General features: G+C 67.9%; 57 protein-coding genes (2 of these 57 only partly in view). 28 read left to right on the top strand and 29 right to left on the bottom strand.

What is annotated here, in order from left to right:
- The 4 genes from AC1D2H_RS24120 to AC1D2H_RS24105 form a co-directional block, all read right to left on the bottom strand.
- Window positions 1–837, bottom strand: partial view of a HupE/UreJ family protein gene (locus tag AC1D2H_RS24120; protein ID WP_478012699.1) — the 5' portion only. 111 nt of this gene lie to the left of the window's left edge; 837 of the gene's 948 nt are visible here — the first part of the coding sequence; its start codon is at window positions 835–837; its stop codon lies off the left edge, out of view.
- A gap of 8 nt (window positions 838–845) precedes the next feature.
- A complete protein-coding gene (locus tag AC1D2H_RS24115; RefSeq protein WP_478012698.1) occupies window positions 846–1697 on the bottom strand; it encodes a peptidyl-prolyl cis-trans isomerase in 852 nt (283 codons plus the stop codon).
- Window positions 1698–1770: 73 nt separating this feature from the next.
- Complete coding sequence (locus tag AC1D2H_RS24110; protein WP_478012705.1) at window positions 1771–4056, bottom strand: hypothetical protein; 2286 nt, start codon at window positions 4054–4056, stop codon at window positions 1771–1773.
- Window positions 4057–4157: 101 nt separating this feature from the next.
- The gene (locus tag AC1D2H_RS24105) at window positions 4158–4601 is read right to left on the bottom strand and encodes a copper chaperone PCu(A)C (RefSeq protein ID WP_478012697.1); all 444 of its coding nucleotides are present in this window, start codon (window positions 4599–4601) and stop codon (window positions 4158–4160) included.
- Between the two features lie 162 nt (window positions 4602–4763).
- Here AC1D2H_RS24105 and AC1D2H_RS24100 point away from each other — a divergent pair, with 162 nt between their 5' ends.
- Entirely contained in the window at window positions 4764–5336 is a 573-nt protein-coding gene (locus tag AC1D2H_RS24100; RefSeq protein ID WP_478012696.1) for a PEP-CTERM sorting domain-containing protein, read from the top strand.
- A 199-nt stretch (window positions 5337–5535) separates the two neighbouring features.
- Here AC1D2H_RS24100 and argF read toward each other — a convergent pair whose 3' ends face one another.
- The gene (gene argF / locus AC1D2H_RS24095; RefSeq protein WP_477937290.1) at window positions 5536–6498 is read right to left on the bottom strand and encodes an ornithine carbamoyltransferase; all 963 of its coding nucleotides are present in this window, start codon (window positions 6496–6498) and stop codon (window positions 5536–5538) included.
- Window positions 6495–7700 carry an acetylornithine/succinylornithine family transaminase gene (locus AC1D2H_RS24090; RefSeq protein WP_477937292.1) on the bottom strand — a complete coding sequence of 402 codons (1206 nt, stop codon included), beginning with the start codon at window positions 7698–7700 and terminating at the stop codon, window positions 6495–6497. The genes argF and AC1D2H_RS24090 overlap by 4 nt, the downstream gene beginning before the upstream one ends.
- Before the next feature lie 161 nt (window positions 7701–7861).
- Between AC1D2H_RS24090 and AC1D2H_RS24085 the strand changes: the two genes are divergently transcribed.
- Window positions 7862–8200, top strand: a complete 339-nt coding sequence (locus AC1D2H_RS24085; RefSeq protein WP_477937294.1) for a DUF3579 domain-containing protein — start codon at window positions 7862–7864, stop codon at window positions 8198–8200.
- A gap of 76 nt (window positions 8201–8276) precedes the next feature.
- A complete protein-coding gene (locus tag AC1D2H_RS24080) occupies window positions 8277–9134 on the top strand; it encodes an alpha/beta fold hydrolase (RefSeq protein WP_478012695.1) in 858 nt (285 codons plus the stop codon).
- Window positions 9135–9227: 93 nt separating this feature from the next.
- Here AC1D2H_RS24080 and rpsT read toward each other — a convergent pair whose 3' ends face one another.
- A complete protein-coding gene (gene rpsT, locus AC1D2H_RS24075) occupies window positions 9228–9524 on the bottom strand; it encodes a 30S ribosomal protein S20 (RefSeq protein WP_477937298.1) in 297 nt (98 codons plus the stop codon).
- 120 nt (window positions 9525–9644) lie between these two features.
- Here rpsT and murJ point away from each other — a divergent pair, with 120 nt between their 5' ends.
- The 10 genes from murJ to AC1D2H_RS24025 all read left to right on the top strand — a co-directional run bounded on the left by murJ (window position 9645) and on the right by AC1D2H_RS24025 (window position 18712).
- Window positions 9645–11207 (top strand): murein biosynthesis integral membrane protein MurJ, encoded by a 1563-nt coding sequence (murJ, locus tag AC1D2H_RS24070; RefSeq protein ID WP_477937300.1) that lies wholly within the window; start codon window positions 9645–9647, stop codon window positions 11205–11207.
- Window positions 11207–12064, top strand: a complete 858-nt coding sequence (locus tag AC1D2H_RS24065) for a SirB1 family protein (RefSeq protein ID WP_478012694.1) — start codon at window positions 11207–11209, stop codon at window positions 12062–12064. Before murJ ends, AC1D2H_RS24065 begins: the two co-directional genes overlap by 1 nt.
- 28 nt (window positions 12065–12092) lie before the next feature.
- A complete protein-coding gene (locus tag AC1D2H_RS24060) occupies window positions 12093–13151 on the top strand; it encodes an AI-2E family transporter (RefSeq protein ID WP_478012693.1) in 1059 nt (352 codons plus the stop codon).
- Between the two features lie 84 nt (window positions 13152–13235).
- The gene (hda, locus tag AC1D2H_RS24055) at window positions 13236–13934 is read left to right on the top strand and encodes a DnaA regulatory inactivator Hda (protein WP_478012692.1); all 699 of its coding nucleotides are present in this window, start codon (window positions 13236–13238) and stop codon (window positions 13932–13934) included.
- Window positions 13931–14599, top strand: coding sequence for a histidinol-phosphatase (locus tag AC1D2H_RS24050; RefSeq protein ID WP_478012691.1), 669 nt, complete (start codon window positions 13931–13933; stop codon window positions 14597–14599). The genes hda and AC1D2H_RS24050 overlap by 4 nt, the downstream gene beginning before the upstream one ends.
- Complete coding sequence (gene pcnB / locus AC1D2H_RS24045; protein ID WP_478012690.1) at window positions 14596–16134, top strand: polynucleotide adenylyltransferase PcnB; 1539 nt, start codon at window positions 14596–14598, stop codon at window positions 16132–16134. The genes AC1D2H_RS24050 and pcnB overlap by 4 nt, the downstream gene beginning before the upstream one ends.
- Complete coding sequence (gene folK, locus AC1D2H_RS24040) at window positions 16131–16607, top strand: 2-amino-4-hydroxy-6-hydroxymethyldihydropteridine diphosphokinase (protein WP_478012689.1); 477 nt, start codon at window positions 16131–16133, stop codon at window positions 16605–16607. The genes pcnB and folK overlap by 4 nt, the downstream gene beginning before the upstream one ends.
- A 21-nt stretch (window positions 16608–16628) precedes the next feature.
- The gene (locus tag AC1D2H_RS24035; protein ID WP_478012688.1) at window positions 16629–16985 is read left to right on the top strand and encodes a DMT family protein; all 357 of its coding nucleotides are present in this window, start codon (window positions 16629–16631) and stop codon (window positions 16983–16985) included.
- Window positions 16986–17044: 59 nt separating this feature from the next.
- Entirely contained in the window at window positions 17045–17692 is a 648-nt protein-coding gene (locus tag AC1D2H_RS24030; protein WP_477929928.1) for a DUF47 domain-containing protein, read from the top strand.
- Between the two features lie 9 nt (window positions 17693–17701).
- Window positions 17702–18712, top strand: a complete 1011-nt coding sequence (locus tag AC1D2H_RS24025; protein WP_477929926.1) for an inorganic phosphate transporter — start codon at window positions 17702–17704, stop codon at window positions 18710–18712.
- On the opposite strand, the gene AC1D2H_RS24020 is transcribed toward AC1D2H_RS24025, so the two are convergent.
- Complete coding sequence (locus AC1D2H_RS24020) at window positions 18706–19134, bottom strand: TM2 domain-containing protein (RefSeq protein ID WP_478012687.1); 429 nt, start codon at window positions 19132–19134, stop codon at window positions 18706–18708. The two genes, AC1D2H_RS24025 and AC1D2H_RS24020, sit on opposite strands and share 7 nt — an antisense overlap.
- Window positions 19131–19679, bottom strand: coding sequence for an N-acetyltransferase family protein (locus AC1D2H_RS24015; protein ID WP_478012686.1), 549 nt, complete (start codon window positions 19677–19679; stop codon window positions 19131–19133). Before AC1D2H_RS24015 ends, AC1D2H_RS24020 begins: the two co-directional genes overlap by 4 nt.
- A 183-nt stretch (window positions 19680–19862) precedes the next feature.
- Between AC1D2H_RS24015 and rpsP the strand changes: the two genes are divergently transcribed.
- From rpsP to AC1D2H_RS23970, 9 genes are all read left to right on the top strand, one after another.
- A complete protein-coding gene (gene rpsP, locus AC1D2H_RS24010) occupies window positions 19863–20120 on the top strand; it encodes a 30S ribosomal protein S16 (protein ID WP_056201913.1) in 258 nt (85 codons plus the stop codon).
- 79 nt (window positions 20121–20199) lie between these two features.
- Window positions 20200–20715, top strand: coding sequence for a ribosome maturation factor RimM (rimM, locus tag AC1D2H_RS24005; protein WP_477929920.1), 516 nt, complete (start codon window positions 20200–20202; stop codon window positions 20713–20715).
- A 166-nt stretch (window positions 20716–20881) separates the two neighbouring features.
- A complete protein-coding gene (gene trmD, locus AC1D2H_RS24000; RefSeq protein WP_478012685.1) occupies window positions 20882–21622 on the top strand; it encodes a tRNA (guanosine(37)-N1)-methyltransferase TrmD in 741 nt (246 codons plus the stop codon).
- Window positions 21623–21757: 135 nt separating this feature from the next.
- Window positions 21758–22111: a 50S ribosomal protein L19 gene (rplS, locus tag AC1D2H_RS23995; protein ID WP_394480002.1), complete on the top strand. Its 354-nt coding sequence runs from the start codon at window positions 21758–21760 to the stop codon at window positions 22109–22111.
- 65 nt (window positions 22112–22176) lie between these two features.
- Entirely contained in the window at window positions 22177–22860 is a 684-nt protein-coding gene (locus AC1D2H_RS23990) for a CoA pyrophosphatase (protein WP_477929916.1), read from the top strand.
- Between the two features lie 23 nt (window positions 22861–22883).
- Window positions 22884–23873: a CobD/CbiB family protein gene (locus AC1D2H_RS23985; RefSeq protein ID WP_477929914.1), complete on the top strand. Its 990-nt coding sequence runs from the start codon at window positions 22884–22886 to the stop codon at window positions 23871–23873.
- A 19-nt stretch (window positions 23874–23892) separates the two neighbouring features.
- Window positions 23893–24918: a nicotinate-nucleotide--dimethylbenzimidazole phosphoribosyltransferase gene (gene cobT, locus AC1D2H_RS23980; RefSeq protein ID WP_478012684.1), complete on the top strand. Its 1026-nt coding sequence runs from the start codon at window positions 23893–23895 to the stop codon at window positions 24916–24918.
- A 5-nt stretch (window positions 24919–24923) separates the two neighbouring features.
- Window positions 24924–25685, top strand: coding sequence for an adenosylcobinamide-GDP ribazoletransferase (gene cobS, locus AC1D2H_RS23975; protein ID WP_478012683.1), 762 nt, complete (start codon window positions 24924–24926; stop codon window positions 25683–25685).
- Window positions 25685–26218 (top strand): histidine phosphatase family protein, encoded by a 534-nt coding sequence (locus AC1D2H_RS23970; protein ID WP_478012682.1) that lies wholly within the window; start codon window positions 25685–25687, stop codon window positions 26216–26218. Before cobS ends, AC1D2H_RS23970 begins: the two co-directional genes overlap by 1 nt.
- Here AC1D2H_RS23970 and AC1D2H_RS23965 read toward each other — a convergent pair.
- The 5 genes from AC1D2H_RS23965 to AC1D2H_RS23945 form a co-directional block, all read right to left on the bottom strand.
- Entirely contained in the window at window positions 26193–28205 is a 2013-nt protein-coding gene (locus tag AC1D2H_RS23965; RefSeq protein WP_478012681.1) for a S9 family peptidase, read from the bottom strand. The genes AC1D2H_RS23970 and AC1D2H_RS23965 overlap by 26 nt on opposite strands.
- A gap of 81 nt (window positions 28206–28286) precedes the next feature.
- Complete coding sequence (locus AC1D2H_RS23960) at window positions 28287–29135, bottom strand: Tim44 domain-containing protein (protein ID WP_478012680.1); 849 nt, start codon at window positions 29133–29135, stop codon at window positions 28287–28289.
- Between the two features lie 57 nt (window positions 29136–29192).
- A complete protein-coding gene (locus AC1D2H_RS23955; RefSeq protein ID WP_478012679.1) occupies window positions 29193–29897 on the bottom strand; it encodes an SDR family NAD(P)-dependent oxidoreductase in 705 nt (234 codons plus the stop codon).
- A gap of 3 nt (window positions 29898–29900) precedes the next feature.
- Window positions 29901–30491, bottom strand: a complete 591-nt coding sequence (locus AC1D2H_RS23950; protein ID WP_478012678.1) for an RluA family pseudouridine synthase — start codon at window positions 30489–30491, stop codon at window positions 29901–29903.
- Window positions 30491–31393, bottom strand: coding sequence for a DMT family transporter (locus AC1D2H_RS23945; protein WP_478012677.1), 903 nt, complete (start codon window positions 31391–31393; stop codon window positions 30491–30493). The genes AC1D2H_RS23950 and AC1D2H_RS23945 overlap by 1 nt, the downstream gene beginning before the upstream one ends.
- A gap of 62 nt (window positions 31394–31455) precedes the next feature.
- Between AC1D2H_RS23945 and AC1D2H_RS23940 the strand changes: the two genes are divergently transcribed.
- Window positions 31456–32445 (top strand): quinone oxidoreductase family protein, encoded by a 990-nt coding sequence (locus AC1D2H_RS23940; RefSeq protein ID WP_478012676.1) that lies wholly within the window; start codon window positions 31456–31458, stop codon window positions 32443–32445.
- Window positions 32446–32450: 5 nt separating this feature from the next.
- On the opposite strand, the gene AC1D2H_RS23935 is transcribed toward AC1D2H_RS23940, so the two are convergent.
- Both AC1D2H_RS23935 and lspA read right to left on the bottom strand, forming a co-directional pair.
- Complete coding sequence (locus tag AC1D2H_RS23935; RefSeq protein ID WP_478012675.1) at window positions 32451–33932, bottom strand: ATP-binding protein; 1482 nt, start codon at window positions 33930–33932, stop codon at window positions 32451–32453.
- Between the two features lie 66 nt (window positions 33933–33998).
- On the bottom strand, window positions 33999–34493 hold the full coding sequence (lspA, locus tag AC1D2H_RS23930) for a signal peptidase II (protein WP_477929895.1): 495 nt from the start codon (window positions 34491–34493) through the stop codon (window positions 33999–34001).
- Window positions 34494–34607: 114 nt separating this feature from the next.
- Here lspA and AC1D2H_RS23925 point away from each other — a divergent pair, with 114 nt between their 5' ends.
- The gene (locus tag AC1D2H_RS23925) at window positions 34608–35114 is read left to right on the top strand and encodes a DUF1269 domain-containing protein (protein ID WP_477929893.1); all 507 of its coding nucleotides are present in this window, start codon (window positions 34608–34610) and stop codon (window positions 35112–35114) included.
- A gap of 6 nt (window positions 35115–35120) precedes the next feature.
- Here the strand turns inward: AC1D2H_RS23925 and ileS are convergent, their stop codons facing one another.
- The 10 genes from ileS to AC1D2H_RS23875 all read right to left on the bottom strand — a co-directional run bounded on the left by ileS (window position 35121) and on the right by AC1D2H_RS23875 (window position 47976).
- A complete protein-coding gene (gene ileS, locus AC1D2H_RS23920) occupies window positions 35121–37943 on the bottom strand; it encodes an isoleucine--tRNA ligase (RefSeq protein WP_478012674.1) in 2823 nt (940 codons plus the stop codon).
- A gap of 82 nt (window positions 37944–38025) precedes the next feature.
- The gene (locus tag AC1D2H_RS23915; protein ID WP_477929889.1) at window positions 38026–39042 is read right to left on the bottom strand and encodes a bifunctional riboflavin kinase/FAD synthetase; all 1017 of its coding nucleotides are present in this window, start codon (window positions 39040–39042) and stop codon (window positions 38026–38028) included.
- 5 nt (window positions 39043–39047) lie between these two features.
- Window positions 39048–39785: a pseudouridine synthase gene (locus AC1D2H_RS23910; RefSeq protein WP_477929887.1), complete on the bottom strand. Its 738-nt coding sequence runs from the start codon at window positions 39783–39785 to the stop codon at window positions 39048–39050.
- Window positions 39782–40327: a DUF3617 domain-containing protein gene (locus tag AC1D2H_RS23905; protein WP_477929885.1), complete on the bottom strand. Its 546-nt coding sequence runs from the start codon at window positions 40325–40327 to the stop codon at window positions 39782–39784. Before AC1D2H_RS23905 ends, AC1D2H_RS23910 begins: the two co-directional genes overlap by 4 nt.
- Before the next feature lie 15 nt (window positions 40328–40342).
- Window positions 40343–41458: an acyl-CoA dehydrogenase family protein gene (locus AC1D2H_RS23900; RefSeq protein WP_478012673.1), complete on the bottom strand. Its 1116-nt coding sequence runs from the start codon at window positions 41456–41458 to the stop codon at window positions 40343–40345.
- A 12-nt stretch (window positions 41459–41470) separates the two neighbouring features.
- Window positions 41471–42670: an acyl-CoA dehydrogenase family protein gene (locus AC1D2H_RS23895; RefSeq protein WP_478012672.1), complete on the bottom strand. Its 1200-nt coding sequence runs from the start codon at window positions 42668–42670 to the stop codon at window positions 41471–41473.
- Between the two features lie 155 nt (window positions 42671–42825).
- Window positions 42826–43746 carry a PEP-CTERM sorting domain-containing protein gene (locus tag AC1D2H_RS23890; protein ID WP_478012671.1) on the bottom strand — a complete coding sequence of 307 codons (921 nt, stop codon included), beginning with the start codon at window positions 43744–43746 and terminating at the stop codon, window positions 42826–42828.
- A gap of 168 nt (window positions 43747–43914) precedes the next feature.
- Entirely contained in the window at window positions 43915–46734 is a 2820-nt protein-coding gene (gene prsT / locus AC1D2H_RS23885) for an XrtA/PEP-CTERM system TPR-repeat protein PrsT (RefSeq protein WP_478012670.1), read from the bottom strand.
- A gap of 58 nt (window positions 46735–46792) precedes the next feature.
- The gene (locus tag AC1D2H_RS23880; protein WP_478012669.1) at window positions 46793–47485 is read right to left on the bottom strand and encodes a retropepsin-like aspartic protease family protein; all 693 of its coding nucleotides are present in this window, start codon (window positions 47483–47485) and stop codon (window positions 46793–46795) included.
- Between the two features lie 2 nt (window positions 47486–47487).
- Entirely contained in the window at window positions 47488–47976 is a 489-nt protein-coding gene (locus AC1D2H_RS23875; protein WP_477929873.1) for a YajQ family cyclic di-GMP-binding protein, read from the bottom strand.
- A gap of 37 nt (window positions 47977–48013) precedes the next feature.
- On the opposite strand from AC1D2H_RS23875, the gene murB reads away from it, so the two are divergent.
- Window positions 48014–49093 carry a UDP-N-acetylmuramate dehydrogenase gene (gene murB, locus AC1D2H_RS23870; RefSeq protein ID WP_477929871.1) on the top strand — a complete coding sequence of 360 codons (1080 nt, stop codon included), beginning with the start codon at window positions 48014–48016 and terminating at the stop codon, window positions 49091–49093.
- 72 nt (window positions 49094–49165) lie between these two features.
- The gene (locus AC1D2H_RS23865) at window positions 49166–49993 is read left to right on the top strand and encodes a DNA ligase (RefSeq protein ID WP_478012668.1); all 828 of its coding nucleotides are present in this window, start codon (window positions 49166–49168) and stop codon (window positions 49991–49993) included.
- Between the two features lie 170 nt (window positions 49994–50163).
- Here AC1D2H_RS23865 and argG read toward each other — a convergent pair whose 3' ends face one another.
- The 3 genes from argG to AC1D2H_RS23850 are packed head-to-tail and all read right to left on the bottom strand — an operon-like array spanning window position 50164 to window position 52314.
- Entirely contained in the window at window positions 50164–51480 is a 1317-nt protein-coding gene (argG, locus tag AC1D2H_RS23860) for an argininosuccinate synthase (RefSeq protein ID WP_478012667.1), read from the bottom strand.
- A 10-nt stretch (window positions 51481–51490) separates the two neighbouring features.
- On the bottom strand, window positions 51491–51757 hold the full coding sequence (locus AC1D2H_RS23855; protein WP_477929865.1) for a GNAT family N-acetyltransferase: 267 nt from the start codon (window positions 51755–51757) through the stop codon (window positions 51491–51493).
- Complete coding sequence (locus tag AC1D2H_RS23850; protein ID WP_477929863.1) at window positions 51754–52314, bottom strand: YaeQ family protein; 561 nt, start codon at window positions 52312–52314, stop codon at window positions 51754–51756. Before AC1D2H_RS23850 ends, AC1D2H_RS23855 begins: the two co-directional genes overlap by 4 nt.
- A 112-nt stretch (window positions 52315–52426) precedes the next feature.
- Between AC1D2H_RS23850 and AC1D2H_RS23845 the strand changes: the two genes are divergently transcribed.
- Both AC1D2H_RS23845 and AC1D2H_RS23840 read left to right on the top strand, forming a co-directional pair.
- Window positions 52427–53089 carry a hypothetical protein gene (locus tag AC1D2H_RS23845; protein ID WP_477929861.1) on the top strand — a complete coding sequence of 221 codons (663 nt, stop codon included), beginning with the start codon at window positions 52427–52429 and terminating at the stop codon, window positions 53087–53089.
- Window positions 53090–53169: 80 nt separating this feature from the next.
- Window positions 53170–54195, top strand: partial view of a M3 family metallopeptidase gene (locus AC1D2H_RS23840; protein WP_478012666.1) — the 5' portion only. 1017 nt of this gene lie beyond the right edge of the window; only the first 1026 of its 2043 coding nucleotides appear in the window; its start codon is at window positions 53170–53172; its stop codon lies beyond the right edge, outside the window.

The following is a 54195-nucleotide window of genomic DNA, read 5'->3' as shown; positions in this document are numbered from 1 at the left end:
GCGCCACAGGCACCAGCACGCGCCCACCGTCATCAGCTGGCCGATCTCGACGCCGACATTGAAGGTCAGCAGCGCGACGGGCAGGTGGTTCTCGGGCAGGCCGATCTCCTTCAGCGCGCCGGCAAAGCCCAGGCCGTGCACGAGGCCGAACAGGAAGGCGACGACGGCTGGCCAGCGGCGCGCCAGCGTGTCGCGTCGGTGCAGGGCCTCGCCGGCCACCAGCACGATGGACAGCGCGATGCTGGCCTCGACGGGCGCCGAGCGCAGCGTCAGCCAACCCAGCGCGCTGCTGGCCAGCGTCAGGCTGTGGGCGGCGGTGAAGGCGGTGATGGTCCAGACCAGCCGGCGCTGGAAGCCGACGAGGAAGAGCAGGCCGATGACGAAGAGCAGGTGGTCGACGCCGCCGAGGATGTGTTCGACGCCCAGCAGCGTGTAGGCGCTGGCGATCTCGCCCATGCCGCGCGGGTCGCTGGCGGCGCCGTAGAGCTGCACCGTGGGCTGGGCCTTGGTCAGCGTGTAGACGCGGGTTTCGCCGTCCAGCCAGAACACCTTGACGACGGCGGCCGAGTAGCGCTGGCCGACACCCTGGACCGACAGGCTGCCCGACAGGCCGTGCTCGCCACAGCGCAGCACGGTGGCGTCGGCGACGCAGCCCTCGGGCCAGACGGGCGTCAGGTCCTGCGCGATGGGACGTTTCTCGCCGGCCATCCACTGCCACAGGAATTCGCCGCGCTGGGTCTCGCGCAGCTGCATCTCGGCCATGCTCATCTCGTGAGCGCGTGAAGGCAGGGCGGCAACGGCGAGCGCGATCAGCAGGGCCGCGCGCAGCCACGTCACGAACGACTTCATTTCGCCGTGGCCTCAACCTTGATGACGTACTTCCTGGCCAGGGCGGCGACGGCGGCGCTGCGCTGTTCGGACAGCGTGGCATCGGTCCAGTCCTGCTGCACGACATTGCGCAGGGCCTCGAAGCTGGCCGGCCTGGCACCGCTGGCAGCGTCCAGGCGCACGGCGCGCCAGCCCTCGCGGCTTTGCAGAGCCAGCCACTGGCCGGGCGGCGCCGCTTCCAGCGCCCTGGCGAAGCCCTCGCCATAGCTCTGCAGCAGATTGCCGTGCGGCCGGCCCTTGAAGACGCGCAGGCCGGCCTTGGCGTCGCCGGGCGTGCCGTTGTTCAGCGCGTCGACGAAACCGCGCACGGCGGCCTCACCGGCCTCGCCGGGCAGCATGGCTTCCTGGAAGTCGAAGCGGGCCGGCTCGTCGTACTTGGCGCGGTGCTTGTCGAACCAGTCGCGCAGCAGTTGGTCGTCGGCCGGCGGCAGCCTGGTGCCGCTGTCGAYGACGCTCAGCGCCTTGAAGATGACGCGCTCGCGGATGGCGGTGTCGCCCTTGTCGAGCTGCAGGGCCAGGCCCTCGCGGTAGAGCACCTCGTTGTCCAGCCAGACCTTGCGCAGCGCCGCCATCTCCTCGACGTTGGGGTCGCGGTTGCGCGTGGCCTTGAAGAGCTGGCGGGCTTCCTCATCGACCTCGGCGCCGACGACGATCTCGTTGGCGTCGCCAGCGCGGCGGTTGAGCAGGTGGTCGACGCCGAACAGCAGGGCGCCGAGCAGCAGGAAATGCAGCAGCGGCTCACGGGTCCAGGCCGGCAGTGCGCGGCGGGTCGAGGTGGGCAGGGCGATGGGCGGCAGGACGCTGGACATAGCCCGCCATGCTAGGCAGCGAACAAGACAGGATGACGACAGCGGCGCGGCTGGGCGCGCCGCTGTCGCCGGCTCACTTCACCCCGGCCACGGCCACCGAGTTGGCCACTTCGACGTAGATCGGGTTGCTGTAGAACCAGAGGTCGGACCAGGCCGCCACGTCATAGGACACCGCCTTCTGGCCGGCGATCGGGCTGGCACCGCTGGCCGTGGCCAGGTGGGCCGGGCAGCCGTTGATGGTGCCGCTGGCCTGCGTCCAGTTGGCGCCGTTGGCCGGCACATTGCTGCCCGTCGTCGTGCAGGGGATGCGCAGCATCGTCGTGTCGTTGGCGTTGGTGTAGACGTCGGCCAGCGGGTTGCCGCTGGCGTCGGTCTCGTAAGGCACCGAGGCCGGCAGGTTGCTGCCGCGCAGGCGCACGTACTGCGAGGCCTGCACCGCCGGGATGCGCAAGCTCATCTTCAGGAAGCTCGTGTTGTCGACGCCCGACTGCACCGTCGTCCACGGCGTGCCGCCGTTGCCGCTGAAGGTCTTCAGGATGCCGGCCGAGGTGTTCTTGGCGGCGGCGGGCACGGCGGCCAGGCCGGTGGTGCTGCCGTCGGCCTTCAGCCAGGCGGTGTTGCGCGGCCATTCGCCCGCGTAGTCGGCGGCGCCCGGCGTCTTGTAGCCGGTGACGAGGCCGCGGATCACGTCGACGTGGTCCAGCACCGGCTTGTTGATCGGCTGGTTGATGCCGACCTGGGCCAGGGACGGGTTGGGGAAGCTGTAGGGCGAGAAGTTCACGCCGTCCGGGTCGCGCAGCACGACGGCGACGACGATCTCGGCGCCCGGGCGGACGACGAGCTTCTCGCCCATGGTGGCGCAGCCGCTGGCGCTGATGTCGGTGGCCTGGGTGGCGGCAGCCACGGCCAGCGCCTCGACGGCAGCGTTGGAGCGGGCGGCCGGGCCGGCATAGGAGGCGCAGGCGACGAAGGCCAGGCGATCGATCAGCTGGCCGGTGGACGACCAGGCGTTGCCGGTGCGCAGGCCGTCGACGATGACCTGCGGGCGCAGCTTGTCGCTGCCGTTGCGAGCCATGACGTGGGTGCGCTGGTATTCGCCGGGGTAGAAGTCCTGGCTGGAGCGGCGGTCATCCGGGCCGAAGCTGCCGCGGTTGTGCCAGTCGGAGCTGGCGAAGAACCAGAAGCCGCGACCTTCGCCGAGCAGGGCGTCCCAGACGCCGCCGACCTGGGCCGCGTAGACGCCGGTGCCGCCGTAGGTGGTGCCGCCGACGGAGTCGACCAGACCGGCTGCGCCGCCGAAGTTGTTGCGCTTGACCTGGTATTCACCGCGGTTGCTGGAGGCGCCGTGACCGGGCTGGGATTCGAAGCCGAAGGCGACGGCCGGGGCGGCGTTGTTGAAGTTGCGCAGATGCTCGATGTTGAAGCCGTTGTTGCCGTCGGCGTTGAAGGGGCCGGCACGCTCCAGGTGGGCGGGCACGTAGTAGCTGCCCTGGCCGTGGAACTTGGCCATCCACTTCAGCGCTTCGACGGTCTTCAGGTGGCCCTTGCTGCCGGTGCCGGCGCCGCCGGGTTGCACCAGCTTCTGGCCGGTGGCGCTCCAGCCCAGCGTGGCGGACGTGGAGTCGGCGCTGTCGGGGTTGCTGCAGTTCCAGTTGTTGCCGACGCTGGAGCCGGTCACATTGCCGCGGCTGGTGTCGGTGTCGCCGCGGTCGAAGCAGTAGGACCACTTGGCCAGCGCGTCGGCGTTGCCGGTGGCGGTGTAGCCCGGCGCGTTCGGCAGCGTGATGGTGTCGATGGCCGCGGGCATCTGGCCGGTGATGACGGACATGGACGAATGCTCATGGCCGGCGACGACAGATTCCATGCCGATGAACAGCGGCAGGTTCTTCTGCACCGACAGGTACTCCAGCACCGGGTACTGGTACTCCTGGATGGACTGCCAGCGCCACATATTGCCGTTGCCGCCCACGCCACCGCCGTTGCCCTTGAGGTTGGCCGCGCCGATGCTGTTGGTCCAGGTCGTCGTCGGGCCCTGGCCGGCGACATAGGGGTAGGCGGGCGTGGACAGCGTGGCGTCTTCGACCAGCGTGCAATTGCGGTTGCCGTTGCCGCCGTGGCCGGCCTGCACGAACCAGTCCAGGCCCCAGGGCGTCTCGACCTTGTCGGTGACCTTCTTCACCAGCTTCTGCATGGAAATCGAGCCGTCCGAGCAGGTGGTGTGGTTGTGGAAGTCGCCGGACACGTATTTGCCGGCGGTCTTGCCGGCTGCCGTGGCGATGCTCGGCGCGATGACCACGGTGCTGCCGATCGCCGCGAGGGCGGCCAGGGCGATCTGGCTCTTGGTGAAGAAGTGGGACATGGAAGCGGCTCCAGGAGGAATGGGGGAGGGCTGAAACGGGGCGGATGCTAGGAAGCGGTCATGACCTGGGCGTGACGGCTTGAAGGCGCCGTGCAGGCCGCTCAGCGCAGGCCGGCGTAGTCGACGTTGACGGTCGCGTTGACCGGTTCGGCGAATTCGAAGAGCAGGCGCAGCGGGTAGCTGCGGCCGACCTGCAGCGGCTGCTGCAGGTCGAGCAGCTCGAGGTGCAGGCCGTCCTCGGTCAGCTCCAGCGTCTGGCCTTGGCGGATGGCCAGGGGCAGGTCTTGCGCGCCGGCGCCGGCCAACCGCACCCCCCCAGCCACGGGGGTCTCGACGCCGATCAATCGGTCGCTTCGCTGCACCTCGTCGAAGCGCATGCACAGGCGCGCCGTGTCGGCATCGACGCGGGTGGCGCGCGTCCATGGGTGCCAGATGCGCAGATGGCTGCTGAAGAACTCGCAGGCCTGCGCCGGGCGGGCGAGGCCCAGGTAGGCGCTGCTGGCAGCGAGCAGCAGATGGCGGCGGTGCAGGAGGCGGGCAGACATGGGCCGCGACCATCGCAGCCGCCTGTGACAAGCCGGTGACGTGCCCTTGCCGTTCAGCGGTGACGCATCGACGTCATGCGGCTGTCTTCTTGGGTCACCACACTGCACCCCGACTCAAACGCAGCGGCAATGCCGCCTCAACCCCTTCTCTGGAGTTTTTCGATGAAGCTCGCCACCCTCGCAATGGCCCTGGGCCTGGCCTCGCCGGCCTTCGCTGCAGCCCCGCTGTCTGTGGACTTTGAAAAGAACTGGAACTACGGCGACCTGGTGGACGGCAGCTACGCCGCCAGCGGCGTGACCTTCACGAATGTGCTGGGCCTGTCCAATGACAACGTCTTCACCTATTACGCGGGCGCTCCGTCGCCGCTGGGCGTGGCCTTCGTGCAGCTCGACGGCGTCCAGAACACGACGGCCTACATGAACGTGGCCGGCGGCGTCTCGGGTGGCCTGAGCTTCTTTGCCTCGACGACGGCTGACTTCGAGGTCAAGGCCTATTCCGGCTTGAACGGCAGTGGCACGTTGCTGGGCACGTTCACGGTGGCCGCCAACACGACCGACTACTCGGGCTGGAGCCAGAAGGTCTTCACGTTCGGCGGCGTTGCCCAGTCCTTTGACCTTAGCAGTGCGAACGGCGTTGCTGCCCTGGACAACATTTCCGCCGTGCCCGAGCCCAGCAGCGTCGCGTTGATGCTGGGCGGTGCGGCCCTGCTGCTGGCCCGTCGCCGCCGCGGCTGATCGCGCTTCAGACGAAAGAAAGCCGGCTGCGAAGCCGGCTATTTCATTTCAGCTTGAGGGTCAGCCGATACGACCCAGCAGCAGGTACTCCATGAGTGCCTTCTGCACGTGCATGCGATTCTGGTGTTCACCCACTTGCCTGCGGCAAATGAGTGAACCCCAAACAGAATGCCAGCCCTCGCGGGCCGCGTATCGGCCTTCAGCCAATCCGGCCGAGCAGAAGGTACTCCATGAGTGCCTTCTGCACGTGCATTCTGTTTTCTGCCTCATCCCAGACCACCGACTGCGGCCCGTCGATGACGTCCGCCGCCACCTCTTCGCCGCGATGCGCCGGCAGGCAGTGCATGAAGAGGGCATCCGGCTTGGCGCGGGCCATCATGGCGGTGTCGACGCACCAGTCCGCGAACGCCGCCTTGCGGGCCTCGTTCTCGGCTTCGTAGCCCATGCTGGTCCAGACGTCGGTCGTGACCAGGTCGGCGCCGTCGCAGGCCTCGCGCGGGTCCTTGAAGACCTTGTAGCAGCTGGCGTCCTTGATGCCGGCCACGACCGGGTCGACGCCATAGCCGCTGGGCGTGCTGACATGCACCTTGAAGCCGAGGATCTCGGCGGCCTGCAGCCAGGTGTTGGCCATGTTGTTGCCATCACCGACCCACGCGACGACGCGGCCCTTCAGGCAGTCCATGTCGATGGCGCCGCGGCGGTCCATGCCGCGGTTCTCGATGAAGGTGAACAGGTCGGCCAGGATCTGGCAGGGGTGGTACTCGTTGGTCAGGCCGTTGATGACCGGCACGCGCGAGTGCGCCGCGAAGGCCTCGATCTTGCTCTGCTCGAAGGTGCGGATCATGACGATGTCGACCATGCGGCTGATGACGCGCGCCGAGTCCTCCACCGGTTCGGCCCGGCCGAGCTGGCTGTCGCCCGTCGTCAGGTGCACGACGGAGCCACCCATCTGGTACATGCCGGCCTCGAAGCTGACACGCGTGCGTGTGCTGGCCTTCTCGAAGATCATGGCCAGCGTGCGGTCCTGCAGCGGCTGGTATTTCTCGTAGTTCTTGAAGCGCCGCTTGATGATGGCGGCGCGGTCGAACAGATGGGCGTATTCCTCGGCGCGCAGGTCCTTGAACTGCAGGTAGTGACGCATCAGTGCATCTCCCGGCTTCATGGCTTGGGCTGGGCCAGCAAGGCCTTGATCAGGGGCACGAGGATGGCCGCGATCTGGCGGGCCTCGTCGTGCGTCAGGATCAGGGGCGGCAGCAGGCGCACGACGCGGTCGGCGGTCACGCTGATCAAGAGGCCGGCGTCCAGCGCCTGGCCCAGCAGCGGGCCGGCCGGGCGGTCGAGCTCGATGCCCAGCATCAGGCCCTGGCCGCGGATCTCGACAAAGCCGGCCACGCCGGCCAGGCCTTCAGCCAGCGCACCGCGCAGCGTCGCCCCGGCGGCTTCGGCGTTGGCGAGAAGGCCGTCCTCCTCCATGATCTTCAGCGTCTCGACGCCGGCGCGCATGGCCAGCGGGTTGCCGCCGAAGGTGGTGCCGTGGTTGCCGGCCTTCAGCACGCCGGCGGCGCGCGGGCCGCAGACGACGGCGCCGATGGGCACGCCCGAGCCCAGGCCCTTGGCCAGCGGCATCACGTCAGGCTTGATGCCTGCCCATTGGTGGGCAAACCACTTGCCGGTGCGGCCGATACCGCACTGCACTTCGTCGAGCATCAGCAGCAGGTCGCGTTCGTCACAGATGCGGCGCAGCGCCTGCAGGAACTCGATGCGGGCCGGGTTGATGCCGCCTTCGCCCTGGATGGTTTCCAGGAAGATGGCAGTGACGTTGGGATGCGCGGCGAGCGCGGCCTCGAGGGCGGCAATGTCGTTCAGCGGCACGCGCACGAAACCCGGCACCAGCGGCCCGAAGCCGGCCTGGATCTTGGGGTTGGCCGTGGCGGACAGCGTCGCGATCGAGCGGCCATGGAAGGCGCCCTCGAACACCACCACCTCGGGCGAGGGGTTGCCGCGGTCGTGGCCGAACTTGCGGGCGATCTTCAGCGCCGCCTCGTTGGCTTCCAGCCCGCTATTGCAGAAGAAGACATTGGCCAGGCCCGAAAGCTCGCAAAGCTTGGCGGCGAGCTGCTCCTGCAGCGGCACGCGGTAGTAGTTGCTCGTGTGGATCAGCTTGGAGAGCTGATCCTGCAGCGCCGGCACCAGGCGCGGGTGGTTGTGGCCCAGGGTGTTGACCGCGATGCCGCCCAGTCCATCCAGCAGTCGTCGGCCTTCCGTGTCCCAGACCCAGCAGCCCTGGCCGTGCGAAAGCGCAACGGGCAGGCGGCCATAGGTCGGCATGACATGGGGCTCGGACGAGGCGGGGACAGCGTTCATCGGGTCTCCAGAAGTTCCAGAAGAGGTTGAGGAAAATGGGCTTTTGATTCTAGAGTCGAGACGGGCGGCAATTGCTGCGGCGCAGCAGATCGGCCTGTGTCGAGGCACAATAGCGGTCTTTGGCAGCGGTGCCCCGCTGTAGACGCGAAGCCCCTCTGTTCATGACCGTTGCTCCCCCGCCGCGCGAAGTCTTCATCCAAGGTGTCACTCTGGATGGACGCACCTTCCGCCCGAGCGACTGGGCCGAGCGACTGGCCGGTGCAATGTCCTGTTTTCGGCCTGGCGGCGCGCGGGGCGGCATCGGCGCCTATATCGGCTATTCGCCGCTGTGCGTGCCCACCGTCATCAACGGCGTGAAGTGCGTCATCGTCAACGAGGAGCTCAAGCGCCTCGAGCCGATGGCCTGGGATTTCGTCATGAACTTCGCGCGCGACAACAACCTGCAAGTCGCCGATGCCTGCCTGCTGCCCGATGGGCCGGGCGGCAAACCGGACGCTTGAAAGCCTGTCTCCTAGCGAGACTCCGGAGGCGCGCCACGCCGCGGCGCCGTTATCCTCGCCGGCAATGTTTGGACACATGCCCATAAACCCCAGCGCCGCTGCCGCAGTCACCGTGGCGCCGCCCGTGGCCGAAGCGCCGGTGCCGGTCTGGGTGTTGCTGCGTGGCCTGTCACGGGAGAGCGGGCACTGGGGCGTCTTCCCCGAGCATCTGCTGCGCGAACTGCGCGCGCTGCAGCCGGCGTCGAGGATGGTGATGCTGGACCTGCCCGGTACCGGTGCGTTGCGCCGCCAGGCCAGCCCCACCCAGGTGTCGGCCATCGTCGACGCCTGCCGTGTCCAGCTGGAGCGCCACGGCGTGACGGGGCCGGTGTCACTGGTCGGCATGTCGCTGGGGGCCGCGGTGCTGAGCGAATGGGCGAGCCGCTATCCCAAGGAGGTCGAGGCCGGCGTGTTGATCAACCCGAGCCTGCGGCCGTTCAGCGAACTCTTCCGCAAGCCGCGACCCTTGAACTATCTCGGCCTGCTGCTGCTGTCATTGAGCCGCTTCAGCGCCCGCATGCGCGAGGAACGCGTGCTCAGTCTGACGACGCGGTTGACGCCGCCGCAGGCCGTCATCGACCGCTGGGTGGAACTGCAGCGCCAACATCCTCTGGGCGTGCGCAACACGGCGCGCCAGCTGCTGGCCAGCATGCGCTACCGCGCCAGCCGCACCCGCCCCAGTGCGCCCATGCTGTTGCTGTGTAGCAAGGGCGACAACCTCGTCGACTGGCGCTGCTCCCAGGCCATCAGCCGGGCCTGGGGGGCGCCACTGCGCCTGCACACCAAGGCCGGGCACGATCTGCCGCTGGACGACCCGCAATGGGTGGCCCGCGCCGTGGCGGAATGGCTGCGCGATCGCAGCATTCAAGGCGTCGTTGCCGGGGAGTGGCACTAGCCAAAATGCAAAAGGCCCGCGAAAGCGGGCCTCTCAAAGCAGAAGGCCCGCTTTCGCGGGCCTTCTGCCTTGCACCAGAGCTGGATTTTGTTATCAGGCGGCGAGCGCCTTGATCTTGGCGGACAGGCGGCTCTTGTGGCGAGCAGCCTTGTTCTTGTGGAAGATGCCCTTGTCAGCGACAGAGTCGATGACGGCTTGGGCAGCCTTGAACAGGTCAGCGGCCTTGGGCTTGTCGCCCGCGGTCACAGCCTTTTGCACGTTCTTGACGACCGTGCGGAATTTGGAACGCAGCGCCGTGTTGGCGGCGTTGAGCTTGACGTCCTGGCGGGCGCGTTTGCGGCCCGATGCCAGGCGAACCGTCTTCTTCTTGGCTTTGGAGCTGGTTGCCATGCTGTATCTATACCCAGTTGGTGCAAAGACGACGAGTATAGCCCGAAATCAGGGTTAAAGCCAAGTGCCTGGGCGCAGTATCGAAAGTGACGTCATTCACGACACAGATAATCCGCCGCCATGAATCTGCTGCGCGCTGCGTCGACCATATCCCTGCTGACCCTGACCTCGCGCATCACCGGCCTTGTCCGTGAAACCATGGTGGCCGGGCTTTTCGGCGCCACGGCGATGACCGACGCGTTTCTCGTCGCGTTCCGAATCCCGAACCTGCTGCGCCGGCTGTTTGCCGAAGGGGCATTTTCCCAGGCCTTCGTGCCGCTGCTGGCGGCGACGCGGGCGACCGAAGGCGAGGAGGCCACGCATCGCCTGATCGATGCGGTGGCGACCGTGCTGCTGTGGGCGCTGCTGGTGACGTCGGTGATCGGCGTCGTCGCAGCGCCGCTGCTGGTCTGGCTGCTCGGCTCGGGGCTGCCGGGACCCGCCTTCGATGCATCCGTCGTGATGACGCGCTACATGTTTCCCTACATCGGCTGCATGTCGCTGGTGGCCTTGTCGGCGGGCATCCTGAACACCTGGCGGCGCTATGTCGTGCCGGCGGCGACGCCGGTGCTGCTCAACCTCAGCGTCATCGCCGTCGGCTGGGCCCTGGCCAAGCCGCTGGAGCGCGCCGGCTATCCGGGCATCTACGCCATGGCCTTCGGCGTCATGCTTGGCGGCGTGCTGCAGCTGCTGGTGCAATGGCCGGCGCTGCGGGCCGTCGGCGTGACGCCGCGCATGCGCCTGAGCTGGCGGGGCCTGCAGGAATCGCGCGCCAACCCCGGTGTCGGTCGCGTCATCCTGGGCATGGGGCCGGCGCTGCTGGGCGTCGGCGTGTCGCAGCTGTCGCTGATGATCAACACGCAGATCTCCAGCCACCTGGCAGAGGGCGCGACCTCCTGGCTGAACTATGCCGACCGGCTGATGGAATTCCCCATCGGCCTGCTCGGCGTGGCCCTCAGCGCCGTGCTGACGCCGCAGCTGTCCGCCGCCCAGGCCTCGGGGCAGAGCGAGCGCTACAGCCGCCTGCTCGACTGGGGCCTGCGCATGGTGATGCTGTTCGCCTTGCCCTGCGCCGTGGCGCTGCTGGTGTTTGCCGAGCCGCTGACGGCCGTGCTGTACCACCGCGGTGCCTTCACGGCGACCGACGTGGCCCACACGGCGCAGTCGGTCATGGGTTGGGGCGTCGGCCTGATGGGCCTGATCGCCGTCAAGGTGCTGGCGCCGGGCTTCTTTGCCCGCCAGGACACCGGCACACCGGCCAAGATCGCGGTGGCGGTGCTGGTGCTGACGCAGGGCTTCAACCTCGTCTTCGTGCCCTGGATCGGTGTCGCGGGCCTGGCGCTGTCCATTGGCCTGGGCGCCCTGGTCAACGCGAGCTGGCTGTTCTGGGGCCTGAAGAAGCTGGGCAGCTACCGCCCCGAGCCGGGCTGGCTGTCCTTCGGCCTGCGCGTGGTGCTGGGTTGTGCGGCCATGGGCCTGCTGCAATGGCAATTGGCGACCCGGCTGGACTGGCTGGCCCTGGGCACGCATGAGATCCAGCGCGGCCTCATCATGGCGGCCAGCCTGGCCGGCAGTGCCGTCGTCTATTTCGCGGTGCTGCTGCTGGTCGGCATGCGGCCTCGCGCTCTCGGCCGCCCGAACTGATGAAGTACGCGGCGCCCTCTCCGCTGGACTACTTTGCCGCGCTGGTGGCCGAGGACCAGGGCATCAACCTGCTCGAGGCGGCCATCAGCCTGGCCCAGGACGAGCACCCCGGCCTGGATGTGCAGGGCGTGCTGGCTGAGGTCGACCGCCTGTCGCGCCGCTTGCGCGAGCGCATTGCCCGCGACGCCGCCCCGGCCGAGCGCCTGCGCCAGCTGACCCGCTTCTTCCACGGCGAGCTCGGCTTTGCCGGCAATCTGAACAACTACTACGCGGCGGACAACAGCTACATCCACCGCGTGCTGGAAACCCGCCGCGGCCTGCCCATCGCGCTGGCCGTGCTGCTGCTGGAACTCGCCGAGCAGGCGGGCCTACGCGTGGCCGGCGTGGCTTTTCCGGGCCACTTCCTCGTCAAATGCAAGATCGGCCTGGGCGAGGCCGTCATCGATCCCTTTACCGGCGAGTCCCTGTCGCCTTCGCGCCTGGACGAGCGGCTGGGCCACTACCGCCACGGCAGCGGCCTGCCGGATGATCTGGAGCTGCCGCTGGAGTTCTTCCTGCGCGCCGCCGCGCCACGCCAGATCCTGGCCCGCATGCTGCGCAACCTGAAGGAAGTGCATCGCGCCGCCGAGGACTGGCCGCGCCTGCTGGCCGTGCAGCAGCGCCTCGTCATCCTGCTGCCGCGCGACCCGGCCGAGCGCCGCGACCGCGGCCTGGTGCTGGCCTCCCTGGGCGCCTTCGCCGCCGCGGCCCAGGACCTGGCCTTCTACCTTGCCGAGCGCGGCGATGCCCCCGATGCCGCCGAATTGCGCGCGCGCCTGGCGCTGCTGCTCGACCAGGCACCACCGCCGCTTCAGTGACAATCCGCGCCCGCCCGCAGACACCATGATGAAGCTCACCAAGCCCCAACGCACCGCCCTGGCCTGGGCCGGCGTCGCCTTCGCCCTCATCCTGCTGCTGTGGCTGCTGTCGCCCGTGCTGGCGCCCTTCATCGCCGCCCTGGTGCTGGCCTATGCCCTGGCGCCCGTGGTGCAGGCCCTGGTGGACCGGCGCACGCCGCGTGCGCTGGCGGTGCTGATGGTCGAGATGCTGTTCGGGATGGCGCTGCTGACCTTGGTGCTGCTGGTGCTGCCCATCCTCAGCAAGGAGCTGCCGGCGCTGCGTGAACAGATCCCGGCGCTGGCCAAGCTGGCCAATGACAAGCTCTCGCCCTGGCTCGCCGAGCACGGCATCTACATGCAGCTCGACCCGGCCAGCATCAAGGCCTTCGTGCTGAAGTATCTGGACGCCAATTTCGAGGAATGGCTCGCGACGGCGCTGAGCTCCGCCCGCATCGGCGGCAGCTTCCTGCTCGCCTTCATCGGCAATGCGGTGCTGCTGCCGGTCGTGCTTTTCTATCTGCTGGACGACTGGCCCGGCCTGGTCGAGCGCATCCGTGCGCTGGTGCCGCCCGCGGCGCGCGATTCGGTCGGCAGCTTCCTCGACGAATGCGACCAGACGCTGGGCCAATACCTGCGCGGCCAGTTGCTCGTCATGGGTGCCCTGGCCATCTTCTACAGCGTCGGCCTCGCGCTGGCGCGCTTCGACCTGGCGCTGCCCATCGGCGTCTTCACCGGACTGGCGGTCTTCATCCCCTATCTGGGCTTCGGCCTGGGCCTGGTGCTGGCGCTGCTGGCGGGCCTGCTGCAGTTCGCCAGCCTCTATGGTGTCGTGGCCGTCGCCATCGTCTTCGGCATCGGTCAGTTGCTGGAGAGTTTCGTGCTGACGCCGCGCTTCGTCGGCGAGCGCATCGGCATGAGTCCGCTGATGGTCATCTTCGCGCTGCTGGCCTTCGGCCATCTGCTGGGCTTTGTCGGCGTGATGATCGCGCTGCCGCTGTCGGCCGTCGCGGCCGTTGCCGTCAAGCGTCTGCACAAGGCCTACCTCGCGAGCTCATTGTTTCGCTGACGCAAGAATGCCCCCACGCTCACTACGTTCACTGCCCCCCGAGGGGGCGCGTCAGGGCCTCCGGGCGGCCGCGCGGCACTGACGATGAGGCAGATTCCCCTGGCGCTGCTGGCCCCGCCTACGCCCAGCTTCGACAACTTCCTGCCTGGCGCGAATGCCGAGGCGCTGGCCTATCTGATGGGCCTGATGCCCGGCGACCCGCCCGTGCTGCTCTGGGGCGCCACCGGCTCGGGCAAGACCCATCTGCTGCAGGCCCTGGCCGAGCGCTGGCAGGCCGCCGGCCAGCGTGTCGCCTGGTATGACGCCGACACCGCCTTGCCCTGGGAACTGCCCTCGCATGAGAGCCTGCTGCTGCTGGATGACTGCCAGCGCTTCGACGCCGGCCAGCAGCATGCGGCCTTCGCTCTCTTCGTTGCATCGGCAGGGCAGGGCTACACGGTGGTCGCCACGGCCGATGCGCCCGCCGTCGATCTGGCCGTGCGCGAAGACCTGCGCACGCGGCTGGGTTGGGGGCCGAGCTTCGCCCTCGAGCCCCTGCGCGAGGCCGAGATGCGCGCCGTGCTGCGCCGCGAGGCCGACCGGCGCGGCCTGCTGCTTGGCGACGAGGTGCTGAGCTATCTGCTGACCCGCTTCGAGCGCAACCTCAAGGGCCTGATGGCCTTGCTCGAGCGCCTGGACGAATTCGCCATGTCAGCCAAGCGCGCGCTGACGCTGCCGCTGCTGAAGACCATGCTGGCCGACGAGGCGATCGAAGATAAAACCGACTCTGACCCTGATTTATGAACCTGACGCTGTTTGACCTGGACGGGACCTTGATCCCGGTGGACTCGGATCACTCCTTCGGCACCTTCATGGTCGACGTGGGCTGGGTGGATGGTGAGGTCTGGGGTGCGAAGAACGACGAGTTCTTCGCCCAGTACAACGCCGGCACGCTGGACCTGCCCGCCTATGTCAATTTCGCGACCTCGGCCTTTCGCAGCCGGCCGCTGGAGGAGGCGCTGGCCATGCGGGAGCGCTTCATGGCCGAGATCATGAAGCCGGCCATACGCGTGGAAGCCAGGGCGCTTGTCGAGAAGCACCGTGCCGCCGGCGACCTGATCGCGCTGGTCACGGCGACGAACGAATTCGTCACCGCGCCGATCGCCGAAGCCTTCGGCATCGAGCACCTCATCGCCGTGCAGCTCGAGCGCGACGCCGAGCAGCGCTACACCGGCGCCATCCGCGGCATCCCGAGCTTCCGGGAGGGCAAGATCGCGCGTGTTGAGAGCTGGTTGCAGGGGCTGGGGGCACAATGGCCCGATTTCGAGCGCGTAAGCTTCTATAGCGACTCGACCAACGATCTCCCGCTGCTCGAACGCGTCAGCCACCCCGTGGCGACCAATCCCAGCCCCTCGCTCGCCGCGATTGCCGCCGAGCGAGGCTGGCCCCAGTTGCACCTCTTCGCATGATCAAAAAGTTCATCGACAAGCTGCTCGGCAAGCCTGCCGCAGCCCCCAAGAAGACCAGCCCGCTGGGCAAGCGGGTCGAGGTGCCGGCCGAAGTGCACGGCATCAACCCCGATCTGCTCGACGAGCGCGCCGTCAAGGTCGTCAAGACGCTGACCGACGCCGGCTTCGAGGCCTATATCGTCGGCGGCGCCGTGCGCGACCTGCTGCTGAACATGCGGCCCAAGGACTTCGACGTCGCGACCAACGCGACGCCCGAGCAGGTCAAGGGCCTGTTCCGCCGCGCCTTCATCATCGGCCGGCGCTTTCGTATCGTCCATGTCGTCTATGGCCGCGGCCGTGAGCACGAGGTCATCGAGGTCTCGACCTTCCGCGCGCTGCCGACCGAATCCGAAGCCATCGCCGGCAACGAGAAGACCTCCAAGAGCGCGCTCGAGGGCAAGTCGCATGCCGTGGATGCCGAAGGCCGGGTGCTGCGCGACAACGTCTGGGGCCCGCAGATCGAGGATGCCGCCCGCCGCGACTACACCGTCAACGCGATGTATTACGACCCGCAGCGCCAGCTGGTGGTGGACTATCACGGCGGCCTGGCGGACGCCAAGGCCAAGCTGCTGCGGATGATCGGCGACCCCGAGACCCGTTACCGCGAAGATCCGGTCCGCATCATCCGCGCCGTGCGCTTCGCGGCCAAGCTGGGCTTCACGCTCGAGCCCAAGACGCTGGCGCCGGTGAAGGCCTCGTCGGCGCTGCTGGCCAATGTGCCGGCCTCGCGCCTGTTCGACGAGATGATCAAGCTGCTGCAGACCGGCCATTCCCTGGCCAGCATTGCGCAGCTGAAGAAGCTGGGCCTGGGCCGCGGCGTGTTCGCCGTGCTGGACGCCATGCTGACCGAGGCCGGCGACCTGCATGAGGGCGTGCGCGGCAATTTCGTGCGCCAGGCTTTTGAAGACACCGACCGCCGCGTGCAGGAAGGCCGTGGCGTCAGCCCCAGCTTCATGCTCGCCTGCATGCTCTGGTACGAGGTGCTGGACCGCTGGACCAAGATCCGCAATGGCGGCGAGCCGGCCGTGCCGGCGCTGGCCCAGGCCATCGATGCCGTTTTCGATGCCCGCATCGGCGACATCTCGGGCCGCGGCAAGCTGGCCGCCGACATGCGCGAGATCTGGATGATGCAGACCCGCTTCGAGCGCCGCAGCGGCTCGGGCGTGTTCAGCCTCATCGAGCAGCCGCGCTACCGCGCCGGCTTCGACTTCCTGCGCCTGCGCGCCGACGTCGGCGAGATCGACCCGTCGCTGGCCGACTGGTGGGAAGACTTCGCGCTGGGCAGCGACGACGACCGCCAGGCCCTGCTGGCCGACGCCCGGGCGACGCAGCAGAAGCAGCCCCGCGTCGTGCGTGCGCCGCGCCCCGAGGCGCCTGCCGGTGAAGAGGCCGAGCCTGTGGCCGACGATGCGCCGGCCAAGAAGCGCCGCCGACGCCGCCGCAAGCCGGGCGGCGGCGGCGAGGGCGCCGCAGCGCCCGCGCCTGCCGCCGAGTGAGTTCGCGCGCCTACATCGGACTGGGCGCCAACCTCGGCGCCAATCTTTCTGCCAGCTTGACCCAGGCAGCGTTGCGTCTCGCGGCGCTGCCCGGTACGCAGGTCGTTGCGCTGTCAAGCACCTGGCGCAGCGCGCCGGTGGATGCGGGCGGGCCTGACTTCCTGAACGCCGTCGCTGCGCTCGACACGACGCTTCTACCCATTGAACTACTGGACGCCCTGCAGGCCATCGAGCTGGCCCATGGCCGCGAGCGCTCCTATCGCAATGCGCCGCGCACGCTGGATCTCGACCTGCTGCTCTACGACGAACTGACGCTGAATACGCCCCGCCTGACGCTGCCCCACCCCCGTCTGGGCGAGCGCGCCTTCGTGCTGCGTCCGCTGCTGGAGATCGCGCCGGCGCTGATCCATCTGGCGGCAGGCGACGGCTGGCAGGCCCAGCGCATCGAGCGACTCGGGCCGCTGTCCCTCTGAGTCCCACCTGGAGATACGACGATGTTTTCGACCCTCGCCGGCTGGCAGACCGTTGGCCTGCTGCTGCTGTCCAATGTCTTCATGACCTTTGCCTGGTACGGCCACCTCAAGGGCTTGTCGACCAAGGCCTGGTGGATCGCCGCCCTCATCAGCTGGGGCATTGCGCTGTTCGAGTACCTGCTGCAAGTGCCCGCCAACCGCATCGGCCATGGCGCCGGCTTCAGTCTGGCCCAGCTGAAGATCACCCAGGAAGTCATCACCCTGGCCGTCTTCGTGCCCTTCAGCCTCTACTACATGGGTGAGCCGCTGAAGCTGGATTTCCTCTGGGCAGGGTTATGCCTGATGGGGGCCGTCTACTTCATCTTCAGGTCGTCTTGATGACGGTTGGGTGACACGGCCCGGTAAACTCCGCCCCTTCGAGAGACCCAAGGACGCCCATGCTGTTTGGCAAGCTGCTGCCCCGTGAGGGCAATTTTTTTGAGTTGTTCAATGAGCATGGCGGCTTCATCCTGGAAGGCGCGCGCGCCTTCCAGAAAATGATCGAGAACTATGCCGACCCGGTGCTGCGCCAGCAGTACGCGGACGAGGTCGACAAGGCCGAGCATGCCGCCGACCGCGTCACGGCCGAAGTGAACCGGCTGCTGCACCGCACCTTCATCACGCCCATCGACCGTGAGCAGATCCACGGCCTGATCAACGCGATGGATGACATCGTCGACCTGCTGCAGGACTCCTCCGAGACGCTGTCGCTCTACGACGTGCGCGCCGTGCCCGAGCAGGTGCTGCAGCTGTGCACGCTGTCCGTGCGCTGCTGCGAGCGCGTGCAGCATGCGGTGACACTGCTGCCCCACCTCAGCAAGCCCGCCACGACCGAGGCGGCGCTCAAGACCTGCGAGGAGATCGACCGCCTGGAATCCGACGCCGACCGCGTCATGCGTGCGGCGATGTCGCGCCTGTTCCGCGAGCAGGAAGACGTGCGTGAGCTGATCAAGCTCAAGGCGATCTACGAGCAGCTGGAATCCATCTCCGACCGCTGCGAAGACGTGGCCAATCTGATCGAGGGCATCGTCCTCGAAAACTCCTGACCGGCCCCCATGGCATCCGCTGAGATCGCCTTCTGGGTGGTGGCCCTGCTGGTCGTGCTGGCCCTGCTGTTCGACTTCATGAACGGCTTCCACGACGCGGCCAATTCCATCGCCACCGTCGTCTCCACCGGCGTGCTGAAACCCCAGCAGGCCGTGCTGTTCGCCGCCTTCTTCAACGTCGTCGCCATCGCCATCTTCCAGCTCAAGGTCGCGGCCACCGTGGGCAAGGGCATCGTCGAGCCGGGCGTGGTGGACCATCACGTCGTCTTCGGTGCGCTGATCGGCGCCATCGCCTGGAACTTCATCACCTGGTGGTGGGGCATCCCGTCGAGCTCCTCGCATGCGCTGATCGGTGGCATCGCCGGTGCCGTCGTCGCCAAGGCCGGCCCGTCGGCGCTGGTGGCGGGCGGCATCTGGAAGACGGTGGCCTTCATCATCGTGTCGCCGCTGCTGGGCTATCTGCTCGGCTCGCTGATGATGGTCATCGTGGCCTGGGTGTGTCGGCACAAGTCACCCATACGCATCGATCGGTGGTTCCGGCGGTTGCAGCTCGTCTCGGCCGGGCTGTACAGCCTCGGCCACGGCGGGAATGACGCGCAGAAGACCATCGGCCTGATCTGGATGCTGCTGATCGCCGCCGGCATGGTCAGCGTCGGCGACAAGGCACCGCCCAATTGGGTCATCGTGGCCTGCTATATCGCCATCGGCCTGGGCACGATGTTCGGCGGTTGGCGCATCGTCCAGACCATGGGGCAGCGCATCACCAAGCTCAAGCCGGTGGGCGGCTTCTGCGCCGAAACCGGCGGGGCGATCACGCTCTTCCTGGCCACGGCCCTGGGCATCCCGGTGTCCACCACCCACACCATCACCGGCGCCATCGTCGGCGTGGGCTCGGTGCAGCGCCCCTCGGCGGTGCGCTGGGGCGTGGCCGGCAGCATCGTCTGGGCATGGATCTTCACGATCCCGGCCGCGGCGCTGATGGCCGGCGTCTGCTACTGGATCAGTTTCATCCTCTACTGACCGGACTGCGACTCGAAATAGCGCTGGGCGCTGAAGGCGATGGTCGCCATCAGCGCCGTGCCGCCGAACAGCAGGCAGAACACGACGCCGATGACCGCTGCCCAGCCGCCCGTGCTGGCGGCTCGGCCGGCGTTGAAGCGCTCGTTCCAGCGTTCATCCGGCATCAGGCCGTAGACGATGCCGCCGAGCAGGGCGGCAACGAGGCTGAGACCGAGCAAGGGAATCAGCACCCAGGCCAATCGGTCGTCCTGGCCGAGATGGTCCATGCGCTGCACGCCCGCCAGGCCCAGCAGGGTCGGCAGCGGGAAGAGCCAGGCCCAGCGGTCCCTGAGGCCGTGCAGATAGAAGCGGTGCAGCCCGAAGACACCGACGAGCAAGGCCAGCCAGGTCGCGACCGCCTTGTGCTTGGTGGCGTTGATCATTCGGCGGCCGCGCTGTCGCCCAGGCCCAGCGTGCGCTGCATCAGCACGACGTCCAGCCAGCGGCCGAACTTCCAGCCTGCGCTCTTGAGTACGCCGGTGTGCTCGAAGCCCAGCGCCTTGTGCACGCCGACCGAGCCCGCATTGGCCGCGTCGCCGATGACGGCGAGCATCTGGCGCGCGCCGGCCGCCTCGCAGCGGGCCATCAACTCGGCCAGCAGCAGGCGGCCGACGCCCTGGCCCTGGGCGGCAGGAGACAGGTAGATGGAATCCTCGACGCAGAAGCGATAGGCCAGACGAGGGCGGAAGTAGTTGGCGTAGGCGTAGCCCAGCACTTCACCGCCACGCTCGGCCACCAGCCAGGGCAGATTGCGGCTCAGCACCTCGGCGCGGCGGCGGCCCATCTCGTCGACGCCGGGCACCTCGGTTTCGAAGGTGCCGGTGCCATCCAGGACGGCCCGGGCATAGATGGCCTGGATGGCTGGCAGATCGGCGTCGGCGCTGGGGCGGATGGTCAGGGGCAGGGCGGGGGAGGCGGGCTGTGACATTTGTCGGTTTTGGAGACTGCTCAAGAAGGTTCTGATCGAGTTTATAATGCTCGGTTTTCGGCACTGGTCGCAGATGGCTGCGGCGTATCTACAGAGCCTCCCCCGGCAGGGGTTCCTGCCATTCGACTTGTCGCTACTTGAGTGTCTCCTCGTGCGGTGGTCACCCAATTTTTAGGAAACATCATGGTTGTGATTCGTCTGGCCCGCGGCGGCTCCAAGAAGCGCCCCTTCTACAACATCGTCGTCGCCAACAGCCGCCAACGTCGTGACGGCCGCTTCATCGAGCGCGTCGGCTTCTACAACCCCGTCGCTTCCGGCTCCGCCGAGAAGCTGCGCGTCGAGCAAGACCGCGTGAGCTACTGGATCGGTGTCGGCGCCCAGCTGTCGCCCACGGTGGCCCGCCTGGTCGGTGACGCCAAGACGGCTGCTGTCGCCGCCTAAACGCGTGGCAGGCAACAAGCCTCAGCAAGACGGCGCTTCGGCGCCGTCTTTTGCTTCCTGGCCCGAAGATCTGCTGCCGGTGGGCAAGATCCTCGATGCCTGGGGCATCAAGGGTGGCCTCAAGGTGCAGGCCTATTCGGCGGACGCCGGTGCGCTGTTCAGCGCCAAGCGCTGGTACCTGAAGTCGACCGGTCCGAAGGCCGCCCAACTGATTCTGGCCGTGAAGTCGGTGCGGGAGCAGGGCGAAGGCATCGTCGCCACGGCCGAAGGTGTGGATGACCGCAATGCCGCCGAGGCGCTGCGCGGCCACGAGATCCACATCCCCCGCAGCGAATTCCCGCGCACGCCCGACGGCGAGTACTACTGGGTGGACCTGATCGGCCTGGACGTCGTCAACCGCGAGTCGCAAGCCTTGGGCCGCGTCATCGGTCTCATCGACACTGGCCCGCACGCCGTGTTGCGCATCCTGCCGCCGGGCGTGGAAGAGCCCGCCAAGCCCGACCAGGAGCGACTGATTCCCTTCGTCGGCAAGTTCATCGACGACGTGAACCTCGAAGCGAAGCGGATCACGGTCGACTGGGGCCTCGACTTCTAGAAGAAGGTGCGAATGAGTCCGGCATGCCCGCTCATCCCGCACAGAGGCCGCCCCTCGTCGTTGCAAATGCTCGCCGTAGCGCAAGCTACGGCTGTGCTTTGCGCCTAGATGGACAACCTCTGAGCGGTCTGCTCGAGCACGCCCGACCCATCCACACCTTCTTGCCATGCGCTTCGACGTCCTGACGATCTTCCCGGAGCTGTTCGCGCCGCATCTGACGCAGGGCGTCACGCGGCGCGCCTTCGAAAGCCGCCAGGTCGATGTGCGCCTGTGGCCGCTGCGCGATTTCGCCGACGACAACTACCGCCGCGTCGACGATCGCACCTATGGCGGCGGCCCGGGCATGGTCATGCTGGCCGAGCCGCTGGAAAAGGCCCTGGCGGCGGTCAAGGCGGACCGCGGCGAGGCGGCGCCGGCCGTCATCCATTTCACGCCGACCGGCACCCGCATCGCCCAGGCCGGCGTGCAGGAACTGGCCGCTGGTTCGGGAGCCATCCTGCTGTGCGGCCGCTATGAAGGCATTGACCAGCGTGTGCTGGATCGCCACGTGACGCTGGAACTCAGCCTCGGTGACTTCGTGCTGTCTGGTGGCGAGCTGCCAGCCATCGCTCTGCTGGACGCCGTCGCGCGGCTGCAGGAAGGCGTGCTCGGCGACGCCAAGTCCCACGAGCAGGACAGCTTCTCCGACGGCCTGCTGGACTGCCCGCACTACAGCCGGCCCGAAGTGCTGGCCGATGGCCGCGAGGTGCCGGCGGTGCTGCTGTCGGGCCACCATGCCGACATCCGGCGCTGGCGCCGTGAGCGCTCCCTGGCGCTGACCGCGGCCCGTCGGCCCGACCTGATCGCCGCCGCGCGTGCCGCCGGCCGCCTCAGCAAGGCCGATGAGGCCTTCCTGGCCAAGCTCTAGGCAAAACCCGTATCCCCGCGCTATACTTGCGGGCTGTCCGATCCTCTGGCGGGTCGAGTGGCTTGAGCGTTCAAAAGCGTTCCAGCTGCAAACATCCCGATAAATAGCGACGCCGCCAAGATCCCAGGAGTACAGATGAACCTGATCCAAACCCTTGAGCAAGAAGAAATTGCTCGCCTGAACAAGACCATCCCGGCCTTCGCCCCCGGCGACACCGTGATCGTCAGCGTCAACGTCGTTGAAGGCACCCGCAAGCGCGTGCAGGCCTACGAAGGCGTCGTGATTGCCAAGCGCAACCGCGGCCTGAACAGCAGCTTCATCGTCCGCAAGATCTCCAGCGGCGAAGGCGTCGAGCGTACGTTCCAGCTGTACAGCCCGCTGATCGCGACGATCGAAGTCAAGCGTCGTGGCGATGTCCGCCGCGCCAAGCTGTACTACCTCCGTCAGCGTTCGGGCAAGTCGGCGCGTATCAAGGAAAAGCTGGCTTAATCAGCCGGTTCCTCACCGCCAAAGCCGCCGGGAGCTACGCTCTAGGCGGCTTTTGTTTTTTCAGCATGACCCGCCCCGCCATCACCCAGCCTCAGCTCGTCCCCGTCACGAGCATTGACGACCATCTCCCGGCGGTGCCCGACCTGGCGCTGACGGCCTCAGCCATCCGGGCCCGCCTGGCGGACGTGGCGGCCTGGACGCCCGAGTTCTCCGGCGATGGTGGTCTGTTTGCCAATCGCGAACCTGCCGGCGCCGCGGTGCTGGTGCCCCTGGTGCAGCGCGAGGCCGGCCTGAACCTGCTGCTGACGCGCCGCACCGACCACCTGCGCGATCACGCCGGCCAGATCAGCTTCCCCGGCGGCCGCGTCGAGCCCGAGGACGATGGCCCGGTCGCGACGGCGCTGCGCGAGACCGAGGAAGAGATCGGGCTGTCCCGCCAGCACATCGAGATCATCGGCCAGTTGCCCGTCTATTCGACGGTGACGGCCTTCCAGGTGACGCCCGTGGTCGGCCTCGTCGAGCCCGGTTTCACGCTCACGCTCGATGACTTCGAGGTGGCTGAAGCCTTCGAGGTGCCGCTGGCCTTCCTGATGAACCCCGCCCATCACCGTCACCACCGTTTCGAGTTCGCGGGGGCTGAGAGGCGCTTCCTTTCCATGCCCTGGCAGGGCGAGGAACGTGAGTACTTCATCTGGGGGGCGACCGCCGCAATGTTGCGCAACTTCTACCGTCTGCTCAGCGGCGGCTGAGCGCGCCACTATCATCCCGGCCCATGAATTTCTTCGCGGTGCTGCTGGCCCTGTTGTGTGAGCAACTCAAGCCCTTGAGGCATGGGAACCGCGTGCACCAGTCAGTCATCGGCTGGGTGCGCTGGACGGGCCGCAACTTCGACGCCGGCGACGAGCACCATGCCGCCATCGTCTGGGCCATCACGGTGCTGGTGCCCGGCCTGGCCGTTGCGCTGATCTACTGGGCGCTGCGCCATTTCAGCGTGCTGCTGGCCCTGGGGCTGGATGTCCTCATCCTCTACCTGACGCTGGGCTTCCGGCAGTTCAGCCACTACTACACCGACATCCGCGACGCCCTCGAGCGTGGCGACGACGCGACCGCACGCCAGTTGCTGGCCGAGTGGCGCCACCTGGACGCCAGCGAGTTGCCCCGCACCGAGCTGATCCGCCACGTCATCGAGCATTCCCTGCTCGCCGCGCACCGCCACGTCTTTGGCGTGTTCTTCTGGTTCATCGTCTGCTCGACCATTGGTCTCGGCCCAGCCGGCGCCGTGCTCTATCGCATGGCCGAGTTCGCCGGCCGCTACTGGGCCTTCAAGAGCCGCACGCTGGACGCGCCGACCAATCCGCGCCTGCTGGCGCTGTCGCGCCAGGCTTTCGGTCTCATCGACCATGTGCCGGCCCGCATGACGGCGACCGGCTTTGCCATCGTCGGCAACTTCGAGGAAGCCGTGAACGGCTGGCGGCGCGATGCCAGCCTCTGGCTGCATTCCAACGAGGGCATCATCCTCGCGTCAGCCGCTGGCGCCGTTGGACTGCAACTCGGCGGCGCGGCGGCACCTGGCGTCACGCCGGACCGCAGCAAGACCTTCGATGCCGGTTCCGAGCCCGAATTCACCGGCGCCGCCGGTTCGACGGCCGGCGCGCCGCCCCAGCTCGGCCATCTGCAAAGCGTYGTCGGCCTCGTCTGGCGTTCCGTCGTGCTGTGGATGCTGCTGCTGGCGCTGCTGACCCTGGCCAACCTCGTCGGCTGAACGCCGACCTCGGAACCCCATGAAATTTCCTGAACTGCCGGCACTGGCCGAGCCCTGCCTAGCCGTGCGCGTGCAGCACGCCATTGACCATAAGACCAAGCCCCTGGGTGCGCTCGGCCGCGTCGAGGCGCTGGCGCTGCAGCTTGCCTTGATCCAGGGTGTGGACAAGCCCGCTCTTTCGCAACCTCAACTCGTCGTCTACGCTGCCGACCATGGCCTTTCGCGCCGCGGCGTGTCGGCCTACCCGCGCGAGGTCACGCCGCAGATGGTCGCCAACATGCTGGCCGGCGGCGCGGCCGTTTCAGTGCTCGCGCGCCAGCAGGGCCTGGCGCTGACGATCGCCGATTGCGGCGTCGATGCGCCGCTCGCCAACGGCGCCGTCGACCTGCGCATCGCCGCCGGCACGGCCGACGCCAGCGTCGGCCCGGCGATGTCGGCAGCGCAAGCCGAGCTGGCGCTGCGCAACGGCATGGCCCTGGTCGAGCGCCTGCCCGGCAATGCGCTTTTGCTCGGCGAGATGGGCATAGGCAACACCTCATCGGCCAGCCTCTTGATGCAGCGCCTGACCGGCCTGCCGCTGGCCGACTGCGTCGGCCGCGGCACGGGGCTGGACGACGCGGGCCTGGCGCGCAAGCTGGGCGTGCTGGGCGAGGCGCTGGCCGTCAACGCCGGCGCGCAGACCCCGCTGCAGCTTGCAGAGGCGCTTGGCGGCTTCGAGATCCTGACGATGGCCGGCAGCGTCATCGCTGCCGCGTCGCAACGCCGCGTCATCCTCGTCGATGGCTTCATCACGACGGCCGCGGTCGCGCTGGCCGATGCCTTGTGTCCGGGCGTGCTGGCCGCCTGCGTGTTCGCCCACCGCTCGGCCGAGGGGCCGCATGCGCGCTGGTTGCAGCAGCTGGGCGTGCGCCCGCTGCTCGACCTGGACCTGCGCCTGGGCGAGGGCAGCGGCGCGGCCCTGGCCTGGCCGCTGCTGACGGCTGCCTGCGCGCTGCTGGCTGACATGGCCAGTTTTGAGAGCGCCGGGGTCAGCAACAAGGACTGATCGCCATGCGGCTCTTCCTCGTCGCGCTGCAGTTCCTGACGCGGCTGCCGGTGCGGCTGGAGCGCTTCGAGCCGGCCTGGCTGAACGACTGCGTGCGCCACTTTCCGCTGGTGGGTGTGCTCGTGGGCACCGTTGGCGCGGCGGTACTCGCGGGGGCGACTCAACTGTGGCCGGCCTGGGTCGCCGCGGTGCTGGCCTTGACGGCAACGGTCGTGCTGACCGGCGGCTTCCACGAAGACGGCCTGGCCGATACCTTCGACGCGCTGGGTGGCGTGGTCAGCCGCGACAAGGCGCTGACCATCATGAAGGACTCGCGCATCGGCAGCTATGGCGCCCTGGCGCTGTGTTTGTCGCTGCTGCTGCGCGCCGCGCTGCTGGCCGTGCTGGCGCAGCGGCCGCTGATGGGCGCCGTTGCAGCCCTGCTGGCCAGCCATGGCCTGGCGCGAGCGGCCGCCGTGGGCGTCATGGTCAGCCTGCCGTATGGCGGTGATGCCGAGCATGCCAAGGCCAAGCCTCTGGCCTTGGCCGTTGCACCGCGCAACTTCGGCATCGCGCTGGGCTGGTGCGGGCTGCTGGGCCTGGCATTGGCAGCAGCGGGTGTTGCGCCTTCGCGCCTGTTGGCCGCGGTCGCCGCTGCCGCGGTCGTCGCGCTGCTGATGCGCGAGTGGCTGCGTCGCCGCCTCGGTGGCTACACCGGAGACGGCCTGGGCGCCACCGAACAACTCGCCGAGATCGCGGTCCTGCTGGCCTTCACGGCGTCTTTCTGATGCCCGCTTTCACGATCTGGCGTCACCCCAAGCCGCGCGGCGCCGAAGGGCGTTGCATCGGCGGGCGCACCGACCTTGCCGTGGACCGTCGCAAGGCCAAGCGCCTGGCCCACCGCATCCGCGCCCATGCCCGCCGCCACGGGCTGCCGCGCGAGGTCGTCACGTCGCCGCTGGCGCGCGCCGCAGCTGTGGGCCGCTGGTTGAAGCGCTGGGGCTTTCGCTGGCGGGTCGATGCCGCGTTGGCCGAAATGGACTTTGGTGGCTGGGACGGGAAGCCCTGGACCGCCATCGCGCCCGCCGAGTTCGATCGCTGGATGACGGACTTCAGTGGCTTCGACTTCGACACGGGCGAGTCGCTGGGCAGGCTGCTGGCGCGCGCTGAGATCTGGCAGCCGCCTTGCGCTCTGGCCGTGGGGCACGGTGGCTGGATCACGGCGCGGCTCTGGCGCCACCAAGGCCAACTGCCCACACCGGGTAGCTGGCCCGCAGCGGTGGCATACGGCCGGCCTACTTCAGCACCGTCTGCTGCATGAACAGCACCGTGGCGTAGAACTGGAAGTCCTGGTTGTCCTTCTTCTGGAAACCATGGCCCTCGTTGTCGGCGCGCAGATACCAGACAGGCGTGCCGCCCTGGCGCACCGTCGCGACGATCTGTTCGGCCTCGGTGTAGGGCACGCGCGGGTCGTTCTTGCCCTGGATGACGAAGAGGGGCTTCTTGATCTTGCCCGCATTGGTCAGTGGCGAGATCTTCTCCAGATGCGCCTTCATCGCCGGGTCGCGCTCGTCACCGTATTCGACGCGGCGCAGGTCGCGGCGGTAGCTCTCGGTGTTGTTCAGGAAGGTCACGAAGTGCGAGATGCCGACGACGTCGATGGAGCCGGCGATGCGGTCCGCATAGTTTGTCGATACGGCCAGCGTCATATAGCCGCCATAGCTGCCGCCGGTGACCAGCACGCGTGAGGCGTCGAGGTCGGGCTGGGTCGCGATCCAGTCGAGCAGGGCGCCGATGTCCTTGACCGAGTCCTCGCGCTTGAAGCCGTTGTCCATCGCCAGGAAGCTCTTGCCGTAGCCGCTGGAGCCGCGCACATTGGGCTGGATCAGCGCCATGCCCAGCTCCTGCACGTAGTAGGCGTTGCGGCCCAGGAAGCCGAAGCTGGCCTGGGACTCGGGACCGCCGTGGATGGAGATCAGCACCGGGCGCTTGCCGCTGAACTTCTTGGGCGGGGCGGTGAGCAGGCCTGAGATCGCCGTGCCGTCAAAGCTCTTCCAGCGCACGATCTTCTGTTCGCTGAAGCCCGAGGTGTCGAGGCCGGGCGCGGCCGAGGCGCGCGTCCACTGCTGGACCTTGCCGTCCGTGCCGAGCGAATAGATCTGGCTGGGGCCCTGGGCATTGCTGATCGAAAAGGCCAACTCGCCGTGGCCATGGTGGTAGGAGGCGCTGCCGACATTGCCGGTGGGCAGAGCAGCGGGAGCCGCCACTTCCTTGGCCGTGGCGGCGTCGAAGAAATGCAGTTCGTCTCGGCCATCCACATTGAACTGGGCGGCCAGCTTGCTGCGGTCCTCCGTCAGCGTGACGCCGCTGACGTCCCAGGGGATGTGGCCACTGACGCGGTCGATGCGGCCGTTGGCCAGATCCAGCTTCATCAGCTCGCGGAACTCGCCGGCGCGGTCGCTGGCGATCCACAGCGAGCGGCCGTCCGCCGCCCAGCCGGCAGGCGAGTAGGTGGCCTTGGCCTCCTGGCTGCCCGTGGCCGGCGCGACTTGCTTGGCCACGCCGCTGTCCAGGTCCAGCATCCAGATCTGCGATTCATTGGCCGACAGATAGCGCGTCAGCGAGATCAGGCGCTCGTCGGGTGAGGGGCGGCTTGCGGCCCAACCGCCGCCGTCCAGCTCGGCCAGCTTGCGGCGGCCCTCGGGCTTGGCGGGGTCCATCAACCACAGCGTCGTCGTGATCTTGGTGCGCGTGCCGCCCTGGGCCGTACGGTCGATGGGCACGGAGGAATAGATCAGCTGGCCGCTCTTGCGCAGCCAGGCGTTGATCGCGTGGCGCTCGTCGGGGCTGGTCAGCAGCACCGGCTGGGCGCCTGCCTGGTTCAGCGGCAGGCGGTAGATCTGGGCGACCTCGTTGCCGCCGGTGGCGCGCTCGAAGACGATGTACTGGCCGGTGCGCGGCTCGTAGGTGGCACTCACGACCGGGTCGACGCCGTCGGTCAGTTGCTCGCCATCGGTCAGCGGCGACGTCACGCGGAAGATCTGCGCGGTGTTGGCGCCGGCCTTGCGGTGGCTGACGAGCATCTCGCGCTGGGTCGGATGCCAGTCGGAGAAGGCGTGGCCGCGGAAGTCGTTGTAGCGGCCGATGGCGTCGGCCAGGCTCTGGGGCACCGCCGGGATGCCCTGCACGACCAGGTTGGCATTGGGAGCCACGACGGCCGTCGAGACGGGCGCGGAAGTGGGCGACGATGCGCAGGCGGCCAGCAGGGCCGCACCGAGTGCGCAGAGGGAAAGACGCAGGCGATTCATGGGGGGCTCAAAAAGGAATGGGCGCTCGAAGCGCCCATTCTCGACCCGGTTGATCTCGGGTCTAACCCGCTGTGACGCGGGTCATGCCGTCTGCTGGATGCCGGCGATCAGCCAGCCCTCGCCGGACTTGACCAGATGCCAGATCTCGTCGAAATCCTCTGCGGCCTGCTCGCTCTTTTCGCGCACGAGCCCCGAGAAGCGCACGGAGACGATCTGCTGGCCCTCTTCGGTCGCGACGTCGACGACGCGGGCGTCGAGCTTGAGCACCTCGGTGCGCTGCGTCTGGCTGCCGCGTTCCAGCAGTTCGCTCTGGATGCTGGCGTACATCTGCGGCGTCGTGAAGCGGCGCAGGTCGGCCTGGTCGCCGGCATCGTTGGCGGCCTGCAGGCGGATGAATACCTGCTTGGCGAGCGGCTCGAAGCCGGCCGTGTCGAAGTCTGCTGGCACAGCGGCCACGGAGTCGGCGGCCGCTKCGGGCGCGGCATTCCAGGCGGGCTCAGCTTCCCGGAAGCTGGCGCCGTTTGCGCCGGCGAGTTGCGGCTTGGGTGACGCGAAGCGGCGCACCAGGAAGCGGATGACGAAGACCGCCACCAGGCCCAGCAACACCATGGTCATGATGCTGGCCAGCTCGCCGCCGAAACCGAAGTGGCTGGCCAGCGCGGCCAGGCCCAGGCCGGCCGCCAGGCCGGCGATGGGGCCGAGCCAGGAACGCTTGGGCGCCGCGGCGGGGGGCGTGGGTGTCGCGGCGGCCTGTTTGTTGGGGGCGGCCTGCTGCGGCGCCGGTTGCTGCGCGGGTGGCGTTTGTGGCGCGGTCTGGGTGGGCACGCTGCGCTTCATGCCGCCGCCAGACAGGCGCTTGGCCTCGGCGTCATGGGCGGGCAGCGTGACAGCCAGCAGGGTGGCGAGGGTCACTGCAAAGATGCGGTTCAAGCGAGTCTCCAGAAGATGGGGAACGAGCCTCTGGTTGTGGGGCTCGGATCAGGATTTTCAAGCGTCTCGGATGTCTGATACGACGGTTTTTCCGAAGTCTGGCCGCATGAGAAACCGAACTATCGCTTCTGCCGTGGCGGTCGCCGTCTGCAACTGCCCGTCGTCCTTCAAGCCCTGGAAGCGCGTCTGCTCAGGGAAGCGGCCGGGATCGGCGCCGCGCAGCTGGACCTGCATGTCGGTGTCGATGACGCCCGGTGCCAGCGAAACGACACCAACATCCGGCTCTTCCATTGCCAAAGCGCGGCTAAGGTGGTCCAGCCCGGCCTTGATGGCGCAATAGGCCGCGCTGCCCGCCATGGCGCGCCGGCCCAGGCCGGAGGAGATGTTGAGGATGCGGCGCTGGGGCAGGCCGGCCGTTTCGGCCAGGAAGACGCGGCTCAGCAGCGTGGGCGCCTCCAGCCCCACGCGCAGCGCGGCGGACAGCTCCGAGAGGTCCGTCGCGGCGAGCGAGCCGGGCTCGCTGAGCAGGGCCGCGTTGTTGATCAGCGTGACGCTCTGCCAGCCGGTGTGGGCGCGCAGCCAGGTTTGGAGGCGGTCGGCGGCGACCCTCGGTTCGGCGAGATCAAGCGCCCACTGCTCGGCCTGCAGCGCAGGGTTGATCTTGCGCGCGATGCCGATGACGGTGTGGTCGGCCTGCGTGAGTTGCTGGACCAGGGCGGCGCCCAGGCCGCGTGAGCTGCCGGTGACGATGTAGAGATGCATGGCTCAGAACTCCGGGGGGCAGGTGAAGTGATGGTCGCCGATTCGCAGTTCACTGGCGTGCAGCAGCAGGCGAGGGCTGGCGGCGGCGCGGTCGGGCTCGGCATACAGCGTGTCACCGAGGATGGCGTGACCGATGGCGGCGAGGTGGACGCGAAGTTGATGGGTGCGGCCGGTCAGCGGTTCCAGCGCGACGCGCGTCTGGTCACCTTCATGGGCGAGGGCGTGCCAGCGCGTCTGTGAGGGCTTGCCGTGTTGGTGGTCGACCCGCTGGCGCGGCCGGTTGGGCCAGTCCGCACCGACCGGCAGCTCGATGAGTCCTTCGCCCTCGAGACGGCCGGCGACGACGGCGACATAGAGCTTGCCGATGCGGCGCTCGGCGAAGTCGGCGCTGAGATCGCGCTGGGCATCGAGGCCGCGTGCGAACAGCAGCAGCCCCGAGGTGGCCTGGTCGAGCCGATGCACGATGAGGGCGTCGGGGTACAGGGCCTGCACACGCGCACTTGCACAGTCCGGCTCGACGCGGCCTGGCACGCTGAGCAGGCCGGCCGGCTTGTCGATGACGACGAGGCGATCGTCGGCGTACAGAACCCGCATCAGCGTGAGGAGACGACGATGCCGGCGGCGATCAGCAGGAAAGCCAGGCCGTGGTACCAGGCGGGCGCGACACCCAGCAGGGCCGCCGAGATGACGGCGGCGAACACCGGCGTCAGGTTGACGAAGAAGCTGGCCAGGGCCGGCCCCGCCTCGGCCACGCCCAGGCCCCAGCAGCGGTAGGCGATCAGCGACGGGCAGATGGCGACATAGGCCAGCACGGCGACGAGGGCGGGGCTCCAGTGGATGGGCGCCGGCGCGACGGCCTGCTCCACGCCGGCCGCCACACCCGAGAACACGACGCCGAACATCAGCTGCGACATCAGTGACTCGGCCCAGTTCCAGTCCGGCCGCTCGCCAGCTCTCAGGCCGGGCGCGGGCCCGGCCAGCATCCAGGAGTAGATGGCCCAGGTGAAAAGGGCCACCAGCATCAGCAGGTCGCCGGGCACGAAATGCACGGCCAACAAGGCGGCGGGGTCGCCGCGCGCGATGACGACGGCCACGCCGACCAGTGACAGGGCCGCACCGCCAAGCTGGCGGCGGGTCGGCTTCACGCCGTAGAAGATGGCGCCCACGCCCAGCATCCAGACCGGCATGCTGGCGGTGATCAGCGTGACGTTCAGCGGCGATGAGGTGTGCAGTGCGAGGTATTGCAGCGAGTTGTAGCAACCCATGCCCAGGAAGCCCAGCCAGGCCAGGCCGCGCCAGCGCTTCAGGGCCTCACTCGGGTCGGCGAGCAGACGGCGAGCCAGCGGTGCCAGCAGCAGGAAGGCGATCAGCCAGCGCAGCGCGTTCAGCGCCATCGGCGGGATGTCATTGCGCACCAGGCGGCCGACGACGGCATTGCCGGCCCACAGCAGGGGCGGCAGCGTCAACAGCAGGGCAAGGCGTGGGGTCAGCTTCATCAACGACGGCGAGCGTGCCAAAGGGCTGGCACGATACCGGACCTGCGAACCGGAGACGCCGAATGAGTGAAAAAGCCGTGGTCATCGAAGCCCCTGGCGGGGCCGAGCAGCTGAAGCTGGTGGACGTGGAGGTCGGCGCGCCCGGGCCGGGCGAGATCCGCATCCGTCACGAGGCCTGCGGCCTCAACTACATCGACGTCTATCACCGCAACGGCACTTACGCCTTGCCACTGCCGGCCCGCCTGGGCATGGAAGGCGCGGGCGTTGTCGAGGCGGTGGGTGAGGGCGTCACCCATCTGAAGCCGGGCGACCGTGCTGCCTATGCGAGCAACCCGCCCGGCGCCTATGCAACAGCCCGTGTGATGCCCGCCAAATGCGTGCTCAGGCTACCCGACGCGATCTCCTTCGAGACCGGCGCGGCCATGATGCTCAAGGGCCTGACGGTGCAATACCTGCTGCGCAAGACCCTGCCTCAGGGCGGGCTGCAGGCCGGCGACTTCGTGCTCTTTCACGCGGCGGCCGGTGGCGTCGGCTTGATCGCCTGCCAATGGGCCCGCGCGCTGGGCCTGCAGCTCATAGCCACCGCGGGCAGCGACGAAAAATGCCAGCTGGCGCTTGAGAACGGCGCGACGCACGCCATCAACTACCGCCGTGACACTGACTTCGCTGCCAGGGTGCGCGAGATCACCGGTGGGCGCGGCGTCAAGGCCGTCTACGACTCGGTCGGTGCCGACACCTGGGAAGGCTCGCTGAACAGCCTGGCGCCCTTCGGTCTGCTGGCCAGCTTCGGCGGCGCCTCCGGCCCGGTGCCTCCGTTCAGCGTCGGCACGCTGGCGGCCAAGGGCTCGCTGTATGTGACGCGGCCGACGCTGTTCACGCACATCGCCACGCGCGAGGCCACCCAGGCCATGGGGAACGAGCTGTTCGAGATGGTGGCGAGCGGCAAGGTCAAGATCCGCATCGACAAGCGCTATGCCTTGGCCGACGCGGCCCAGTCGCATCGCGACCTGGAAGCCCGCCAACTGCTGGGCAGCGCCGTGCTGCTGCCCTGAAGTCTTCAGGCCGGCACGCGGCCGAGCTGCAGTTCGAAGCTGAAGCTGGAGCCGACGCCGGGCTCGCTCTCCACGGTGATCTCGCCGTCCATCAGGCTGACCAGGCGCTGCACGATGGTCAGGCCCAGGCCGGTGCCGCCGTAACGGCGCGTGATGCTGCCGTCCGCCTGCGTGAAGGGATCGAAGATCTGGCCGATCTGGTCGCGCGTCATGCCGATGCCGGTGTCGGTGACGGCCACGCGCAGGCGCAGGCGGTCGGGGCCGTCGCTCTCGTGCGCGTCGGCCATCGCGATCTCGATGCGGACCTCGCCGTGCTCGGTGAACTTGAGGGCATTGCCGATCAGGTTGATCAGCACCTGGCGCAGCCTCAGGGCATCACCCACCAGCCAGGACGGCACGCCGGGCTGCACGCGCGCATGCAGCTGGATGCCCTTGTCATGGGCCTGCAGCAGCAGAGGTTGAAGTGACTCGCCGAGGCAGTCGTGCAGGCTGAAGGGCTGCTCGTCGATGACGATGCGGCCGGCCTCGATCTTGGCCACGTCCAGCAGGTCGTTGATGATGGTCATCAAGCCCTTGGCGGACTGGTGGGCCATGCCGATGAAGCGGCGCTGGCGCTCGTCGAGCTCGGTCGTCTGCAGCACGAGTTCGGTCAGGCCGAGCACGCCGTTCATGGGCGTGCGAATCTCGTGGCTCATATTGGCCAGGAAGCTGCTCTTGGCCTGGCTGGCTGTCTCGGCGGCCTCGCGCGCGGCGACCAGGGCCACCTGGCTGGCTTTGAGGTCGGCGATGTCACGCGCATTGAAGAGCATGACGGTGTCACCGGTGACGGGGTCGCGCATCGGCCGCGCGTCCAGCGCATGCCAGCACAGGCCGGCCAGGGTCAGCAGTTCGACGTCCTGGCGGCAGTTCTCGCCGCGCTGCACGCGGCCGAGGATGCTGGCGGCGTCGCCGGTGTGGGCGAACAGGCGGGTGAACTCGCTCTGGCCGGGGCCAGGCGGTGTGTCGCCGAAGGTCAGGGCCGCGGCCGGGTTGCGCATCAGCAATTCGCCCTGATGCTGGTTCACCAGGCCGAACACGGCAATACGCACCGAGGTGTGCTGCAGGGCTTCGACGCCACGCAGCATGGACAGGTCGGCGCCACCACCGAGGGAGTCGGCCGCGAACAGCATGACCTGGCGGCGCTCCGGCGTGCGCATGCCGCGCGACACCAGCATCACCGTCGTCGGCTCGCCCTTGGGGTAGAGGGTCCATTGCTCGCGGACGATCTTGCCTTGGGCATGGTCGGCCGCCGTGACGGCCAGGCGCTCGCGCACCGCGTCGCCATGCTCGGAAAAGTCACGCGACAGGAACTCCTCGGCGCTGTCGGCATGCCAGAAGCGCAGCGCCGCGGCATTGGCCCAGAGGTTGCGCTGTTGTTCGGGGTCGAAGACCCACAGGGGAACGTCGAGCCAGTCGTAGTGGCTCAGGCTGGCGAAGTCGAGGAGCATCGGTGGCGGCGAGAAGGCGCGCGATTGTCACCGCTCGTCACATCTGCGCCCCGTGAACTAGTGCGCTCAACCGCGGCGTACGCGGCGCAGTTCGTCCAGGATCAGCAGCACGGCCCCGACGGTGATGGCACTGTCGGCCACGTTGAAGGCCGGGAAGTACCAGCCGCCGGCGTGGACCTGGATGAAGTCGACGACGTAGCCGTGGATGGCGCGGTCGATGACATTGCCCAAGGCGCCACCCAGGATCAGCGTCAGCGCCCAGGCGAACAGCTTCTGGTGGCCGTGGCGGCGCAGCATCCAGATGATGAAGCCGGCCGCGACGAGGCCCAGGCCGAGGAAGAACCAGCGCTGCCAGCCCGAGGCGCCATGCAGGAAGCTGAAGGCGGCGCCGAAGTTGTGGGCCCGCACCACGTCGAAGAAGCTGGTGACCGGGTGCACGTCGCCGAGCTGGAAGGTGCGCAGGATGAGCACCTTGGTGAGCTGGTCGGCCAGGATGATGAGGGCGGCAATCAGCAGCCAGTGGGTCAGGCCGGAGGATGAGGACGACGAGCGAGAAGGCATGGAATAGGGGTCGCGAGGCGAGGGCCGCCAATGTAACTTGCCGCCGGGCCGGGGCTTGTAGGCGCAGGAGAAGCGGCGTAGAAGAGGAACTCTCCCTTCTCGCAGGAGGACAACATGCGAAAGCGCATCTACTGGCTGCTGCCCCACCTGAGCAGCGCCCGGCGCACGATGGACGAGTTGTTGCTCGCCCGCATCACCGAGCACCACATCCACTTTGTCGCCGCCGAGGGCGCGTCCATGGACGGCCTGCATGCCGCCAATGTGCTGCAGACCTCGGACCTCGTCGAGGCCGCACAGAGCGGGGCGCTGATCGGTTCCGGCCTGGGTGCGGCGGGCGGCGTCGCGGCGGCCCTGGCGATCAGCGCGGCCTCGCCCGCAGCGGTCGTCATCGGCCTGGCCGCGGTGGGCGCCATGCTGGGCACCTGGTCGTCCAGCATGATCGGCAGTTCGACGCCGAGCCGGCGCCTGAAACGCTTCGAGCAGGCGATCGAGGAAGGGCAATACCTGCTCATCGTCGACGTGCCGCGCTCGCGCATCACCGAGATCGAGGAACTACTGGAACGCACCCACCCCGAAGCGCACTTCGAGGGGGTGGAACCCAATATTCCTGCTTTCCCGTAAGCGAGGTCAGGCAACTGTGCGGGTTTCGCCCGCGCCGTGCAGATTGCTGTCGCAGCGCCCGCACAGCGTCGGGTGCTCGGCATTGCTGCCGACGTCGGCGCGGTAGTGCCAGCAGCGCTCGCACTTGGCGTGGCTGCTGGGAGTCACGACGACGCCCAGTTCGCCCGCTGAAGCCAGGCGCACCGCCGACGTGATGAAGACAAAGCGCAGGTCGTCGCCCAGGCTGCTCAGCAGCATCTGGTCCTGCTCGTTGACCTTGAGCACCAGTTCGGCCTGCAGCGACGCGCCGACGGCACCCGTCGTGCGCACCGCCTCGATGGCCTTGTTGACCTCGTCGCGGATCTCGTGGATGCGATTCCACTTGGCCAGCAGCGAGGCATCGGTGGCACCGAAGTTCCAATAGGTCTCGGTGAAGATGCTCTCGCCCTTGCCCAAGACTGCCCAGGCTTCCTCGGCCGTGAAGCTCAGGAAGGGCGCCATCCAGCGCAGCATGGCGTGCGTGATCTGCCACAGTGCCGTCTGCGCCGAGCGGCGCGCCAGGCTCTTGGGTGCCGTCGTGTAGAGGCGGTCCTTCAGCACGTCGAGGTAGAAGGCTCCGAGGTCTTCGGAGCAGTAGACCTGCAGCTTGGAAACCACCGGGTGGAACTCGTAGCGCTCGAAGTGCGCCAGGATGTCCGTCTGCAGCTCGGCGGCGCGGGCCAGCGCGTAGCGGTCCACTTCCAGCAGGTCTTCAGCGGCGACGCTGTCCGTGGCGGGATCGAAGTCGCTGACGTTGGCGAGCAGGAAGCGCAGCGTGTTGCGGATGCGGCGGTAGCTGTCGACGACGCGGGCGAGGATCTTTTCGTCCAGTCCCAGGTCGCCGGAGTAGTCGGTCGCGGCCGTCCACAGGCGCAGGATCTCGGCGCCGAACTTGTCCGACACGGCCTGCGGCGCGACCACATTGCCCATGGACTTGCTCATCTTGCGGCCCTGGCCGTCGACGACGAAGCCATGGGTCAGCAGCCCCTTGTAGGGTGCGCGGCCGTAGAGGGCGCAGGCGATCAGCAGTGACGAGTGGAACCAGCCGCGGTGCTGGTCATGGCCTTCGAGGTAGAGGTCGGCCTCGGGGCCGCTGTCGTGGCCGGCGCCCTTGTGGCTGCCCTTGAGCACATGCTCGAAGGTGGAGCCGGAGTCGAACCAGACGTCCAGGATGTCCTGGCCCTTGGTGTAGTGGACGGCTTCCGTGCCCAGCCACTCGGCGGCGTCGAGCTTGGACCAGGCTTCGATGCCGTTGGCCTCGACCAGCTGGGCGGCACGTTCGATGAACTCCAGCGTGTCCGGGTGCGCCTCGCCCGTGTCCTTGTGCAGGAAGATGGGCAGGGGCACGCCCCAGCTGCGCTGGCGCGAGATGCACCAGTCGGGCCGGCCGGCGATCATGTCGTGCAGGCGGGCGCGGCCGTTCTCGGGGTAGAAGCTGGTCGCCTCGATGGCGGCCAGTGCCGTCTTGCGCAGGCTGTCAGGCGCTTTGTTCGTCGTGAACAGGCCGTCGCCCTCGTCCATGCGAACGAACCACTGGGCCGCGGCGCGATAGATGACGGGTGACTTGTGGCGCCAGCAATGCGGGTAGCTGTGGGTCAGCTTGCTCTGGGCCATCAGGCGGCCGGCGTCCAGCAGCGCCTGCGCGATGACGGGGTTGGCCTTCCAGATGTGCTGGCCGCCGAACAGCGGCAGGTCGGCGGCGTAGGCGCCATTGCCCTGCACGGGGTTGAGGATGTCGTCGAAGGCCAGGCCGTGGGCGACACAGGACTGGAAGTCGTCCAGGCCATAGGCGGGTGCGGAGTGGACGACGCCGGTGCCATCCTCGGCCGTCGCGTAGTCGGCGAGGTAGACCGGGCTTTCGCGGTCGTAGCCCGGGTCGACGTGCGCGAGCGGGTGCTTGAACTTCAGCAGTTCCAGCGAGCGGCCGGGCGTGGTCGCGACGACGCTGCCTTCCAGTTGCCAGCGCGCCAGGCATTTCTCCACCAGCGCCTCGGCAACGACGAAGTAGCCCTTGGGCGTGTCGACCAGCGCGTAGGGCAGCTCGGGGTTGAGGTTGAGCGCCTGGTTGGCCGGGATGGTCCAGGGCGTGGTCGTCCAGATGACGGTGAAGGCTTCCTTGGCCAGCGGCGCGACGCCGAAGGCCGCAGCGAGCTTGTCCGGTTCGGCGCTCAGGAAAGCCACGTCGACGGCCGGGCTCTGCTTGTCGGCGTACTCGATCTCGAACTCGGCCAGGGAGGAACCGCAGTCGAAGCACCAGTAGACGGGCTTGAGGCCGCGGTAGACGAAGCCGCGCTCGAACATGCGCTTCAAGACGCGGATCTCGCCGGCCTCGTTGGCGAAGTTCATCGTCTTGTACGGGTTGTCCCATTCGCCGAGCACGCCCAGGCGCTTGAAGTCCTGGCGCTGGCCGTCGATCTGCTCGGTGGCATAGGCGCGGCTCTTGGCCTGCACCTCGTCGCGCGGCAGGCCGCGGCCGAAGGTCTTCTCGATCTGGTTCTCGATGGGCAGGCCGTGGCAGTCCCAGCCGGGGATGTAGGCCGCGTCGAAGCCCGCCAGCTGGCGCGCCTTGACGATCATGTCCTTCAGGATCTTGTTGGCGGCGTGGCCGATGTGGATCTGGCCATTGGCATAGGGCGGGCCGTCGTGCAGCACGAACTTCGGCGCGCCGCAGCGCGCGTCGCGCAGGCGCTTGTACAGGCCTTGCTCGTCCCAGGCCTTGACCCAGCCTGGCTCGCGCTTGGGCAGGTCGCCGCGCATCGGGAAAGGCGTGTCGGGCAGGTTGAGCGTGGAGCGGTAGTCCGGGGTGGTCATGGCGTGCGGCCAGACGAAAAGTCTGGCGGGTCTGGCGTTCAGAAGTCGGGGAGGGCGGAGCGAAGAGCGGCTGGGAGCCGCTTCAAATTCGGTCGCGCGTGGTCTGGCGTCGCTGTGCGGCGTGGGTGGCCAGGAAGGCGCGAGCTGCCTCGGTGTCGGCGGCAATCGCGGCCGTGAGCGCGTCCAGCCCGTCGTACCTGGCTTCGTCGCGAAGTTTGTGCAGCAGTTCCACGCGGGCGAGTTTACCGTAGCCCCCCTCTGCACCCAGGGGCCATTCCAGGCAGTGGACCTCGAGCAGCACGCGCCCCGCATCCTCCACGGTGGGCCGCCGGCCCAGGCTGGCGACGCCCGGCAGGGGCTCGGGCGCCAGGCCGTGGACGAGGACGGCGAAGATGCCCTGGGCAGCCGGCTTGTCGTGGTCGAAGCGCAGGTTCAGCGTGCGAAAGCCATCGGCGGCGCCGGGGGCGCTCTCGCCGAGCTGGCGACCCAGTTTGCGGCCATGGGTGACATGACCCGAGATGGCATAGGGCCGGCCCAGCAGCGAGGCGGCGGCGGCCATGTCGCCCGCCGCAAGCGCCTCGCGCACGGCCGAGCTGCTGACGCGCAGGCCGTGCACCTCGTAGCTCATCATGCGGGCGACGTCGAAGCCGCGCGCCTGGCCGGCGGCATCCAGCGTCGCGTAGTCGCCCTGGCGCTTGGCGCCGAAGCGGAAGTCGTCGCCGACCAGCACATAGCGGGCGCCCAGGCCATCGACCAGCACCTGGCGGATGAAGTCCTGGGCCGGCAGCGAGGCCAGGGCCTCGTCGAAGCGCAGGATGACGACCTGGTCGACGCCACAGCGCTCGAGTTCAACCAGCTTGTCGCGCAGATTGGCGATGCGCGCAGGGGCGAGTTCGGGCTTGCCAGCCTTGGCGGCGAAGAAGTCGCGTGGATGCGGCTCGAAGGTCATCACGCAGGTCGGCAGACCGCGGTGGCGGGCCTCGGACTGCAGCAGGGCCAGCATGGCCTGGTGGCCGCGGTGCACGCCATCGAAGTTGCCGATGGTGAGCGCGCAGGCGGGGGCGATGCCGGGGTGGTGGAAACCTCTGAAAACTCGCATCGGCCCTATTGTCCCCAGACCTCGTCCGGGCTGCCGATCCAGCGCCATTCACCCGGCTTGAGGTCGGCTGACAGCGTCAGCGCGCCGAACTGCGGCCGGTGCAGCGCCTCGACGCGATTGCCCACCGCGGCGACCATGCGTTTGACCTGGTGGTATTTGCCTTCCACCAAGGTCAGCCGCAGCAGCGTCTCGTCGACGATCTCGGCGCCTTCGGCCTTGCTGATCTCGGGAGGGCGCTGGAACTTGCCAGGCACCTTGCTTTCGGGCTCTTTCAACTCCACGCCGGCCAGCAGCTGCTCGACCATGGCCGCCGTCAGCGGATGCTTGCAGCGCGCCTCATAGACCTTGGGCACATGGTGCTTGGGCGAGGTCAGCTTGTGGATCAGCGTGCCATCGTCGGTCAGCAGCAGCAGGCCCGTCGTGTCCTCGTCCAGCCGGCCGATGGGCTGCACGCCGCGCTCGCGCAGTGGCGCGGGCAGCAGGCTCAGCACACTGGGGTGATGCTTGGGCTTCTGCGAGCACTCATAGCCGGCGGGCTTGTTCAGCAGGACCAGGGCCTTGTCGAAGACGGGCCACTCCTGCCCGTTGACGGTGAAGCGCAGCCCTTCGGTCTCGAACTCGGTATCGGGTTCCTCGACGACCTCGCCGTTGACGCTGACTTCACCATGCCACACCAGGCCGGCGCACAGACGGCGTGTACCAAAACCCTGGCTGAACAGGATCTGCGAAAGCTTCTGCTTCACTTGGCCTGGGGGGAGGGCATGGGCTTCACGTCGCCACAGTCGGCGCCCAGCCAGCGGCCTTCGCCGCTGACCTTGGTGGTCTCGGTCTTGCCCTGGCGTTGATGGCGGATGGTGACGTCGTTGGTGAAGCCCTCGTTGCCGCGCAGCGTGACCGTCGCGTCGCCTTCCGACGCTGGGTCGGTGCAGACGAAATGCGTCTGGATGGTGCTGCCGCTGCGCTTGATCTCCTGCGTGCAGTTGCCTTGGTGATTCACCGGCGCCATGTTGCGCTCCGCCTGCTCCTTGGTGACGCAGGTCTTGATGGTGATCCCACCGCCAGACATGCTGACGTTGACGCCCTTCTGGGCCATCATCTTCTCGATCATCTGGCGCTGCTCGGGCGGCATGCTCTCCATGGCCTTCTGGGCCTGGGCCATCTGGGCCTGGCGCGCCGGGTCGAGCTGGGGCGTCTGTTTGAACTCCCACAGCCCGGGCTTCATCTGCTGGGCGTGGGCGGCGCCAGCCAGCAGGCCGGCGAACAACAGGATGGCAGGGATCTTCATCGGCGACCTCCAGGGTCAGGCAAACACCCCCGCAGTGTCCTGCATCCGGGCGCTGACTTCACCGAGGTGATGCAGGGTGTCGCCCCATTGCATCTCCATGACCGTCAGGCGCTTGAAGTAGTGGCTGCCGACATACTCGTCGGTGACGCCGATGCCGCCGTGCATCTGCGTGCATTGCTGGCCGACGAAGCGCATCGAGTTGCCGAGTTGCACCTTGGCCTGCGATGCCGCGCGGCGGCGCACGGCCGGTGCGTCGCCCAAGCGCAGCGTCGCGTAGTAGCTCATCGAGCGGGCCAGTTCCAGCTGCATCTTCACATCGGCCGCACGGTGGCGCAGCGCCTGGAAGCTGCTGATCACGACGCCGAACTGCTTGCGGGTGTTGAGGTACTCGACGGTCAGCGCCAGGTACTTCTCCATGACGCCGACGGCCTCGGCCGCCTGGGCGGCAATGCCGATGTCTGCCGCCAGCTCCAGCAGCGCCAGGCCCTGCTCGGGGCCGACGATGAGTTCGCCGGGGGTGTTGTCCAGATGCACTTCGGCAGCGCGTGAGCCGTCGTAGATCGAATAGGGCCGCGTGTGTACGCCGGCCGCCGAGCGCTCCACCAGGTAGAGGGCGATGCCGTCGGTGCCGTCCACGCGGGCCGGCACGATGAAGGCGTCGGCCACATCGCCGGCCGGCACCAGGCTCTTCACGCCCGTCAGCTTGCCGTCGACGGCGCGCGTCGCGACCTGGCTCAGGCGGTAGCGCGACTTGGCCTCCTGGTGGGCCAGCACGACGAGGGCCTCGCCACCGGCAATGCGCGGCAGCCAGGCGGCCTGCAGCGCGTCCGGCGCATGGCTGAGCAGCGCCGGCGCGATCAGCGCACCCTGGGCCACCGGCTCCATGACGAGGCCGCGGCCCAGCTCTTCCATGACCACCATCGCCTCGACGGCACCGAAACCCAGGCCGCCATGGGCCTCGGGCACGGCCAGCGCGGTCAGGCCGAGGCCGGCCAGGCCGTCCCAGGCGGCGCGATCGAAGCCACCGGCGCGCTCGATCTGGACGCGGCGCTCGAAGGCGTAATCCTTGTCGACGAAGCGGCGCACGGCATCGCGCAGGGCTTGCTGGTCTTCAGAGAAATCGAAATCCATGTCTTGTCTCCCTCAGCCGAGCACGGTCTGCGCGACGATATTGCGTTGCACTTCGTTGGAGCCGCCGTAGATCGTCGTCTTGCGGACGTTGAGGTAGTTGCCGGTCAGCGGGATGGCATGGTCGGCGCCACCTATCCAGGCACCACCCAGCCACTGGTCGCCCTGCCAGCCGGCTTCCATGGCCTCGTGGACATAGGGCAGGGCGAGCGGGCCGCCGGCCAGCATCATCAGTTCGGTGTAGCGCTGCTGCAGCTCGCTGCCGCGGATCTTCAGCAGGCCCGCGACGTCCAGCGGCTGCTTGCCGGTGCGCTCACCCGACAGCACGCGCAGCACCATCATCTCCAGTGCCACGACGTCGACCTCGCACAGCGCGATCTGGTCGCGAAAGCGCGTGTCGTCCATCAGCCCTTCGGCCTTGGCGATGCGCTTGAGGCGCTCCAGTTCGCGCTTGGCGCGGTTCACGTCGGCGATGTTGGTGCGCTCGTGCGAGAGCAGGTGCTTGGCATAGGTCCAGCCCTTGTTCTCTTCGCCGATCAGGTTCTCGGCCGGCACCTCGACGTTGTCGAACCAGACCTCGTTCACCTCGTGCTCGCCGTCGAGCATGATGATGGGCTTGACGCTGACGCCAGGCGTCTTCATGTCGATGAGCAGGAATGAAATGCCGGTCTGCGGCTTGCCCTCAGAAGACGTGCGCACCAGGCAGAAGATCCAGTCGCCATATTGGCCCAGCGTCGTCCAGGTCTTCTGGCCGTTGACGATGTATTTGTCGCCCTGCCGCTCGGCGCGGCACTTCAACGAGGCCAGGTCCGAGCCCGAGCCCGGTTCGCTGTAGCCCTGGCTCCACCAGACCTCGCCGCTCATGATGCCGGGCAGGAAGCGCTGCTGCTGCTCCGGCGTGCCGAAGGCCATGATGACCGGCGCCACCATCACCGGGCCGAAGGGCACGATGCGCGGTGCGCAGGCGAGGGCGCATTCCTCCTCGAACAGATGACGCTGCACGGCATTCCAGCCCGGGCCACCGAACTGCTTGGGCCAGGCCCAGCCATGCCAGCCCTTGGCGCCGAGGATCTTGGCCCAGCGCTGCAGGTCGTCCTTGTTCAGGCGCAGCGCGTTGCGCACCTTGTGGGCGATATCGGCCGGCAGGTTGGCGTGCACCCAGTCGCGCACCTCGGTGCGGAAGGCCAGCTCCGCATCGGTGAAATTGAGGTCCATTGGTCTGTCCCCGTCGCTGTGTTGTCGTGATGAGAATCCGCGCGTTTTAGCACGGTCGTTCGCATCCTGGCTGTCCGGCCAGGGACAGAACAGCGAGTTGGCTTCCAGAAAGCAGAAAGCCGCCCGGAGGCGGCTTTCAGTCGAGATGACTCGGGTCAGGCGGCGAGCTTGGCCTGGCGGCGGCGCAGGCCGAAGACACCTGCCAGCGCGACACCCGTCAGGGCCAGCGAAGCCGGCTCGGGGACGTTCTGGTTGGAACCACCGCAAACGCCGTTGGCGTTGACGGCCTGCAGGCACTTGCTGCCGGCGGCGGCGTAGAGCTTGAAGAAGTCGTCGCCGTTGGTCAGCGAGCCGCGGTTGTCGGTCTGTGCGCTTTGCGTGAAGCCGCTGTTGTAGGCCGTGATCAGCCACCAGCTGGACGTCTTGCCCTGCGCGTTCACGGCGTTGTAGGGGTCGTTCGTGTCCTTGATGAAGTCGCCGTAGTTGCCGACGAGTTCCCAGCCTGCCATCGAGCCGGCAGCCGTGCCGCCCAGCGTCGGGGCGGCGCCGCCCGTCCAGCGGAACAGCGAGACGTCGACCGTCTTGCCCTGCGACGTCGTGTTGGCGCCGCAAGTGCCGGCGGCGTAGGTGATGACGCTGGTGGAGTTGTTCTTGCAGGCCACTTCCGCGTTCGCGGTGGTGCTGTCGGTGAAACCCAGGCCGATGCTGGACAGCACGGTGGTGGCGCTGAAGGTCAGCAGCACGCCTTCGGTGTTCTGGTTGTTGTCCAGCGCGTGATAGGGCGAGCCGTTGTCGGAGCCGGAGTACATGCCTTCGCCGTTGCCTGCGAAGTTGGTCAGCGTGCCCGCCGTCCAGTTGCCGGCCAGCTTGTTGGAGCCGTTCAGCGTGTTGTCGACATAGAAGCCCGACATCTTGACCGTGTAGGCAGCGTTGCCGCTTTCGCCGAACGTCGTGCTCGTGGCGACGGTGGCGTTGTTGTTGGGGTCAAGGTTCCAGTAGGCCTGAGCAGCACCACTCCAGGCCAGGCCTGCGATGAGCGCCGTCAGAGCGGTCATGCGGATGGAAAGGGCTTTCATCGGTTTTTTCCTTTGTTGTCGCCAGCGGCGGTCAAATCTGATTTGGTAAAAGCAAACTCAATGCCAGCACTGAAATCTCTTTACCGTTCAAGGACTTGATATTGCGTTTTGACCGGCTTGATAAAAATTGTAAGAACAACCGACAGCGAAGCGGTGAGTTTTGACCCCTCAATTGAGGGTGGCCAGCAGCTTTCTGGCGTCGTCTGCTGCGGCGAAGTTCGCATTTCCCTTCAAGGCGGCGCCAAGCTCCTCCCGGGCTTCTCCCTTGCGGCCCGCCTGGGCAAGGACGACCGCCAGGTGATAACGGACATCCGGAACATCGGGAGCACGCAGGCGCGCCTCGCGCAGCAACTGCAGGGCGCGTTCTGGTTTACCCGCGAGATGGTTGGCCCAACCCGCGGTATCCATCAGCTTGGGATTGCGGTTGTCGACCTTGTAGGCGCGCTCGGCCATGTCCAGGGCGCCGGGGTCCTTGGACTCCATCAGCACATTGGCGAGGTTGTTCAAGGTCTCGGCGTGGTTGGGACGTTGCTTGAGGATGGCGTCGTACTGCTTGCGGGCGGCGGCGAAGTCGCGCAGGCGCAGGTGCTGCTCGGCCACGGCGTTGCGCACGGCCAGGTCGCTGGGGTTTTTCCTGAGCCAGCTCTCCCCGAGTTCGATGGCGGCCTTCGGACCGTTCTGGCCGCCCACCGCGCGCATCAACCGGGCCAGGCTGGCCTGGGACTTCTCGATGTCATGCGCCTTGCGCAAGGCATCGATGGCGGCCGTGGCCTGGCCGCGGTAGGTCGCGACCTCGGCGAGCAGGTTGTAGCCGATGGCCGATTTCGGCGCGGCTTGAACGACCTGGCGGGCGCGCTGCTCCGACTTGGCGGCGTCGCCGCGGGCGAGGTCGACACTGGCCAGCATGGCCTGGGCCGGGACGAAGTCGGGGTTGCCGCTCAATGCCTTGTCCAGGCTGTAGGAGGCGCCGCTGAAGTCCTTGATGCTGATCTGCTGACGAGCGACCTCCAGCAGGCGAGGCGCATCGAAGGCCGCACGGCGCGCCGCATTCGTCAGCGTCGTCTTCGCGCCCGCCGTGTCCCCATTGGCCGCCTGGGCGCCGGCATAGGCCTGCAGTGCCTCGACGTCTTCGGGCAGTTTGGCCAGCAGGGCCTTGGCTGCCTCGACGGCGCGGGCTGGCTGGCCCTTGTGCAGATGCCAGGCCACGAGTGCGAAGTTGGCGCGCGTTTCTCGGGCGCTGCTGGCCTCGGCCGCGCTTTCCAGCCATTTCAGCGACTCCTCGTCCTTGCCCCAGCGTTCGTGCAGCAGGGCCAGTTCGAACAGCACATTGGTGTTGCGCTCGTCGTTCTTCAGCACTTCGCGCAGCCGCTTGTTGGCTGCATCGAAGTTGCCGGTCACCGTGTCGATGCGGACGAGGCCGAGCCGGGCCTCCATCAGCTTGGGATCCAGCTTGAGCGCCTTCTCGTAGCCCGCCCGGCCACCCGGATAGTCGCCGGACTGGGCCTTGGCATAGGCCTGGACCATCAGCACGGTCGCGTTGTTCGGGTTGGCGCGGGCCAGGCCCTCGGCCACCGCCAGCGCCTTGGCCGGCTGGTCTTCGCGCAGATACAGGGTGATCAGCGCCAGGCCGGCATAGGTCTGCTTGGGATCGGCCTTGTAGGCCTTGGCGAGCTCCTCGGCGGCGGGCGTGGACTTGCCACTCTGCAGCAACGACAGGCCCAGGGCCGTGCGGTACTCCGGCGAGTCCTTGGCCTTCAGGGCGTCCTGCATCAGCGCAACCGCGCGCGAATGCCGGCCTTGGTTCATATGGGCCGAGGCCAGCATCAGCAGTGCCTGGCCATCGCCGGGGCGCGCCTTGACGTAGGCCTCCAGCAATTCGATGGCGCGGTTGACGTTGGGTTCCTTCAGCGCAACCTGAGCCAGCAGCTTGACCAGCGGGCTGCCGGGCTGCTGGCGTGAAGCCAGTTCGAGGAAGGGCTTGGCCTTTTCCAGCTCACCCAGGCTGTAGTGGGCCAGGCCGTTGAGCATCAGCAGCTGGGTGCGGTAGCGGATGTACTCGATGGGAACCGGGTCGAGCAGGTCCGTGACCTTCTTCAGCGCGGCCCGCGAGGTGGCCGGGTCATTGGCGCGCTCGGCGAGCACCGCCCGAAGGTAGGAACCGCGCGGGTCATTGGGCTTGAGGACCTGCAGCTCGTTGACCTCGGCCAGCGCATCGGCATCACGGTTCAGGTCGACCAGCAGCCCGGCGCGCGCGAGATGGGATTCGGCATGCTTGGGCTCGGCCTTGATGGCGCGCTCGTAGCCGGCCAGCGCCAGCGAAACCTGGCCGGCGGCATGGTGGATAGAAGCCTTCTGGTAGAGCGCCTCGGCGTTGTCGGGGGCCAGCTTGAGGGCCTGGTCGGCCGCGGCATGGGCTTCACCGAACTGGCGGCTGCGCACGCGCAGTGGAATCTCAGCAATCCAGCTGTTCACGTCGCTGGTGTTCAGCGCGCGCGCGTCCAGCACGCTGGCCAGGGCGGCCTTGGTGTCGCCCATGTCGGACTGGGCCAGCGCGCGCTCCAGCATCAGTTGCTGCTGGATGCCGGGCGGCAGGCCGGCAGGCTGCAGGCGCGGGTCTTCCAGCATCTGCGTTTGCTTGCCCTGGGAGTTCATCGCCATGGCCAGGGCGACGGCGACCTCGGCGCGGTTGACGCCCAGGCGGATGGCTTCCCCCAACTCGAATTCGGCCGCCGCGGGCTGGCTGTCGGCCTGCAGCGCCTTGCCGAGCAGCACGTGGACGGGGAGCTGGCTCTTGTCGGCCTGCAGCGCGTTCTTCAGCTGCACGATGGCGCCCGGGATGTCGCGCTTCTCGTAGCGCTGCAACGCGTCTTCGTAGAAGCGCGAGGCCTTGGCGGCATCCTGGGCGAAAGCGCCAGGTGCGCTGGCGATCAGCAGGAGGGCCAGCAGACCGGGAAGCGAAGCGGGCAACAGGGCGCGTGTAGGGGTCATCGAGGCAGGCCGGCGAAGAGAGGGGCGCCGGATTCTTGCAGAAGCCTGCCCGCGCCTCTCAGTAGCGCAACTCCAAAGTCATGACGTCGTTCTCGCGCCGCATCTGGAAGCGATTCAGGAAGCTGTTGCCGAGCAACACATGGTTCATCAGGCCGGGGATGACGATCGCATCCACGTCGCGGACCTCGATCGAGCCGATGCGCACGCTGGCCAGCTGGATCTGGTAGGCGGGCACGACACCATTGGCCGTCTGCGTGACGATGCGCTTGCCGTACATATAGCGCAGGCCCAGCTTTTCGGCCTCGACCTGGCCGATGGCCACCGAGGTCGATCCCGTGTCAACGAGAAAGCTCGTGACCTGGYCGTTGATCATGCCCATCGTCGTGAAGTGGCCGCCGGGGCCCGCGGGCAGCATGATCTGGCGCGGCGCAGGAGCACCTTGGGAGACCACGCGCCCCGGCGCTGCGCCCAGCGTGAGCGCCTGGCGCCGGCCGCCATATTCGACGACGGCGCGGCCGTCCTCGATGGCGATCAGGCGCACGCCCTGGACGCTGGCGCCGACCTCGACGGTGCGCGGCTGGCCATCGATGACCAGCAGGGCCGCGCGCGAGCCCAGCATGCCGTTGAGCTGCACCTGGGCGGGCGGCAGCGGCAAGGGCTGGGCCAGGGCCTGGTGCGAGACCAGCAGCGAGACCAGCAGAAAGACCAGTAGCAAGGGCAGGGGCAGCAGCAGCCCCACGAAGCGGTGCATGCTCAGTCGCGGAAATTGTTGTACGTGAGCGGCGTGTCGCTGAAGTTCTTCTTCAGGTGGGCGATGCCGGTCTGCAGATCGTCGCGGTTCTTGCCGGTGACGCGGACGGCATCGCCCTGGATGCTGGCCTGGACCTTGAGCTTGCTCTCCTTCAGCGAGGCCACGATCTTCTTGGCGAGGGTGGCTTCGATGCCTTCCTTGATCTTGTAGACCTGGCGCACCTTGTCGCCGCCGAGCTTCTCGATCTTCTCGGCCTTGTCGAGGAAGCTGATGACGACGTCCTGTTTGGTCAGCTTGCCGTACAACACGACCTCGATCTGCTCCAGCTGGAACTCGCTGTCACCGGTGGCGTGGATTTCCTTGTCCTTGAGCTCGACCTTGGCGCCCGTCCCCTTGAAGTCGAAACGGGTGCCGATTTCCTTGATGGCGTTGTCYACGCCATTGCGGATCTTGACGTGATCGGGCTCGAGAACGGTGTCGAAGCTGGGCATTTGCAGGGCCGGTAGATGAATCGGCGAAAATTTTCCCATGCCCGCCACCCCCCACAGCGCTTTGCCCCCCTCGAATGAAGCCCCCGGCCTGCAGGTCGAGACCGACGTCAACCTCAAGCCCTACAACACTTTTGGCCTGCCGGCAGTGGCCCGGCGGCTCGTGCGCATTCGCGAGGCGGCCGATGTGCGCCGGGTGGTCGACCACCCGGATCTGGGCCTCGCACCGAAGTTCGTGCTGGGCGGCGGCAGCAACCTGGTGCTGACCCGGGATGTCGAGGCCGTCGTGCTGAAGGTGGAAATTACCGGCATCCGGCTGTTGGAAGAGCGCGACGACGCCTGGATCGTCGAGGCCGGCGCCGGCGTGGTCTGGCATGAGCTGGTCACCTGGACGCTGGATCACGGCTATCCGGGCCTGGAGAACATGGCGCTGATCCCCGGCACGGTCGGCGCCGCGCCGGTGCAGAACATCGGCGCCTACGGCATCGAGGTCAAGGACAGGCTGGAGGCCGTCGAGGTGATGGACCTCATCACCGGCCGGCCGGCCCTGCTGCCGGCCGAGGTCTGCCGCTTCGGCTACCGCGACAGCGTCTTCAAGCACAGCGACTTTGGCGGCTTGGCAGGAAAAAGCGTCATCACCCGGGTGCGCTTTCGCCTGCCCAAGCCCTGGCAGCCGGTGCTGGGCTATCTGGAACTGGAACGCAAGATGGCCGAGACCGGCATCACCGCGCCGGATGCGCGCCAGATCTACGACTGGATCTGCGCCGTGCGCCGCGCCAAGCTGCCCGACCCGGCCGTCATCGGCAACGCCGGCAGCTTCTTCAAGAACCCGGTCGTCACGGCCGAGCAGTGCCGCGACATCATCGGCCGCGACCCCGGCATCGTTCACTATCCCATGCCTGATGGAAGCGTGAAGCTGGCCGCCGGGTGGATGATCGACGCCTGCGGCTGGAAGGGGAAGACGGTGGGCGGAGCGGCGGTCTACGAGAAACAGGCCCTGGTGCTGGTCAACAAGGCGGACGCGCGCGGCGCGGAGGTCGTGACGCTGGCGCGGGCCATCCAGGAAAGCGTCTACGGGCGCTTTGGCATCCGGCTGGAGCCGGAGCCGGTGGTCCTATAGAGGTGAATCCTGCCGCCCGCGGGCTGTCGGTCGGATCGATCATGCTGCTTCCGGTTGCAACGGAGGATGGCCATGGATGGGATGACCTTGAGCCGGCGCGTGTGGCTGGCCTGGCTCGGAAGCTTGAGCCTGCCGGCGCTGGCCTTGGAGCCGCTGCTGGCGAAGAACGCGCCGGCCGGCATCGACCCGCGACCCTATCTCGTCAGCGAGAAGCTCGACGGCGTGCGCGCGCTGTGGGATGGCAAGTTGCTGAAGTTCCGCAGCGGCCGCCCCATTGCCGCGCCCGCCTGGTTCCTGGCCGAGCTGCCCGCACAGCCGCTCGATGGCGAACTGTGGATGGGGCGACGCAGCTTCGATGCGCTGTCGGCCACGGTGCGGCGTGCGGAGCCGGTGGCCGCGGAGTGGCGGCTTCTCAGCTACCGCGTCTTCGAGCTGCCGGCGGGCGAGGGGGATTTCGAACGCCGCGCCGCAAGGCTCGCGACCATGGCCGGCGGCGTCGTCATGCCGGTGCCCCAGCAGCGGCTCAACTCCAACGCGGAACTGCGGGCCCGGCTCAAGCAGGTGGTCGATGCCGGCGGCGAAGGGTTGATGCTGCATCGCGCCGACGCGCCCTTGGCCTCGGGTCGCAGCGACCTGCTGTTGAAGCTGAAACCGGTGGCCGACGCCGAGGCGGTGGTCGTCGGCCATGAGCCCGGCAAAGGCCACCTCACCGGCCAGTTGGGTGCCCTGGAAGTGCAGACGCCCGAGGGTGTTCGCTTCAAGCTGGGAACCGGCTTCAGCGAGGCCCAGCGCCGCGACCCGCCGCCGATCGGCGCCACCGTCACCTACCGCTATCGTGACCTGACGACTGGTGGCAAGCCGCGCTTTGCGAGCTTCCTGCGCGTGGCTGACTCCTTTTGATGCCTTCTGAAGCCGCCTACAGCCAGCTCAGCAGCTTCTGCAGCCACAGGGGCAGGGGACGGCCGGGGACGTAGTTCTGACGGTACTGGCTGTACATGGTGGGCTCCTCAAAGCGAATACTGTAGATTTATACAGTATTCGCCGCGGCCCCGCCAGTGTGGGCCGGGAAATTACTCCAGCCTGGGCAGGCCGCCGCCAGCCAGCAGGCCGGTGCCGGTGTAGATGCCCAGCTTGGCGCGCGTGTCGGTGATGTCGAGGTTGCGCATGGTCAGCTGGCCGATGCGGTCGGCGGGGCTGAAGGGCGCGTCCTCGACCTTTTCCATGCTGAGTCGCTCCGGCGCATAGGTCAGGTTGGGGCTCTTGGTGTCCAGCAGCGAGTAGTCGTTGCCGCGGCGCAGTTCGATGGCCACTTCGCCGGTGACGGCGCGGGCGATCCAGCGCTGGGCGGCTTCGCGCAGCATGATGGCCTGCGGGTCGAACCAGCGGCCCTGGTAGAGCAGGCGGCCCAGCTTGCGGCCGTTGTCGCGGTACTGCTCGATGGTGTCCTCGTTGTGGATGCCGGTGACGAGGCGCTCGTAGGCGATGTGCAGCAGGGCCAGGCCCGGGGCCTCGTAGATGCCGCGGCTCTTGGCCTCGATGATGCGGTTCTCGATCTGGTCGCTCATGCCCAGGCCGTGGCGGCCGCCGATGATGTTGGCTTCGGCCAGCAGGGCCACCGGGTCGCGGTACTCGACGCCGTTCAGCGCGACGGGCATGCCTTCCTCGAAGCGCACCGACACCTGCTCGGCCTTCACGACGACGTCGTCACGCCAGAACGCCACGCCCATGATGGGGTTGACGATCTTGATGCCGCTGTTCAGATGCTCGAGGTCCTTGGCCTCGTGCGTGGCGCCCAGCATGTTGGAGTCGGTCGAATAGGCCTTCTCCGCGCTCATCTTGTAGGCGAAGCCCTTCTCCGTCATGAAGGCCGACATCTCCGCGCGGCCGCCCAGTTCATCGATGAAGGTCTGGTCCAGCCAGGGCTTGTAGATCTTCAGCGACGGGTTGGTCAGCAGGCCATAGCGGTAGAAGCGCTCGATGTCGTTGCCCTTGAAGGTGCTGCCGTCGCCCCAGATGTTGACGCCGTCGGCCTGCATGGCGGCCACCAGCATGGTGCCGGTCACGGCGCGGCCGATGGGCGTGGTGTTGAAGTAGGTGACGCCGGCGGTGCTGATGTGGAAGGCGCCGGCCTGCAGGGCGGCGATGCCTTCAGCCACGAGCTGGGCGCGGCAGTCCACCAGGACGGCCTTCTCGGCACCGTACAGCATGGCCTTGCGCGGGATCTCGTCGTAGTCCGGCTCGTCGGGCTGGCCCAGGTTGGCCGTGTAGGCATAGGGCAGGGCGCCCTTGAGCTTCATCCAGTGCAGGGCGGCGGAGGTGTCGAGGCCACCGGAGAAGGCGATGCCGACCTTCTGGCCGACGGGAACGGATTGCAGGATCGTGGACATAGGGTTCTCTTCAGGCGATGTGGTTCTGCCACTCGGGGTGGCGCTGGATGTAGAGCTGGGCGTAGCTGCAGGCGGGCACGACCTTCAGGCCCTGGCCTGCAGCCCATTGCAGGCCGGCCTCGACGAGCTGGGCTGCCAGGCCCTGGCCGCGGTAGGCCGGCGGCACGCCGGTATGGGTGAAGGTGACGTGGCCGCTGCCCAGCTGATAATCGAGCACGCTGACAGGCGTGGTTGGCAGCGTGAAGCGCTGGGCTTCAGGCTCGTGCTGCGGTGTCATTCGCCGGCCACCTTCAAGGCGATGGGGTGGATCTCCACCGAGGCGTTGGCGGTCGACACATAGATGCTGCCGTCCTGGATGCTGATCTGCAGCTGCATGCTGCGCTCGGCCAGAGCGATCAGGGCCTGGGACTGTTCGGCCGGGATCTGCCAGACCGCCAGGCGCGGCGCGCGGGTCAGCTTGTTCTCGATGCCGCTCCACCACACCGGCGTGCTGGATGCGAAGCTGTAGACGCTGACGCGGCGGGCGCGGCCATGCGCCTTCATGAGCCGGCGCTCGTCTGGCTGGCCGAGGTCGATCCAGTGCTGCACCTCACCCGTCAGGTCGAGCTGCCAGAGGTCGGGCTCGTCCACGTCGGACAGCCCCTTGGTGAACTCGAGCCGGCCGTTGAGGTCGTCGGCCGCGACGTTCAGCGCGTAGGCCAGCACGCGGATCATCATGCGTTCATCGGTCTCGCTGGGGTGGCGGGCGATCGTGAGGGCATGGTCGCCGTAGACATGGCGGTCCATGTCGGCGATCTGGAGCTGGGCTTTGTGGATGGTGGCTTTGAGCGCCATGCGTAGGTGGTAACCAATGGAACTAAGGGCAGCCGGCGATTATCGCGGCGAAGCCTCGTGGCATCATTCCGCCTCCCGCTTTGAACCTTCGCAACCCGGTTGCGCCCTCTTCATGAAACGCATTCTTCTTCCGCTGGTCCTGGTCATCGCCGTCTCCGCCCAGGCACAGATCACGAACAACACCAAGGCCAAGGTCGACCCGAAGAACAACAAGGTCAGCAACCCGGTTGTCGAGAAGCCCAAGGCCAAGCTGATGTCGCGCGACGAGTTGCGCGCCTGCATCGACCAGCAGGAGGCCAACAGCAAGGAGTCCGAAGCCATCAAGGCTGACCAGGCCGCCTACAAGGCCAACGCCGAGAAGCTCAAGGCCGAGAAGGCCAGCATCGAGGCCGGCGAGGCCACGCTGGGCAAGCAGGTGGCCGAGGTCAAGGCCGAGCGCGAAGGCATCCTGAAGGCCCATGAGGCGCTGACCGCCGAGGCCCCCAAGCTCGAGAAGGCCGAGCTCAAGGCCCGCAACGAGGCCTACCAGGCCCGTGCAACCGCCTTCGGCCCCATGATCGAAGCGCTGAAGGCCGCCGACGCCGAACAGGGCGCCAAGCGCAAGGCCTTCTCCGACAAGGTCGACGCGCTGGACGCCCAGTTCAAGGCCATCGAAGACCGCACCGAGAAGCACTTCGACGCCAACGACAAGTGGAAGGCCGAGTGCCAGAACAAGGCCTACGACGAGAACGACGAAAAGGCCATCCGCAAGGAAAAGGCCGCCGCGGGCAAGTGATCCGCACCGGCCGCTGACGCCAGCCGCACGGGCCGCCTCCCCAGCAGGGAGCGGCCCTTTTTGTTTTCCGAGGACTCCGCATGAGCACCAACCCGCTGCTGCAGGACTGGGCCGGCCCACACGGTCTGCCCCCCTTCGCCGATATCGCCCCCGCGCATTTCCAGCCCGCCTTCGACATCGCGCTCGCCGCCCATCGCGCCGAAGTCGACGCCATCGCCGCCCAGGCCGATGCGCCAGCCTTCGCCAACACCGTGGCTGCCTTCGATGCCAGCGGCCGCCAGCTGACCCGCCTCGAACATCTCTTCTACACGCTGGCCGCCTCGGCCACTTCGCCGGAACTGCAGGCCGTGCAGCGCGCCCTGGCCGCGCCGCTGGCCGAGCACGGCAGCGCCGTCTACATGCACCAGGGCCTGTTCGCGCGCATGGATGCCTTGTTCGAGCAGCGCGAGCAGCTCGGCCTCACGCCCGAGCAGCGCCGCCTGCTGGAGCGCGTGCACCTGGACTTCCTGCGCGCCGGTGCCCGCCTCGCGCCTGAAGCGCGCACGCGCTACGCCGCCGTCATGGCCCGCCTGGCGGAGCTGAACACGCGCTTTGCGCAGAACGTGCTGGCCGCCGAGAACGGCTACCAGCTGCGGCTGACGACCGAAGCCGAACTCGCCGGCCTGCCCGGCTTCGTGCGCGCCGCCGCGCGCCAGGCGGCGATTGACCGCGGCCTGGAAGAGGGCGTCCACGTCATCACGCTGTCGCGGTCGCTGATCGTGCCTTTCCTGAGCTTCAGTGCGCGGCGTGACCTGCGCGAGCAGGCCTGGCGCGCCTGGGTCGGCCGTGGCGATGACACGGGGGAGACCGACAACCGCGAGATCTGCGCCGAGATCCTGGCGCTGCGTGCTGAACAGGCCAAGCTGCATGGCCATGCCTGCTATGCCGACTACGCGCTGGAAGACACCATGGCGCGCAACCAGGCAGCTGTCATGGGCCTGCTGGAGCGCGTCTGGCACCCGGCGCTGGCCGCCCAGGCCCGCGAACGCGAAGCCGTGCAGGGCGCCATGGCGGCCGCCGGCGCCAGCCACGAACTGCAGGCCTGGGACTGGCGCTTCTATGCCGAG

The sequence above is a fragment of the Roseateles sp. P1_C1_2 genome, from assembly GCF_056406535.1.
This window is presented reverse-complemented; position numbering and strand designations above follow the sequence as displayed.

What these genes read in the sequence shown, in the direction of transcription:
- AC1D2H_RS23970 (WP_478012682.1), top strand. Translation starts at nt 25,685, where the DNA reads ATGCCCGCTTTCACGATCTGGCGTCACCCCAAGCCGCGCGGCGCCGAA.
- AC1D2H_RS24050 (WP_478012691.1), top strand. Translation starts at nt 13,931, where the DNA reads ATGAACCTGACGCTGTTTGACCTGGACGGGACCTTGATCCCGGTGGAC.
- rplS (WP_394480002.1), top strand. Translation starts at nt 21,758, where the DNA reads ATGAACCTGATCCAAACCCTTGAGCAAGAAGAAATTGCTCGCCTGAAC.
- AC1D2H_RS23955 (WP_478012679.1), bottom strand. Translation starts at nt 29,897, where the DNA reads ATGCATCTCTACATCGTCACCGGCAGCTCACGCGGCCTGGGCGCCGCC.
- AC1D2H_RS24090 (WP_477937292.1), bottom strand. Translation starts at nt 7,700, where the DNA reads ATGAACGCTGTCCCCGCCTCGTCCGAGCCCCATGTCATGCCGACCTAT.
- AC1D2H_RS24020 (WP_478012687.1), bottom strand. Translation starts at nt 19,134, where the DNA reads ATGATCAACGCCACCAAGCACAAGGCGGTCGCGACCTGGCTGGCCTTG.
- AC1D2H_RS23845 (WP_477929861.1), top strand. Translation starts at nt 52,427, where the DNA reads ATGAAACGCATTCTTCTTCCGCTGGTCCTGGTCATCGCCGTCTCCGCC.
- AC1D2H_RS24085 (WP_477937294.1), top strand. Translation starts at nt 7,862, where the DNA reads ATGACCGTTGCTCCCCCGCCGCGCGAAGTCTTCATCCAAGGTGTCACT.
- ileS (WP_478012674.1), bottom strand. Translation starts at nt 37,943, where the DNA reads ATGACCACCCCGGACTACCGCTCCACGCTCAACCTGCCCGACACGCCT.
- argG (WP_478012667.1), bottom strand. Translation starts at nt 51,480, where the DNA reads ATGTCCACGATCCTGCAATCCGTTCCCGTCGGCCAGAAGGTCGGCATC.
- murJ (WP_477937300.1), top strand. Translation starts at nt 9,645, where the DNA reads ATGAATCTGCTGCGCGCTGCGTCGACCATATCCCTGCTGACCCTGACC.
- AC1D2H_RS24080 (WP_478012695.1), top strand. Translation starts at nt 8,277, where the DNA reads ATGCCCATAAACCCCAGCGCCGCTGCCGCAGTCACCGTGGCGCCGCCC.
- AC1D2H_RS23865 (WP_478012668.1), top strand. Translation starts at nt 49,166, where the DNA reads ATGGATGGGATGACCTTGAGCCGGCGCGTGTGGCTGGCCTGGCTCGGA.
- prsT (WP_478012670.1), bottom strand. Translation starts at nt 46,734, where the DNA reads ATGACCCCTACACGCGCCCTGTTGCCCGCTTCGCTTCCCGGTCTGCTG.
- AC1D2H_RS23900 (WP_478012673.1), bottom strand. Translation starts at nt 41,458, where the DNA reads ATGGATTTCGATTTCTCTGAAGACCAGCAAGCCCTGCGCGATGCCGTG.
- AC1D2H_RS23965 (WP_478012681.1), bottom strand. Translation starts at nt 28,205, where the DNA reads ATGAATCGCCTGCGTCTTTCCCTCTGCGCACTCGGTGCGGCCCTGCTG.
- trmD (WP_478012685.1), top strand. Translation starts at nt 20,882, where the DNA reads ATGCGCTTCGACGTCCTGACGATCTTCCCGGAGCTGTTCGCGCCGCAT.
- lspA (WP_477929895.1), bottom strand. Translation starts at nt 34,493, where the DNA reads ATGCCTTCTCGCTCGTCGTCCTCATCCTCCGGCCTGACCCACTGGCTG.
- AC1D2H_RS23895 (WP_478012672.1), bottom strand. Translation starts at nt 42,670, where the DNA reads ATGGACCTCAATTTCACCGATGCGGAGCTGGCCTTCCGCACCGAGGTG.
- AC1D2H_RS24060 (WP_478012693.1), top strand. Translation starts at nt 12,093, where the DNA reads ATGAAGCTCACCAAGCCCCAACGCACCGCCCTGGCCTGGGCCGGCGTC.
- AC1D2H_RS23950 (WP_478012678.1), bottom strand. Translation starts at nt 30,491, where the DNA reads ATGCGGGTTCTGTACGCCGACGATCGCCTCGTCGTCATCGACAAGCCG.
- AC1D2H_RS23935 (WP_478012675.1), bottom strand. Translation starts at nt 33,932, where the DNA reads ATGCTCCTCGACTTCGCCAGCCTGAGCCACTACGACTGGCTCGACGTT.
- AC1D2H_RS23940 (WP_478012676.1), top strand. Translation starts at nt 31,456, where the DNA reads ATGAGTGAAAAAGCCGTGGTCATCGAAGCCCCTGGCGGGGCCGAGCAG.
- AC1D2H_RS24015 (WP_478012686.1), bottom strand. Translation starts at nt 19,679, where the DNA reads ATGTCACAGCCCGCCTCCCCCGCCCTGCCCCTGACCATCCGCCCCAGC.
- AC1D2H_RS23915 (WP_477929889.1), bottom strand. Translation starts at nt 39,042, where the DNA reads ATGCGAGTTTTCAGAGGTTTCCACCACCCCGGCATCGCCCCCGCCTGC.
- AC1D2H_RS23855 (WP_477929865.1), bottom strand. Translation starts at nt 51,757, where the DNA reads ATGACACCGCAGCACGAGCCTGAAGCCCAGCGCTTCACGCTGCCAACC.
- argF (WP_477937290.1), bottom strand. Translation starts at nt 6,498, where the DNA reads ATGAAGCCGGGAGATGCACTGATGCGTCACTACCTGCAGTTCAAGGAC.
- rpsT (WP_477937298.1), bottom strand. Translation starts at nt 9,524, where the DNA reads ATGGCAACCAGCTCCAAAGCCAAGAAGAAGACGGTTCGCCTGGCATCG.
- cobT (WP_478012684.1), top strand. Translation starts at nt 23,893, where the DNA reads ATGAAATTTCCTGAACTGCCGGCACTGGCCGAGCCCTGCCTAGCCGTG.
- AC1D2H_RS24105 (WP_478012697.1), bottom strand. Translation starts at nt 4,601, where the DNA reads ATGTCTGCCCGCCTCCTGCACCGCCGCCATCTGCTGCTCGCTGCCAGC.
- AC1D2H_RS24100 (WP_478012696.1), top strand. Translation starts at nt 4,764, where the DNA reads ATGAAGCTCGCCACCCTCGCAATGGCCCTGGGCCTGGCCTCGCCGGCC.
- AC1D2H_RS24035 (WP_478012688.1), top strand. Translation starts at nt 16,629, where the DNA reads ATGTTTTCGACCCTCGCCGGCTGGCAGACCGTTGGCCTGCTGCTGCTG.
- AC1D2H_RS23905 (WP_477929885.1), bottom strand. Translation starts at nt 40,327, where the DNA reads ATGAAGATCCCTGCCATCCTGTTGTTCGCCGGCCTGCTGGCTGGCGCC.
- AC1D2H_RS23945 (WP_478012677.1), bottom strand. Translation starts at nt 31,393, where the DNA reads ATGAAGCTGACCCCACGCCTTGCCCTGCTGTTGACGCTGCCGCCCCTG.
- AC1D2H_RS24025 (WP_477929926.1), top strand. Translation starts at nt 17,702, where the DNA reads ATGGCATCCGCTGAGATCGCCTTCTGGGTGGTGGCCCTGCTGGTCGTG.
- hda (WP_478012692.1), top strand. Translation starts at nt 13,236, where the DNA reads ATGAGGCAGATTCCCCTGGCGCTGCTGGCCCCGCCTACGCCCAGCTTC.
- AC1D2H_RS24110 (WP_478012705.1), bottom strand. Translation starts at nt 4,056, where the DNA reads ATGTCCCACTTCTTCACCAAGAGCCAGATCGCCCTGGCCGCCCTCGCG.
- AC1D2H_RS24030 (WP_477929928.1), top strand. Translation starts at nt 17,045, where the DNA reads ATGCTGTTTGGCAAGCTGCTGCCCCGTGAGGGCAATTTTTTTGAGTTG.
- AC1D2H_RS23925 (WP_477929893.1), top strand. Translation starts at nt 34,608, where the DNA reads ATGCGAAAGCGCATCTACTGGCTGCTGCCCCACCTGAGCAGCGCCCGG.
- pcnB (WP_478012690.1), top strand. Translation starts at nt 14,596, where the DNA reads ATGATCAAAAAGTTCATCGACAAGCTGCTCGGCAAGCCTGCCGCAGCC.
- AC1D2H_RS23890 (WP_478012671.1), bottom strand. Translation starts at nt 43,746, where the DNA reads ATGAAAGCCCTTTCCATCCGCATGACCGCTCTGACGGCGCTCATCGCA.
- murB (WP_477929871.1), top strand. Translation starts at nt 48,014, where the DNA reads ATGCCCGCCACCCCCCACAGCGCTTTGCCCCCCTCGAATGAAGCCCCC.
- AC1D2H_RS23990 (WP_477929916.1), top strand. Translation starts at nt 22,177, where the DNA reads ATGACCCGCCCCGCCATCACCCAGCCTCAGCTCGTCCCCGTCACGAGC.
- AC1D2H_RS24065 (WP_478012694.1), top strand. Translation starts at nt 11,207, where the DNA reads ATGAAGTACGCGGCGCCCTCTCCGCTGGACTACTTTGCCGCGCTGGTG.
- AC1D2H_RS23850 (WP_477929863.1), bottom strand. Translation starts at nt 52,314, where the DNA reads ATGGCGCTCAAAGCCACCATCCACAAAGCCCAGCTCCAGATCGCCGAC.
- rpsP (WP_056201913.1), top strand. Translation starts at nt 19,863, where the DNA reads ATGGTTGTGATTCGTCTGGCCCGCGGCGGCTCCAAGAAGCGCCCCTTC.
- cobS (WP_478012683.1), top strand. Translation starts at nt 24,924, where the DNA reads ATGCGGCTCTTCCTCGTCGCGCTGCAGTTCCTGACGCGGCTGCCGGTG.